Origin of the sequence: Nostoc sp. (assembly GCF_036919615.1) — a bacterium.
Lineage (GTDB): Bacteria > Cyanobacteriota > Cyanobacteriia > Cyanobacteriales > Nostocaceae > Nostoc.
The window spans coordinates 1-57,671 of record NZ_JBALCN010000095.1 but is presented as its reverse complement, the minus strand read 5'-3'; the positions used below and the strand labels follow the sequence as shown (position 1 = coordinate 57,671).

The 57,671-nt window shown below is 42.2% G+C and carries 44 protein-coding genes and 1 pseudogene; 28 read left to right on the top strand and 17 right to left on the bottom strand.

Annotation, left to right across the window (positions count from 1 at the left end; all coding sequences use genetic code 11):
* Window positions 1-453: 453 nt before the first annotated feature.
* On the bottom strand, window positions 454-837 hold the full coding sequence (locus V7K48_RS27670) for a nuclear transport factor 2 family protein (protein WP_335077367.1): 384 nt from the start codon (window positions 835-837) through the stop codon (window positions 454-456).
* A gap of 1,360 nt (window positions 838-2,197) precedes the next feature.
* On the opposite strand from V7K48_RS27670, the gene V7K48_RS27665 reads away from it, so the two are divergent.
* Window positions 2,198-3,454, top strand: coding sequence for a DUF4912 domain-containing protein (locus tag V7K48_RS27665; protein ID WP_335077363.1), 1,257 nt, complete (start codon window positions 2,198-2,200; stop codon window positions 3,452-3,454).
* An 82-nt stretch (window positions 3,455-3,536) separates the two neighbouring features.
* Window positions 3,537-4,463, top strand: a complete 927-nt coding sequence (locus V7K48_RS27660; RefSeq protein ID WP_335077361.1) for a phosphodiester glycosidase family protein — start codon at window positions 3,537-3,539, stop codon at window positions 4,461-4,463.
* 64 nt (window positions 4,464-4,527) lie between these two features.
* Here the strand turns inward: V7K48_RS27660 and V7K48_RS27655 are convergent, their stop codons facing one another.
* Both V7K48_RS27655 and V7K48_RS27650 read right to left on the bottom strand, forming a co-directional pair.
* Complete coding sequence (locus V7K48_RS27655; protein ID WP_335077359.1) at window positions 4,528-4,917, bottom strand: hypothetical protein; 390 nt, start codon at window positions 4,915-4,917, stop codon at window positions 4,528-4,530.
* A 415-nt stretch (window positions 4,918-5,332) separates the two neighbouring features.
* Window positions 5,333-5,509: a hypothetical protein gene (locus V7K48_RS27650; RefSeq protein WP_335077357.1), complete on the bottom strand. Its 177-nt coding sequence runs from the start codon at window positions 5,507-5,509 to the stop codon at window positions 5,333-5,335.
* A 445-nt stretch (window positions 5,510-5,954) separates the two neighbouring features.
* Between V7K48_RS27650 and V7K48_RS27645 the strand changes: the two genes are divergently transcribed.
* The 6 genes and pseudogenes from V7K48_RS27645 (at window position 5,955) to V7K48_RS27625 (ending at window position 11,289) form a co-directional block, all read left to right on the top strand.
* Entirely contained in the window at window positions 5,955-6,086 is a 132-nt protein-coding gene (locus V7K48_RS27645) for a hypothetical protein (protein ID WP_335077355.1), read from the top strand.
* The gene (locus V7K48_RS35185; protein WP_442949482.1) at window positions 6,028-6,162 is read left to right on the top strand and encodes a multicopper oxidase domain-containing protein; all 135 of its coding nucleotides are present in this window, start codon (window positions 6,028-6,030) and stop codon (window positions 6,160-6,162) included. The genes V7K48_RS27645 and V7K48_RS35185 overlap by 59 nt, the downstream gene beginning before the upstream one ends.
* A 404-nt stretch (window positions 6,163-6,566) precedes the next feature.
* Window positions 6,567-7,328 carry a class I SAM-dependent DNA methyltransferase gene (locus V7K48_RS27640; protein WP_335077353.1) on the top strand — a complete coding sequence of 254 codons (762 nt, stop codon included), beginning with the start codon at window positions 6,567-6,569 and terminating at the stop codon, window positions 7,326-7,328.
* 606 nt (window positions 7,329-7,934) lie between these two features.
* Window positions 7,935-8,552 (top strand): annotated as a pseudogene (locus V7K48_RS27635) (NAD-dependent epimerase/dehydratase family protein); the annotation flags it as partial.
* Window positions 8,549-8,848, top strand: a complete 300-nt coding sequence (locus tag V7K48_RS27630) for a hypothetical protein (RefSeq protein WP_335077351.1) — start codon at window positions 8,549-8,551, stop codon at window positions 8,846-8,848. The pseudogene V7K48_RS27635 and the gene V7K48_RS27630, both read left to right, overlap by 4 nt.
* 215 nt (window positions 8,849-9,063) lie before the next feature.
* The gene (locus tag V7K48_RS27625) at window positions 9,064-11,289 is read left to right on the top strand and encodes an EAL domain-containing protein (RefSeq protein ID WP_335077349.1); all 2,226 of its coding nucleotides are present in this window, start codon (window positions 9,064-9,066) and stop codon (window positions 11,287-11,289) included.
* Window positions 11,290-11,340: 51 nt separating this feature from the next.
* Here V7K48_RS27625 and V7K48_RS27620 read toward each other — a convergent pair whose 3' ends face one another.
* Window positions 11,341-11,487, bottom strand: a complete 147-nt coding sequence (locus V7K48_RS27620) for a zinc-binding dehydrogenase (protein WP_335077347.1) — start codon at window positions 11,485-11,487, stop codon at window positions 11,341-11,343.
* Window positions 11,488-11,846: 359 nt separating this feature from the next.
* On the opposite strand from V7K48_RS27620, the gene V7K48_RS27615 reads away from it, so the two are divergent.
* Window positions 11,847-12,326 (top strand): hypothetical protein, encoded by a 480-nt coding sequence (locus tag V7K48_RS27615; RefSeq protein ID WP_335077345.1) that lies wholly within the window; start codon window positions 11,847-11,849, stop codon window positions 12,324-12,326.
* A gap of 722 nt (window positions 12,327-13,048) precedes the next feature.
* Here V7K48_RS27615 and V7K48_RS27610 read toward each other — a convergent pair.
* The 3 genes from V7K48_RS27610 to V7K48_RS27600 all read right to left on the bottom strand — a co-directional run bounded on the left by V7K48_RS27610 (window position 13,049) and on the right by V7K48_RS27600 (window position 15,605).
* Complete coding sequence (locus tag V7K48_RS27610) at window positions 13,049-13,498, bottom strand: hypothetical protein (protein WP_335077343.1); 450 nt, start codon at window positions 13,496-13,498, stop codon at window positions 13,049-13,051.
* Between the two features lie 245 nt (window positions 13,499-13,743).
* Entirely contained in the window at window positions 13,744-14,400 is a 657-nt protein-coding gene (locus V7K48_RS27605; protein WP_335077341.1) for a hypothetical protein, read from the bottom strand.
* 263 nt (window positions 14,401-14,663) lie between these two features.
* Window positions 14,664-15,605: an N-acetylmuramoyl-L-alanine amidase gene (locus tag V7K48_RS27600; RefSeq protein WP_335077339.1), complete on the bottom strand. Its 942-nt coding sequence runs from the start codon at window positions 15,603-15,605 to the stop codon at window positions 14,664-14,666.
* A gap of 557 nt (window positions 15,606-16,162) precedes the next feature.
* Between V7K48_RS27600 and bchH the strand changes: the two genes are divergently transcribed.
* Window positions 16,163-19,876: a magnesium chelatase subunit H gene (gene bchH / locus V7K48_RS27595; protein ID WP_335077336.1), complete on the top strand. Its 3,714-nt coding sequence runs from the start codon at window positions 16,163-16,165 to the stop codon at window positions 19,874-19,876.
* Window positions 19,877-20,218: 342 nt separating this feature from the next.
* Here bchH and V7K48_RS27590 read toward each other — a convergent pair whose 3' ends face one another.
* Window positions 20,219-20,470: a hypothetical protein gene (locus V7K48_RS27590; protein ID WP_335077333.1), complete on the bottom strand. Its 252-nt coding sequence runs from the start codon at window positions 20,468-20,470 to the stop codon at window positions 20,219-20,221.
* 342 nt (window positions 20,471-20,812) lie between these two features.
* Between V7K48_RS27590 and V7K48_RS27585 the strand changes: the two genes are divergently transcribed.
* The 3 genes from V7K48_RS27585 to V7K48_RS27575 all read left to right on the top strand — a co-directional run bounded on the left by V7K48_RS27585 (window position 20,813) and on the right by V7K48_RS27575 (window position 29,279).
* Window positions 20,813-21,184 (top strand): hypothetical protein, encoded by a 372-nt coding sequence (locus tag V7K48_RS27585; RefSeq protein ID WP_335077331.1) that lies wholly within the window; start codon window positions 20,813-20,815, stop codon window positions 21,182-21,184.
* A 481-nt stretch (window positions 21,185-21,665) separates the two neighbouring features.
* The gene (locus V7K48_RS27580) at window positions 21,666-28,283 is read left to right on the top strand and encodes a HAMP domain-containing protein (protein ID WP_335077329.1); all 6,618 of its coding nucleotides are present in this window, start codon (window positions 21,666-21,668) and stop codon (window positions 28,281-28,283) included.
* 18 nt (window positions 28,284-28,301) lie between these two features.
* Entirely contained in the window at window positions 28,302-29,279 is a 978-nt protein-coding gene (locus V7K48_RS27575) for an SDR family NAD(P)-dependent oxidoreductase (protein ID WP_335077327.1), read from the top strand.
* Window positions 29,280-29,736: 457 nt separating this feature from the next.
* On the opposite strand, the gene V7K48_RS27570 is transcribed toward V7K48_RS27575, so the two are convergent.
* Entirely contained in the window at window positions 29,737-30,243 is a 507-nt protein-coding gene (locus V7K48_RS27570) for a hypothetical protein (protein WP_335077325.1), read from the bottom strand.
* A 369-nt stretch (window positions 30,244-30,612) separates the two neighbouring features.
* On the opposite strand from V7K48_RS27570, the gene V7K48_RS27565 reads away from it, so the two are divergent.
* The 5 genes from V7K48_RS27565 (at window position 30,613) to V7K48_RS27545 (ending at window position 34,529) form a co-directional block, all read left to right on the top strand.
* Window positions 30,613-32,886 carry a cation:proton antiporter domain-containing protein gene (locus V7K48_RS27565; RefSeq protein WP_335077323.1) on the top strand — a complete coding sequence of 758 codons (2,274 nt, stop codon included), beginning with the start codon at window positions 30,613-30,615 and terminating at the stop codon, window positions 32,884-32,886.
* Between the two features lie 192 nt (window positions 32,887-33,078).
* Window positions 33,079-33,210, top strand: a complete 132-nt coding sequence (locus V7K48_RS27560; RefSeq protein ID WP_335077321.1) for a hypothetical protein — start codon at window positions 33,079-33,081, stop codon at window positions 33,208-33,210.
* Between the two features lies 1 nt (window position 33,211).
* On the top strand, window positions 33,212-33,763 hold the full coding sequence (locus tag V7K48_RS27555; RefSeq protein ID WP_335077319.1) for a hypothetical protein: 552 nt from the start codon (window positions 33,212-33,214) through the stop codon (window positions 33,761-33,763).
* Window positions 33,753-34,310, top strand: a complete 558-nt coding sequence (locus V7K48_RS27550; protein WP_335077317.1) for a hypothetical protein — start codon at window positions 33,753-33,755, stop codon at window positions 34,308-34,310. Before V7K48_RS27555 ends, V7K48_RS27550 begins: the two co-directional genes overlap by 11 nt.
* A 48-nt stretch (window positions 34,311-34,358) precedes the next feature.
* Complete coding sequence (locus V7K48_RS27545; RefSeq protein WP_335077314.1) at window positions 34,359-34,529, top strand: hypothetical protein; 171 nt, start codon at window positions 34,359-34,361, stop codon at window positions 34,527-34,529.
* Window positions 34,530-34,641: 112 nt separating this feature from the next.
* Here the strand turns inward: V7K48_RS27545 and V7K48_RS27540 are convergent, their stop codons facing one another.
* The gene (locus V7K48_RS27540) at window positions 34,642-34,857 is read right to left on the bottom strand and encodes an Hfq-related RNA-binding protein (protein WP_335077312.1); all 216 of its coding nucleotides are present in this window, start codon (window positions 34,855-34,857) and stop codon (window positions 34,642-34,644) included.
* Between the two features lie 69 nt (window positions 34,858-34,926).
* Here V7K48_RS27540 and dapF point away from each other — a divergent pair, with 69 nt between their 5' ends.
* Entirely contained in the window at window positions 34,927-35,766 is an 840-nt protein-coding gene (dapF, locus tag V7K48_RS27535; RefSeq protein ID WP_335077310.1) for a diaminopimelate epimerase, read from the top strand.
* A gap of 190 nt (window positions 35,767-35,956) precedes the next feature.
* On the opposite strand, the gene V7K48_RS27530 is transcribed toward dapF, so the two are convergent.
* The 4 genes from V7K48_RS27530 to ada form a co-directional block, all read right to left on the bottom strand.
* Window positions 35,957-38,188 (bottom strand): family 1 glycosylhydrolase, encoded by a 2,232-nt coding sequence (locus V7K48_RS27530; protein WP_335077307.1) that lies wholly within the window; start codon window positions 38,186-38,188, stop codon window positions 35,957-35,959.
* 624 nt (window positions 38,189-38,812) lie between these two features.
* Window positions 38,813-41,275 (bottom strand): UDP-galactopyranose mutase, encoded by a 2,463-nt coding sequence (gene glf / locus V7K48_RS27525; protein WP_335077305.1) that lies wholly within the window; start codon window positions 41,273-41,275, stop codon window positions 38,813-38,815.
* An 882-nt stretch (window positions 41,276-42,157) separates the two neighbouring features.
* A complete protein-coding gene (locus tag V7K48_RS27520) occupies window positions 42,158-42,802 on the bottom strand; it encodes a DNA-3-methyladenine glycosylase family protein (protein ID WP_335077303.1) in 645 nt (214 codons plus the stop codon).
* A complete protein-coding gene (ada, locus tag V7K48_RS27515; RefSeq protein WP_335077300.1) occupies window positions 42,786-43,871 on the bottom strand; it encodes a bifunctional DNA-binding transcriptional regulator/O6-methylguanine-DNA methyltransferase Ada in 1,086 nt (361 codons plus the stop codon). Before ada ends, V7K48_RS27520 begins: the two co-directional genes overlap by 17 nt.
* Before the next feature lie 368 nt (window positions 43,872-44,239).
* Between ada and V7K48_RS27510 the strand changes: the two genes are divergently transcribed.
* The 4 genes from V7K48_RS27510 to V7K48_RS27495 all read left to right on the top strand — a co-directional run bounded on the left by V7K48_RS27510 (window position 44,240) and on the right by V7K48_RS27495 (window position 49,866).
* Window positions 44,240-46,819 carry a sensor histidine kinase gene (locus tag V7K48_RS27510; RefSeq protein ID WP_335077298.1) on the top strand — a complete coding sequence of 860 codons (2,580 nt, stop codon included), beginning with the start codon at window positions 44,240-44,242 and terminating at the stop codon, window positions 46,817-46,819.
* A gap of 63 nt (window positions 46,820-46,882) precedes the next feature.
* On the top strand, window positions 46,883-48,676 hold the full coding sequence (locus tag V7K48_RS27505) for a PAS domain-containing sensor histidine kinase (RefSeq protein ID WP_335077296.1): 1,794 nt from the start codon (window positions 46,883-46,885) through the stop codon (window positions 48,674-48,676).
* 393 nt (window positions 48,677-49,069) lie between these two features.
* Entirely contained in the window at window positions 49,070-49,192 is a 123-nt protein-coding gene (locus V7K48_RS27500; protein ID WP_335077294.1) for a hypothetical protein, read from the top strand.
* Window positions 49,193-49,314: 122 nt separating this feature from the next.
* Window positions 49,315-49,866, top strand: coding sequence for a hypothetical protein (locus V7K48_RS27495; RefSeq protein ID WP_335077292.1), 552 nt, complete (start codon window positions 49,315-49,317; stop codon window positions 49,864-49,866).
* A 173-nt stretch (window positions 49,867-50,039) separates the two neighbouring features.
* On the opposite strand, the gene V7K48_RS27490 is transcribed toward V7K48_RS27495, so the two are convergent.
* Window positions 50,040-50,300 (bottom strand): hypothetical protein, encoded by a 261-nt coding sequence (locus V7K48_RS27490; protein ID WP_335077290.1) that lies wholly within the window; start codon window positions 50,298-50,300, stop codon window positions 50,040-50,042.
* A 177-nt stretch (window positions 50,301-50,477) separates the two neighbouring features.
* On the opposite strand from V7K48_RS27490, the gene V7K48_RS27485 reads away from it, so the two are divergent.
* Together V7K48_RS27485 and V7K48_RS27480 are read left to right on the top strand one after the other, a co-directional pair.
* Entirely contained in the window at window positions 50,478-50,882 is a 405-nt protein-coding gene (locus tag V7K48_RS27485) for a hypothetical protein (protein ID WP_335077288.1), read from the top strand.
* A 364-nt stretch (window positions 50,883-51,246) separates the two neighbouring features.
* Window positions 51,247-51,936, top strand: a complete 690-nt coding sequence (locus tag V7K48_RS27480; protein WP_335077286.1) for a DUF1003 domain-containing protein — start codon at window positions 51,247-51,249, stop codon at window positions 51,934-51,936.
* 477 nt (window positions 51,937-52,413) lie between these two features.
* On the opposite strand, the gene V7K48_RS27475 is transcribed toward V7K48_RS27480, so the two are convergent.
* On the bottom strand, window positions 52,414-53,313 hold the full coding sequence (locus V7K48_RS27475; RefSeq protein ID WP_335077284.1) for an XDD3 family exosortase-dependent surface protein: 900 nt from the start codon (window positions 53,311-53,313) through the stop codon (window positions 52,414-52,416).
* Between the two features lie 443 nt (window positions 53,314-53,756).
* On the opposite strand from V7K48_RS27475, the gene V7K48_RS27470 reads away from it, so the two are divergent.
* Entirely contained in the window at window positions 53,757-54,023 is a 267-nt protein-coding gene (locus tag V7K48_RS27470) for a hypothetical protein (RefSeq protein WP_335077282.1), read from the top strand.
* Between the two features lie 281 nt (window positions 54,024-54,304).
* Complete coding sequence (locus V7K48_RS27465; protein WP_335077280.1) at window positions 54,305-54,949, top strand: hypothetical protein; 645 nt, start codon at window positions 54,305-54,307, stop codon at window positions 54,947-54,949.
* A gap of 456 nt (window positions 54,950-55,405) precedes the next feature.
* Here the strand turns inward: V7K48_RS27465 and V7K48_RS27460 are convergent, their stop codons facing one another.
* A complete protein-coding gene (locus V7K48_RS27460) occupies window positions 55,406-55,735 on the bottom strand; it encodes a hypothetical protein (protein ID WP_335077278.1) in 330 nt (109 codons plus the stop codon).
* Between the two features lie 785 nt (window positions 55,736-56,520).
* On the opposite strand from V7K48_RS27460, the gene V7K48_RS27455 reads away from it, so the two are divergent.
* Window positions 56,521-57,381, top strand: a complete 861-nt coding sequence (locus V7K48_RS27455; RefSeq protein WP_335077276.1) for an NmrA family NAD(P)-binding protein — start codon at window positions 56,521-56,523, stop codon at window positions 57,379-57,381.
* Window positions 57,382-57,671 lie beyond the last annotated feature (290 nt).

Sequence of the window (57,671 nt, the reverse complement as noted above, 5' to 3'; positions counted from 1 at the left end):
AACGCTAAGAGCGTAGCTTGCTTCCCCGGAGGGGTAACAAGTCTCTTAACCGCAGACGCTCGCAGGCTCGCTACCGCTGCGCTATCACCCTTGGCGTCTCCCCTTCTCCCAAAGGGAGAGGCTAACGCCAAGGGAGAAGGGCGTACTGGCTTCTCTGCGGACTCTGCGGTAGCCTGCGGCAAGCCGCTTCTCTACGTTCGCGCAGCGTGTCGCAGACAGACGCTACGCGTAGCTTGCTTCTCCGTAGGAGTATGCGTCTACGATTTTCCGTTACCTGTGCGTAAGTCCTGGTCATTAGTCATTAAAAGAGGGATATAGCGCTTTTGGTTTGGGTTCCAAGTTCTCTGCTGAAAAACTTAGCTACGATCGCTACACTAACAGTAAAACATGGGCCAATCAGCAGTTATTGTCTCCGTGTCTCCGTGTCCCCCACTCTCCCACTCTCCCACTCCATCACCGCAAAATTGGACTGCCGTGATGATGAACTAAATACCACTTCCCGCCGAGAAATTGAAATATATTTGTAGCTGTTGATTGTGCTTCAAGTCTTCTCCCACCTACAACTTGGAACACATTTTCTCTCAGCACAACATAAGCAATATTATCAGTTACATCCGTAGCAATTATATCTGTGTTGATTTCGATGTAAGCTGTGTTTTTAAATATCTGCTCCCAAGAGGTGCGAATCTCCTTCCAACCTCGCAGTATATTACTTCCAGGATGAATACAAAAACTACCAGTCCCTTGTGACCATACTGCACTCATTGTCTCAATATCTTTTCTTTCAAAAGCTCGATAAAAAGCTGCATTAGCCGCTAAGACTTCATCCTTCGTCATGGGTCATCAAATATTAAAACTTAAAAGTGGGAGTTATGAGTCACTAAATTATAACTCTCAAGTTTGAAAAATTATTAACAGTTGGCTTTAATATATGCTGGATCGAAAATAGCATTCCTAAAGTCCGGCAATTTTCATCTTTGGTTCTACATTTTTTAACCGTAATTTTACCCCTTCAATACTACCTAGAATTGCTGTATCTTCTAGCGATGGAATATTACCACCAAGCACAGATCGTATTCTCGCGGTTGTTGCAGATTATTCACCATTGGTCAATATTTTACTTGATATACGCTGTATTTAAAATAGCATTCCTCATTCATAATTGCGCTGTCTTAGCCTGTCTCGACTCAATAAACTTTGTTGCTAAATCGTCGGAATTCGCTATATATATAATAGTAATAAAGTTATCTATGCCTTTAAACCGTTACTCGCTTCTACCACCTGATACCCTGCTTGTATCAATAGCTCACCCAGATGCATCCGCATGAAATCGTCGTCTACAACCAAAATCAGGTTAGTCATTTGAGTTTATACTGGGAGCGATCGCCTTTTTTAGTTTGGTCAAACTCAATACTTTCAACTCAGCACTCTTGATTTAACTTTTTCGCATTGCTGGGATGGTGTCAACTAATCATAGCGATCGCGCTGCATGGATATAGGAATTTATAGCACTTTTCGTTTGTATACAATACATTCTGACCTCAACTTCCATTCCTCTCTCCTAAAAGGCTACGGTGGTAATTACCCCCCCTTAATCCCCCCGATGTATTGGGTGAAAATCAGAAATCCAGTTCCCTCCCCAATACATTAGGGAGGGTTAGGGTGGGGTGAGATTTACCCTTAAATCCAAGTGAGCAAGACTATCCCCCCTGCTCCCTGCTCCCTTGCCTCTTTTTCAATTCCCCACGCCTAATCCCTTTGAATCCTACTCCTTTCTTTGTGAATTGCAGTTTTTGGCTAACCCATAGCTTAATGTCATGAAAATTTTATATTATGGCGATCGCTCAACATCTAAATAGCTTGCAATATCATGAAAACATGACAATTCGATCCCAGAAGGGCTGATAAATTCGTAAAACAGCCAAAAAACCTATTGAAATTACTTGATCCCTACATATGCTTAGTGGTTAATATTGACTTAACAAATAGAATTCCTCCGATCCCAAAGAAATGCTGATTTAGGCATGACAAGGGATTGTCAGGAAATGACCTGAATTTAAAAACAGACTAAAAAACTTAAAAACTGGGCAAAACCAGGAGTCAGGAATAAGAAATTCATCTGGAGTGGATGACATTTTACATAGCATTCCTTAACCAGGGGAATCATTTACCGCTTAAACTACTGGAGGCCAAAATAATGGCAAAAGAACGCCCGCCACTAGAGGAGATGACCTTACGCCAACTACGCAAAGTTGCTAGCGAATATAGCATCTCTCGCTATAGCCGAATGCGTAAATCACAACTGCTGACATCAATACAAGAAGTCCAGCGCAGTAAAAATTTGCTCAGTCCATCTCGTTCATTGGAGGCACAGGAAACCGTGGAAGCAGCAAAGTTTGAATTAGGTCAGGAAGATCGTACTGGCGGATCTCTGGCTGATGTTGATGAAGGACTCGCAGATTTGCCCTCTGGCTATGGTGACAGCCGGATTGTACTCTTACCGCGCGATCCTCAGTGGGCTTACACTTACTGGGATGTTCCCAATGAACATAAAGAGGAACTGCGCCGACAAGGGGGACAACAACTCGCACTACGGATTTATGATGTCACCGACATCAATATCGAATACCAAAGCCCCCATAGCATTCAAGAATATCCTGCTGATGAACTAGCTAGAGAATGGTATCTACCAGTTCCAGTTAGCGATCGCGATTATGTGATAGATATCGGCTATCGTGCTGCTGATGGTCGCTGGTTGGTACTAGCTCGTTCTGCTAAAGTACACATTCCTCCCGTCTATCCTTCTGACTGGATAGAGGATGTCTTCATCAGTGTCAACTTTGAAGAAGATTTGCGTGGCCAGACTCAGTTTGAACTGGTTCCCCCTGCCAATAAGATCGCAGTTACCGCCAATGGTAATGCTGGTAATGCTGGTAATCCTGTGAATGGCAACCCCATCTATGACGAAATATTTGGTTTAGCGGAATCTGCCGAAGTACAACGGGTTGCTGGTTCTATCTTCGGCTCCCAGCAGCAACGTCCCGAACAAGCCATCAGTTCCTACATTTTCCCATCTGGTGTGGGTCTGTGGGCAGTTCCCACCGTGTCTGGCTTAACTGCTTCTGGTGTAGGAATGTCAGGTGTTGGCTTCTCGGCTTCCGCCGTACCAGTACGTCCGCGCCAGTTCTGGTTAATTGCCGATGCTGAGTTGATAGTTTACGGTGCAACCGAACCCGATGCTACCGTAACCATTGGTGGCCGTCCAATTCAGTTAAATCCAGATGGGACATTCCGCTTCCAGATGTCCTTCCAGGATGGTTTAATTGACTATCCGATTGTGGCTGTAGCTGCTGATGGTGAGCAAACCCGGTCAATTCAAATGAAATTCAATCGTGAGACACCATCCCGAAATACTAACACCAAAGAAGAAGCTGTTTTAGAATGGTTCCCTTAAGTTTTGGCTCTTAGATTAACTCCAGATTGAAATTTTCAATTATTCCCCGCTATAGTAATTCTGTAGCGGTTTTTTACATTATATGTATACAAAAAAATTATTTTTGTTATTTAGCTTGATAATTGGTGCAAGCTTATTATCAGGTTGTAAAAAGATTGAAGCAAATTCAGTCCCAAAAGCATCTAAAACTTGCCCTGGTAAAGATGCCAAGTTCAGTATTGATTTTTTTAAAACTAATAATCAAGGTAAAAAAAATCAAAAAGGTATTAACAATGTGATTATTTTTAATCCCAAATCAGCAGAATTAGATTTCAAAGTTAATGTTGGTCTATCTCATAAACTCTACGCCAAAGATGCTAGAGGGAAACTGCGTAAAGAATATGTACCAAAACAGTTTCATCAACTCATTACCGATGAGAATGCCAAATTAAATGGACAGCTACCCATTGCCGCAATTAATGCCGACTATATAGGTACTGATAATAAACCACAAGGCTTAAATGTTTCTCGTGGCATAGAGTATTCAGGAGTATTTAAAAATAAACGTTCTTCCTTTGGGATATCAGGAGGTACACCTAACCAGCGACAGGCTACTATCCAAACTGGCAGAAGAAAAAGCGATATTCTTAATTACAATTTAGTGGGCGGTAATGGCAGATTCTATCGTCAGGGTAAGTTTAAAGATATTTGTGAAGATTTGGGAGAGTTTGCCTGTAAAAATGCAACTAATCGCTCTCTGGCAGCTATCACTAATCAAGGCTATGTAATACTATTAGTTAACGACTTGAAAGCTAAATCAGATATTGAATTATCTCAAGTTAATCAAGAGTTAGTGCCAGATATGTTTGATAATGTCCTGGAAGGCATTGCTACCAATAACTGTTTAGGTAAGATTCAAGAAGGGATTTTATTTGATGGAGGTATGTCTCCAGGATTGTATTATAATCAGAAAACTTATGTAGAAAACCTTGGACCGATTGGTTCAGTTTTTTTGATTTACAAAAAATAAAATAGTTGAGGAATTGAGTGCTGTGTGCTGTAGCTACACCCGTTGTAGACATCGACTTTTAGATTTATTTCCATCTGGCTAAATTTTTTAGTACTGACTCTTTAACTTTTTGCAAATTCTCAAGCTTGTTTGGATTCACCCAACGATTAACAAATTCCTTGTTATGTTTGTACACCTTGATTTGTACTTGCTTGGAACTTAACTTGATTACTTCGGCGGGAATTCTTTGGACATCACTAGAATCTGCGCGAGGCTTGTAAAGCCAAATAACTTTTTGCCCAACTTCAAAGTAGTTAGAATTACTAATTAAAGAAGGCGCTCTTTCTGCCCAAGAGGGGAAAGCAATTGCTAAGTTAATCAAAAGTACTAAGACCACTAGAGTAATTTGGAAAAGTTTCATGAGCATTGCACTTGTCTTGGGTCTAGTGGGGTAATCAATCTGCTGCTCTAGCATTTAGCTATTGTCCTCCTTTGCTTTCTCAAAGTTGAAAGGTAGATACACTAAAACTTCTTTGGGCAATTTAGTATTAGTTTGCTCTTGATACCACTAGAGATTTGGGGAGTTAATTACTCAGCCAAAAGCTTGTATTAATCGCAAGCCAAGTTTGTATTTGTTCAAAGTCAAATTTCTACTGATTTTAGGATAAAACGACTTTGAGAATAAAATCAAATAGTCTTTTTTATTTAAACAATAAATTTAATTTATGATAAAAGTTGTGATGCTCTGACTTGAGATCATAATCTCTATCTCAGAGGATGTTTGAAAAGTCTAATTTATTACTCGCCCTGGCAACTATAAGTCACGGCTACACAGACAAAATCCACCCTCGTGGGTTAAAAACCTTGATTTTTCGTCGGAGTTAACCCAGTCATAACGTGAAAATTATACCTTTTTGGACTTTTAAAACATCCTCTAAACATAGAACACCTGCTAGCCATAATTCCTGACAAGCGATCAGGCTAGCTTGGTCTATTTTCTTTACCCCAAAAGCTTCGGCTACCAGAGATACTCTGCTGTGAAAATACCATATTTCATAGATCAGCAAAAAGATTAACGGATTTTTTTGATGACAAAAATTCGCATATTATCTCATAATTTTTGTATAAATCATCAAGTTTTATTTGTCATATTTATTCATATGACAGGTTGTCATATGTACACCAGATGGGGATATGATGTCATTTGTTTAGATAAATGAGAGATACCCTGCTGTGTCTCTAACCATAACTTAATAATGTTTGAATAGTGAACTCACGCGATGTGCAACTTATTCTTAGAACCCCACTCTTGAGAGACTTTGATTCTTGCCCCAATGCTAGTAGTAAAAAAGGTATTGGAGGTTAGGTTTGAGAGAAAGTTGCACACGGCGTGAACTCCTCATTTTGATAACAATCCCATTTGAAGAACGCAGAACTTAAAATATCCCCACGGATGAATCTAGGGGCTTGTAATCTCACTCACTTTTGTAAAGATTTAACTCACTTATGGTTATGAAACGCTTATCTCAGTTTTTGTATAAGCTGCTGCTGACGATTTTAGCAGGCATCTTCATCATCCACATACATAAATGGCAAATTCGTCGGTGGACAATTCGTCTATCACTGTCATCTCCTGTATCATGAAGATCATGGAATGATGCAGAATATTCTAGTCTTACCACCTGTTTCTACTGGCTTAAGCTACAAGATACAAGATTAGTAAAAATCTTGTGGGGTGGGCAGGGATGCCCACCTAAATTTATTACAAAAGGGAGATTTTTTGCTGAAGTCTTGGAAATTTGTAAAAACCTTTTTATGTAAACCCAAAAGTTTTATTATGAAATTGGATAAAAGCTGTCGAAAAGTTGGAAAATAGTTAAATGTCAAATGTTTTTTTGATGAATTTTAAATATAAAAAAATAACTGTTAACTGTTAATAATAAACCAGCAATAGTGTTTGCTAAATATCAGGATATCGGCTCATCGATAAGTTAGCAAAACTACTACATTCCTTTCAACACAATGCAATAGATTCATCGAAAAGTTAGTCAAAGACCCTTTTAGCACTTGAATATGAGTTAGTTTTTGCATAAATGTAATCAATTAAAAGCTAGAGGTATGACATTGCCATCACCCAAAGACAAGTCTAACTATAAATCGCAGATTGCTGATACAGTTTCCCAAGAAAAAATCCGTGAAAGTTTTGCTTATTACTCAGATAAATGGGATAAGCAAAATTTAAATTATCACTATAAAATTAAAAGACAGTGGTTGTTAGATATTATTCAAGAATTTTATCAAAATACACAAAAAGATGATTTTCATCTAAAAATATTAGATGCTGGATGCGGCAACGGTCTGTATCTAATAGATATTGTAGAAACTTTGGGAAATATCTATCATGTAGATGGTGTAGGTGTTGATTTAACTGAAGAGATGATTGAGGCATGTCGAAAAATATCGCTAGATTTAAGGGGTAAATATGAATGGATTCAAATAGATTTGGAGAATAATGATTGTAAATTTAAACTCAAAGGAGAGCAATTTGATATTATTATGATGAGCGGAGTTGTATGTTATTTTAAAAATATACCTCAAGTCCTTAACTCTCTAAAGAACCTTTTAAAACCAAATGGAAAACTGATTATTATTCACCACGACCCCAATAATTTGACTAATCTTGTTCTGAAAATTCAAAGTCTATTAGAACCTGAATTTATCTGGGTGAGAAATCCTTCCGAAAAAGAAATCACAACTTATGCAGAAACAGAAGGTTATTTGTTAAATAAATCTCAACTTTTACCTTGTGGAGGTATGCCGTATTTATTATATAGTTTAGGTAAGATATTTTGGGATGGTTACGGTTTAGTCTTTACCCTAAAATAGGAGTGTTTAATGAATCTGGATCTTTTTTTGATGCAGTTTTCTTCAGAATTTAAGGCTTTGGTAGGTAGCGATGCTCGGGAGCATCCCACTTTTTTGCATGTCATTGCGAGCGAAGCGAAGCAATCACAAAATCCTCCAACTCAGAGCGAGTCCATACGATTGCTTCGTCGTTCCTCCTCGCAATGACAATTATTTTCTCATTAAAAAATAAAAACTGGGATGTACCCGCGATGCTCTGGAAAAGTGTTTAATAATAAAATTAGTTGAATATAGGTTTTTAGTGTTTCAAAAAGTTTAAATAGTCTGTAATTTCTATTTGATTATGTGGTGATTTAACCTAACGCTATCACCACTTTGGAATCTGCGATCGCATTTAATAGTATATTTGTATTTGATAACCCGCAACTTGGATTAATAAGCAACTCAGACCCTATTGCTATCCTCTCCTTTACCAAATTTGGATTTTGATTAAAAGCTTAATCTGAGCAGTTAAGTTTAAAAACAGAAGTAATTTTTCAGTAAATGAATTTTGAAACTAGAACTATATTTTTGGCAGAGTCTTTTCACATATAAACTGTAAGTAAATTAAGTCAAGTTTTTGCTAGTTCAGCAGCTGTGTATGGCAACCCCACACAATTACCAATTTCAGAAGCACAATCGACTTCTCCTATTTCACCCTATGGTTTACAAAAACTGATCAGCGAACAATATGCCAGTTTGTTTGCCAAACACATAGGGTTTTCATTTATAGGATTACACTTGTTTAATGTATTTAGTCCGAGACAACTACCATCATCTCAATACTCTAGTGTGATTTCCATCTTTTCGGCAGCAATGCAACAACAGTTACCCCTGACAATTTATGGAGATGGATCGCAGACACGAGATTTTATCTATGTTAAATATCTAGCGAATGGCTTTGTTAAAGCTTTAATGATTCCATTAGCAGCTGGTTCATCTTTAATTTTTAACTTAGGCACTGGAAAATCAACTTCTCTGATGCAGCTGGTTAATCTTCTCAAAATATGCTTTCCTGAGTGGCGATCGGAAATTAAATTTGCGCCTAAGCGTGCAGGAGACATTCAGCATTCAGAAGCTGATATCTCAAGTGCATCTTCCCTCTTAGCCTTCAAACCTCAATGGTCAGTACAGCTAGCTTTAGAGCTTTTGATCGCAACATCTAATGTTACTTTGGGAAAAGAAAGAGGGATTAAAAATGTTTGAATTTTGCAGAAGCGATCAAAACGCATCAGGCAAAACTGATTTCCGACTTGGAAGTGTCTTTTAGTAGCCTACCTTCTGGTATTTGGCAGCGATCGCTCCATCAAGTGATCGCTGTACCGATTGCACTATCCGGTCAAACGGGAAAAGCTGATATATTAGTTGTGGGTTTGAACCCCTTCAGGCTATTCGACGATAATAATATAAGTGATATATATTTACTCTTAATTAATCCAGCTAAAAATTCTTCCGACTCTGGCTGGTTTTTGCCTTTTTTTTGTAAATTAAATTGTTGCTAAAACTCCTCATTAGTTTGCTTGATTACACAAAATATATCAGCAATTACTTGAGCATTTAGTATAAATTTTGGGATATATTGGTGAGTCACCTGATCAGCTAAATTATTCAGTTTACCGAACTCATCAAATCTTCATCAATTTGAAGTTGAGTTTATCTTTTATAGGAAAAATAATGGGAATAATAAAGTAAATCGGATTAAACAAATTAGTTAGCTATGAGCCAAATATGTGCTATCTCCAAAACCTGTGCTTGTCGCAATGTTGCACGCTGCCGGACTAAGGAAGCAGGCAGGCTCTTTCTCTGGTTTCCCGTTCCACATACCCTAAAAAAAGTCACCTCCTACCTACAGCAGTTTGCCTTTAAGTATGAACTAATGCACGAGCGGCCAGGTCTGAGTTTGGATTGTAGACCCGGACAATCCCAAGAAATTGCCCGTAACCTGGCCAAACTACTTGCACCGAGAGAATTAAAAGAGACCCAAGTCCTTTTCATTCAAGGCGCTATTCAACCTCAACTCCACCATTTTAGTGACATAGCTTCATTACAACGCTTCATTAAGTTCAACCAATCCGACTGGCTGGTTGAAATGCTGGCAAAGGAACGATTCACCAGTTACTTCCAACCAATTGTCTCAATTAACGATACATCACAGATTTTTGGATATGAATCGCTCTTGCGGGGGCTGGATGAACAAGGCAATTTGGTGCTACCGGGACCAATTCTGGATTTAGCAATTGAAGCTGGACTTTTACCACAACTCGACCGAGTTGCTCGCCTGAGCGCGATCGCTCAATTCAGCCGCCATCAAGTAAGCGGGCAGATTTTCATCAATTTTGCACCAACGTCACTTTATGATCCAGCTTTTTGCCTACACAGTACTCTAGAGGCAATTGATCAAGCAGGCATCTCCCATGAGCGGGTTGTTTTTGAGGTCGTGGAGTCAGACAATCTTCAAGATTTAGACCATCTCAAGACAGTGCTCAAATACTACCGGGATGCTGGTTTTTTAGTAGCCCTTGATGACCTCGGTTCTGGCTATTCTAGCCTAAACTTGCTGCATCAGTTACGTCCAGACTTTATTAAGTTGGACATGGAGTTAATTCAAGATGTTCATCAAAACCCTTACAAAGCTTCGATTACAGAGAAGCTTCTGGAGATTACTCAAAAGTTAAATATCCAGAGCATCGTTGAAGGGATTGAGTGCATTGAGGAACTGAACTGGCTGCGAGAACGAGGCGCAACTTTTGCTCAAGGCTATTTGATTGGTAAACCCAGTGCAGTGCCTATCACTACAACTCCTCACTTTGATCAGATCGTGTTAACTCTAGCATCAGCAGATGGTAAGCAAGTTGAGCAGCATGTTCAACACCAAAGTGAGTCTGAGCGAATTGTCGCTGCTGTGACGCAACGCATTCGACAATCGTTAGAGTTAGACGAGATTTTGCAAACCACAGCAGCCGAAGTGCGACAACTGTTTGAGGTAGACCGAGTGGTGATCTATCAGTTTAAGCCAGACTGGAGTGGGTTAGTCGCTGTAGAATCCTTAGCAGAAGGGTGCATGTCCATTCAGGGATACACCATAGACACGTGCTTTCAACCTAGCCGTGTAGCTTACTTTCAACAAGGTAACACCAGAGCGATCGAAGACATTGAATCTCCCGGACTATCACCATGTCATGTTGACTTCCTCCGAAGTATGCAAATCAGGGCATATCTTATCGTGCCCATTTTGCAGCAAGAGGGTTTGTGGGGACTATTGATCGCTCACCAATGCCATCATACCAGACAATGGCAGCAATCGGAGATTAACTTGTTTAACCAGTTAGCGGGACAAGCTGCGATCGCTATTCAGCAATCAGAACTTTACCACCAATTACAACAAGCAAACCAGGAATTACAACGCCTTGCCTGTTCGGATGGTTTAACCCAGGTAGGAAATCGACGCTGCTTTGATGACACCTTCAACGCAGAGTGGCAACGGTTGGCACGAGAGCAAGGTTCGTTATCTTTGATTTTGTGTGATGTCGATTACTTTAAGCTTTACAACGATACACATGGACATCTGGCAGGAGATGATGCACTCAGACAGGTTGCTAAGGCAATCTCTCAGACAGGTAAACACCCCGCTGATTTAGTTGCTCGTTATGGTGGAGAAGAGTTTGCAGTCATTTTGCCGAATACTGATATCAAAGGGGCCATTGCAGTTGCAAAAGATATTCAGACCAACGTTAGTGCATTACAAATGCCTCATCTGCATTCTCAGGTTAATGAATTCATCACCTTAAGTCTTGGTGTGGCAACTATTACTCCTCATAGCCAATTATCTCCTGCAACCTTAATTGCTGCTGCTGACCAGGGACTCTACCAGGCAAAAGCACAAGGAAGAAATTGTATAGTGCAGATGGATTGTGAGGATGCTGACATTAGATATCTCCTTTAGCACCAGTCTCCATTTCTATGCTACTTATCGTGAATATTGTCGATAAGATGATTATTTAATCTCAATTACAACTTTACCGCAGTGAGCAATACTTTTAAGGTAACGATCAGCTTTATGTACTTCGGTAAAAGGAAAAGCTTTATTAATAATAGGGTGAAGTTGATGTTGAGCGATCGCCTGATTTATCGCCTCAAACATTTCTTGATTACCTATATAAATTCCCTGAACTGCTTCTTGAAGAGTATTAGCATAGGATTAATCGCACTCTCTTTGCCTGATAAAATGCCAATAATGTAATATGCATTGCGAGGAACGAAGCAATCGCAATCACAGGGATTGCTTCGTTCCTCGCAATGACAATCCATATCATATTTATTTACACCAATCTACTTACTGAATAAATCTTTGCAGAATTTAACCACCTTCTTTCACACCATTTCTAACCAAAAACATAGATTTAGCGCGGTTTATTGTCAGATATCGCCTTCATATTTAGGCAAAATCGAAACTGCGATCGTTTCTTCGTCGCACAGAAAAAGATACAGTCCTGTTCATCCTTGGTATCTTACAAATTCCTGCGATCGCGCCTAGAAGAACAAGAACAGGCTGGAAAACAAACCCTGATTAGCTTGATTCGTCAATGGTATCAAGTTTGGTTACAAGATCCCGATTTAGTACTTGAAGACCAACATCTTTTACCAGACGAATGGGAGCAAAAAATTGACCTCCTGAAAATTAAACTGAATAAAATATTTCAGAAAATATTAAATCCTGGAGTAGATGAAACCAGATTAGATGACTACTCGTTAAAATTTGTTGAATGGCTGCATGATAGTTTTAAAGAGTCTAATATTGCTTGGAAAGAACCCCAAGTTCAGCTAACTAATATCCAAGGCTCGGCTATGCAATTTTCTGTGAGGTTCTATGTTGATAATATTCAGTTAGAATACTGGCGGCGTGGAAACCGCATCCAAAATGAGGTCCGTCGAGAGATGGTACAGTGCTTGAGACAAGCTTATATCTACACACTAGGGTGATAAATTTTAGGGATTAAATAATTTGCCTAGCGATCATGTAAAGACGTTGCAGTATAACGTCTTTACTGTAGATGGTAGAATCCACTAGTACTGCAAGGCGAAAGTCAAAAGTATTATGGAATAAGCTCTTTAGGGCTTTTCAATGGTCTATTTATTTACGCCGTGCTGTACTAGTACAGCACGGCAAAAATCCAGCTACCATCTCAATTAACTAGACAAGTTGCTTTGAGCAACTGTTTAGAGATAGGCAAACTGACGCCACAGTGTACTAGGCTTGAGATGATATAGAGTTCGGTTGAATACTTATCATATTGATTGACGGGGACGTGGAAAATTTTTTAACAAGTAATTAGCTGCACACAATATGAAATAGGGAATAAATTTAAAAACCAGAAAAATTGTGTCCACTTATACAACAAAGTAGTAACAATTGTTATAGGCTTGAAAAACCCTTACTTTTATACTTTTGGCGAAACTTCACCGCCAAAAAAGCACCAGAGCGATAGGAAATTATCTGTGACCAAGTGCGATTGATACTTATCAAACGCCAACCTGGTTAAGTTGAACATATCCCTGTCAGCAGCATAGGTGACTTCCTACGCCCTGGTTATTTCTTTTAATTATATTTAGGTCAACGGCTTCAGGTGATGTCTACATTAGGTTATACCTACGCTTATCGCTCAATACGTTTGGGTTAACACTCGATCCCTCCCTAAGCATCCTTAAAAAGGAGGGAACTGATGTAATAGCCAATACCATCCAGAACCTTCACGGGTTAGCCAAGAGTCCTCAAACTCAGCATGATTATCATCTAAGTAGGGATAATAGACGGGGATATCAGAAAAATCTGAGTCGTCTTGAGAGCGAATCCTGAAATTGCGACAACTTTCCTCTACTTGAATGGTAACAGTATGATTGCGATCGCCAGGAGTAGATTGCAGGATGCTATCTCTGACTCTTTGTCGTTTGCTATCGATTTGTTGCCTATCTCTGGAAAGACAACGCACTCTTACCAATGAGTTTTCACTGGGATTATCTAGCAGATAGGGAAGGATTTGAGAGTCATGAATTGTGTGATAATAGTTGGTAGTTTGGGCACTTACCAAAGATGTTATGGACAAAAACATGGTTGTAGTGAGGGCAATAATTTTCCCTCTTAGCATGTTTTTCATAGTTTCTCTTAACAGCTAAATAAAGCAATTGTCCGTTGTCCTTTTTACAGCGTTTTTTATCTTTTTGAACCACACGTTAGGGGCGAACATCCATGCGCCCCTACCGTAGCGCTTGTTTCAATAAATAAAATTTCTCTTTTATCTGCACGTAGCTTGCTCTCGCAAAGCGATTATAAAATCGCTTGCTCTAGACTTATTCATCCGCTTTTTCAGTCATTCTGACTCCTGAATTCTTCAGGAACAGCTTATTTATTTTCCAGCAATTGATTGACTTGCTGTCCCTGACGACCTGTTTTGATTGCATAGCGCTGGGTGAGGTTATCTTCGTAATTCATGTCTCTAGCAGCGGCGGAGTTAACAAAAGCATCACAATTTTTACCTTGAACAACTGTTGAAGAACTACTGCTATTTTCTTCTGTACGCTTGCTGCTTTGATCGCGGGAGTTACTGTTATTTTTAGTACCTTGGGTAGAACCACTACCACTAGCACCAATCCCTAAAAAGCTAAAACCACCACCACCGCCGTCATTGTGGCTTTCAGCAGAACTGGAATGAGTATCGGTAGAGTTTGCCAAGGCAAGTTTGCTAGAATTGTTGCGGGTGTTATTACCTAAGCCAACATCACTGCACAAAGCGCGGGGGTCATTTGCTAGGGTTTTCTGATTAACCCAAGATTGATGATCACCTAATCCTTGAATTTCAGTATTACCAACTGGATTACTGGGTGAGGTAGGAATAGGAGTACGAAGAGTTGCATTCCCTACAGTGGCTTTGGGGATAATAGTAACAGGTTTGAAAATACCAGTAGACTTGACATCAAAAGGACCGGCGAAAGCTGGTAATGTACTGCTCAGAAGTGCGGTAGCTGTTAGTAAAGAAAAAGCTTTGTGACGGAATTTCATGGTCATTTTCCTAATGCTTAAGTGTTAGTGTGTATTTTGGGTTTTAACCCTTTCACTTACTCAATAGGTTGACCTTGATTTTTTTATGCACCCTGATATCAAATTTTTGTGGAGCAATTTTGAGTATCAAGATGTAGACGCTTAAAGGGGGGCTTTTTGCTACCGCAGCTAGCCCCCCTATCTAAGAAATAGCCATAAGATGCAGAAATTTACATCTGCGATCGCTATAGTTTTATAATCTAGATGAGCAATTCGCCATCAGCCTAACCAATTAATTTCTGCCAGCTAGCAGGCCCGATAATCCCATCGGCATCTAAACCATTTTGCTTTTGAAAGTTCTTAATTGCAACCTCTGTCTGCGGCCCGTAGACGCCATCATTCTCAACACCTAGACGGTATTGCAAGTATCTGATAACTGCATTCCCAGCATGGTTTGGTCTGAGTATTCGTTTTGCCAAAATTAAATTTATGGCATTCCATGTAGCTGAGTCAGCAATTCCAGTCGGTTGAACCCCGACAATAGTCTGAAATTTTTCTACAGCAGATTTGGTGTTACCTCCGGTGAAGCCATCTTCCACTAACGCCTTACCATTTTTATCAGTTATTTTGAGTTGATTTAAGGCTTTTTGCAGTCTTTGAATAGTGGTATCTACATTCCCTTCTTCATCTGGTACAGGGTTAACAGGAACACTTGATACTTTACCAGTTAAGCCTTTGACGATCGCATTTGCCATTGCTTCTGGATTATAAAGATTCATATCTTTTTGCGAATCGACAAAGCAACCTTCTACAAGAATCGCAGGCATATCCGTATTTTTCAGAACAAACAAGTGGGAACCACTCTTAACACCGCGATTAAAAAATCCTAACTTGACGATTTCATCTAATACAGGTTTAGCGATTTTTCTGCCAGTATCACTAGTTGCAAATACTTCTGTGCCATTAGCTTGCCCGTTAAAAGAATTAAAATGAATCGCGACGTAAATATCTACTTTACTCCCATTAGCTGTAGAACATCTTTTTGAAAGCGATTCCCGGACTGTACTAGCACTACTTGGTCTACATACTACGACTTCATTCCCCAAAGCTCTTAACTTGGCTATAACTCTATTACCAACATCGAGAGTTAAATTATCCTCAAATTTAATCCCCCTGGCTCCTGTGTCTGGTGGACAATTGTGCCCACTATCAATTCCGAATTTCATGATTTTATCCTCAACTTACTTATTTTTACGCTAGTTCAAAACTCTTCCAATTATAGAGACAAAGTTTTGTTAATAAATTTGTTGAAGTACTTGTTAGCAATGTCCGCGTCATTTTAAGCATTACTACGCTGGTAAGTAAAATAAGTTTTTCTGCGAACATTGCAAGCAGATTTTATGTGGTAAAATCCGCTGATTGCAAAATTTTTTGGCAGAAAAAACACAACCATCATAATTTATCAAAATCGGAAATAATCCGGTGATTGTTGCAATAAATTGAAATGCAGCAGTTACCCCCATTGTTAAGATAATAACGCTTCGTAAAAGTAGAAAGCTATGACAAATCTACCTAGTGCAAGAAGGCAGAGGGGCACAGAAGCAGAGGGGTAGAAGGAAGAAAAGCGATAAGACAGGCTTTTCAGCCTAATCGAATGGTATGTTTATTTCCGCCATTCTGTACTAGTACGCCTGAATGACCGGAATCTGTGGGTAGATATTTAACAATCAACCTGTGAGCCAGTTTAAAATTTAAGTAAAGAAATATTTCGTAGCTTACAGGCATGAAACGCATCGTCTTGGTTGCTGGGTTTGAATCGTTCAACGCTGACTTGTACAGGAAAGCAGCTTTTTTGGCTAACTCTCGCTGTCCACAGTTGGATATTCGGGTATTTAGCGATCGCGATCTTACCAACAAACGCACTGAGGTAGAAGCAGCACTTCATGACGCTGATGTATTTTTCGGTAGCCTACTATTTGATTATGACCAGGTTGTGTGGTTGCGCGATCGCATTGCCCAAATTCCCATCCGCCTGGTGTTTGAGTCAGCCTTGGAATTGATGAGTTTAACCAAGCTGGGTAACTTTGCCATTGGCGACAAACCCAAAGGAATGCCCAAACCAATTAAATTCATCCTCGACAAATTTAGCAACGGACGAGAAGAAGACAAACTCGCTGGTTACATCAGCTTCTTAAAAATTGGCCCCAAACTACTGAAATACGTGCCAGGGCAAAAAGTCCAAGACTTACGCAACTGGTTAATTATTTACGGTTACTGGAATGCTGGCGGCCCAGAAAACGTCGCTTCATTATTCTGGACACTGGCAGAAAAATATTTAGGTTTAAAAGTCGGCGACATTCCCCCGCTAGTCGAAACCCCCAACATCGGCTTACTCCATCCCGATTATCAAGGATTTTTTGAATCGCCCCGCGAATATTTAGAATGGTATAAAACCCATTGTAGAGACGCGATTAATCGCGTCTTTCCTAATCGCGTCTTTCCTAATCGCGTCTCCCCAGTCATTGGAATTCTCCTCTACCGAAAACACGTCATCACCAAACAACCCTACATTCCCCAACTGATTCGCAGTTTTGAATCAGCCGGGTTAATCCCTTTACCCATCTTCATCAACGGCGTGGAAGGACATGTGGCGGTACGGGATTTGATGACAACCGACTATGAAATTCAGCAACGACAACTAGGTAATATCGAGACTGCCTCACTATCTAGTGAAGCAGTGAAAGTGGATGCGATCGTTTCGACAATTGGCTTTCCTCTGGTGGGTGGCCCGGCTGGTTCAATGGAAGCAGGGCGTCAGGTGGAAGTAGCAAAGCGCATCCTCACTGCCAAGAATGTACCTTATATTGTTGCTGCACCACTATTAATTCAAGATATTTCCTCATGGACGCGCCAAGGTGTCGGCGGATTGCAAAGTGTAGTGTTGTACGCATTACCCGAACTGGATGGGGCTATTGATACTGTTCCCCTCGGTGGTTTGGTGGGCGAAAATATTTATCTGGTTCCCGAACGGGTGCAGCGATTAATTGGTAGGGTAAAAAGTTGGGTGGCTTTGCGGCAAAAACCTGCTTCGGAACGCAAGATTGCGATCATTTTATATGGGTTTCCTCCAGGTTATGGTGCTGTGGGCACAGCGGCATTATTAAATGTCCCGCGTAGTTTGCTGAAGTTTCTCCACGCACTCAAAGACCAAGGTTACACCGTTGGGGATTTACCGGAAGATGGGGAAGAATTGATTCGCTCTTTGAAAGAGGCGGATGAATCTTTAAATGATCTGGAGAATATCCCTGCTTCTGTCAATGTTCGCACACTAGAAAAATGGTTGGGATATCTGCAAACTTCCCGCATTGAAAAACAATGGAAATCTTTGACGGGGACTGGTATTAAAACTTATGGTGACGAATTCCAGATTGGTGGTGTGCAATTAGGGAATGTGTGGATAGGTGTACAACCACCTTTGGGTATACAAGGCGACCCGATGCGTTTAATGTTTGAACGGGATTTAACGCCCCATCCGCAATATGCTGCTTATTATAAATGGTTGCAAAATGAGTTTCAAGCTGATGCTTTAGTTCATTTTGGGATGCATGGGACGGTGGAATGGTTGCCTGGTTCTCCGTTGGGTAATACGGGTTATTCTTGGTCGGATATTTTGTTAGGAAATTTGCCTAATCTATATATATATGCGGCGAATAATCCTTCTGAATCGATGTTGGCAAAACGTCGCGGTTATGGTGTGTTAATTTCTCATAATGTACCGCCTTACGGACGGGCAGGTTTGTATAAGGAATTGGTGGCGTTGCGAGATTTGATTTCGGAGTATCGGGAAGATCCACAAAAGAATTATGTTCTTAAGGAAGCGATTTGTAAAAAAATTGTGGACTCTGGGTTGGATGCTGATTGTCCGTTTGAGGATGCTAAACGGTTGGGGATTGCGTTTACTCCGGAGAATGTTCGGATGTTTAGTGGTCATGCTTTTGATGATTATTTGGTGGAGTTGTATGAATATTTGCAGGTTTTAGAAAATCGGTTGTTTTCTTCTGGGTTGCATACTTTGGGGGAAGCACCGAATGAGGAGGAGTTGGGGTCGTATTTGGAGGCTTATTTTGGGGGGGAGGAAGAAAACGAACCGCAGAGGCGCAGAGAACACAGAGAGGAGAGAGAAGAGGAAGAAAGAGTAATAAGGGATTTGTTGATGCAATCTACGGATGAGTTAACGAATTTGTTAAGGGGGTTGAATGGAGAATATATTCAGCCTGCGCCTGGTGGGGATTTGTTGCGGGATGGGGCTGGTGTTTTGCCGACTGGGAGGAATATTCATGCTTTAGATCCTTATCGGATGCCTTCACCTGCTGCTTATGAACGGGGACGAGAAATTGCTCAAAAAATTATCGCCCAGCATTTGGATGAATATGGGACATATCCGGAAACGATCGCGGTGATGTTATGGGGATTGGATGCGATTAAAACTAAGGGTGAATCTTTGGGGATTTTGTTGGAGTTGGTGGGGGCTGAACCTGTTAAGGAAGGAACTGGTAGAATTGTTCGTTATGAATTAAAGCCGTTGCTGGAGGTTGGACATCCTCGCATTGATGTGTTGGGTAATTTGTCTGGGATTTTCCGGGATAGTTTTGTAAATATCATCGAATTGTTGGATGATTTATTTCAACGGGCGACTGATGCTGATGAACCGGAAGATCAGAATTTTATTAGGAAACACGCTTTAGCTTTAAAAGCCCAAGGGGTGGAAAATGCATCGGCGAGATTGTTTTCTAATCCGGCGGGTGATTTTGGTTCTTTGGTGAATGATAAGGTTGTGGATGGTAACTGGGAATCTGGTGAGGAGTTGGGGAATACTTGGCAAAGTCGCAATGTTTTTAGCTATGGGAGAGAAGATAAAGGTCAAGCTAGACCGGAAGTGTTGAATACGTTGTTAAAAACTAGCGATCGCATTGTTCAAGAAATCGATTCGGTTGAATATGGTTTAACTGATATTCAAGAATATTACGCCAATACTGGCGGTTTGAAAAGGGCAGCAGAAAAACAAGGCGGTAAGAAGGTTACAACCAGTTTTGTGGAAAGTTTCTCAAAAGATACTACACCGCGCAATTTAGATGATTTGCTGCGAATGGAATACCGCACCAAGTTGCTAAATCCCAAATGGGCGCAAGCGATGGCAAATCAAGGTTCTGGTGGTGCGTTTGAAATTTCCCAACGGATGACGGCGTTAATTGGTTGGGGTGGTACTGCCGATTTTACCGATGATTGGGTTTATGACCAAGCGGCTGATACTTATGCTTTAGATGCAGAGATGGCGGATAAATTACGCAAGGCAAATCCTGAAGCTTTTCGCAATATTTTAGGGAGAATGTTGGAGGCGCATGGGCGGGGTTTCTGGGAAGCTGATGATGAGAAGTTAGATAAGTTGCGGCAATTGTATGAGTTGACAGATGAGGAGTTGGAGGGAGTAACGGTTTAGAAATGCAGAAGAAGCAATTATGAAAAATGTCGAATTACCCCCCTTAATCCCCCCGATATATTGGGGGGAGATAGGAAATTAGTTCCCTCCCCTTTCTAAGGGGAGGGTTAGGGTGGGGTAAAACCTTGGTTAATCAGCTATTTCAGACTTGTGTGTACACCGTAAGATGCTTTGGAAAGAGGAAACAAAGCGTAGCTTTGGCTCTTTAGGTTCTTATTTTTAATTTATGCAAGAGGTATTATCTCAGACAAAAAGCAAAAGCGATGTCTATGACGGGCTACGCCTACGCTCCTACGGTTGAGACTGTGAAAATTTAAACCTTTGCAGCTAATATTACTTCATTTATAAGAAACGCTTAAGTTTTTCTTGCAAATGTATAAGCCGTTGCTGCAATTGCTTAATACTTTGCAACAAATGCTCTTCCATGTATAAGAAACGCTTAAGTTTTTCTTGCAAATGTATAAGCCGTTGCTGCAATTGCTTATACATTTGCAACAAATGCTCTTCCATGTATAAGAAACGCTTAAGCCTTTCTTGCAAATGTATAAGCCGTTGCCGCAATTTTTTAATACTTTGCAACAAATGCTCTTGCATATATAAGAAACGCTTAAATCATTACAGCAATTGTTGTAATGAAATTATAAATCTATTTACTACCTGGGATGAAATATAGTCTACGTGAAATTAACTAAACTTTTCAAGATACAATCACAACTGATTTGCGATATTTTCCCACCCACCTACTTAATTGTATCGACTGACAATGCGATCGCATCGATTAAGAATGCCACTGTATCGACTGACAATGCCATTGCATCGACTTGCAAAAATTAACCCACGTTTCCTTAACTTTGTTCTATCTAAAAATCTGATTCACTGTTAGTTTTTTTGTTCTAATGGGCACATTAAACTTATCTCTTACAACAGTATGCATATATGCCTACCCAAGATCAAACACGCCGTTTGCCCTCTCAATCAATTAGTCAAGATATTACTTCATTACACGGTTTGCAAACTGTCAGTACCTATGACACAACCCGCCCTGATGCCTCTGTAGCAAAATTACTGCAAGCTTATCAGGATATGTTGATGCAGCAACAAGCCGAAACTGAAAAACTAACTTTATACCGTGCTGCTACCGATGCAGCGCGATTAGCAGAATGGGAATTTCACAATGCCGTATTAGCCATGAAAGAAGTAATCCGCGGACAATATGGATCAGATAGCGATCAAGCCCAAGCGGTTGGACTAAAGAAAAAATCAGAGCGCAAGCGTCCTTCCCGTAAAAAGTCAGTTGCGATGGCGTAACCGCCCGCCCGAAGCGATCGCAAGTTAATACAACAATAATAAAAGAGACGCATTGAACCAGCGCTGTAGGCGGGTTCAATGCGTCTTCTTTGGTAACAACAAGCTCTCATAGCAAACTCCCCCCCTGCCCCCCTGATTACCTACGGTGTACACACAAGTTATCGAATCTATTACCAGTCCTCGAATTACCCCACCCTAACCCTCCCCTTTACAAGGGGAGGGAACGAGAAGAGAATTTCTTGTTTCCCCCCTTTACAAGGGGGGATTAAGGGGGGTAATTCGACTTGTGTGTACACCATAGCCTGATTACTGAGCGCAGCCGAAGTAGTCGAAGTATGTCCCCTGCCTAGCTTGCCTTTCCCCCGTTATCATTAGAAGTTAGTATGCATTACGGGTGTAAACCGGAATATAGAGTCACGAATTGCTTTAAAAAAACCTCTTTTAAACACGAAAACCCAGAAAATTCTTTAGAGATAAGGCTATGGCAACCGAACAGTTAACTAGAGACAGCGACAATCTAGATTTAAATCAGCTACTAAGAACGCTGAATGCTGTTAAACAGGGTGACTTCTCGGCTCGGATGCCCATAGACCATACTGGTGTGGCGGGGAAAATAGCTGACACGCTCAATGATATTATTGACCAGAATGAGCGGATGGCGGCAGAACTACAGCGAATTGGTAATGTTGTCGGCAAAGAAGGCAAAATTACTGATCGCGCCTCTCTTGGAGATGTTCGTGGTTCTTGGTCAGCTTGTGTTACTTCTGTCAATACTCTAATTACAGATTTAGTTCAACCAACAGCAGAAACCACTCGTGTAATTCGGTCAGTTGCCAATGGTGACTTATCGCAAACGATCGCTACAGAAATTGACGGCAGACCTTTGCAAGGTGAGTTTCTCCAAACTGCTAATATCGTCAACACGATGGTGGATCGGCTTGGTTCTTTTGCCTCGGAAGTAACGCGGGTTGCGCGTGAGGTGGGAACTGAAGGTAAGTTGGGTGTGCAAGGCGAAGTGCAAGGTGTTGCTGGCACTTGGAAAGATTTAACTGATAGCGTTAACTTAATGGCGGGTAATCTCACCGGACAGGTGCGAAATATTGCCGAAGTTGCCACTGCGATCGCTAAAGGTGACTTATCCAAAAAAATCACTGTGAATGTGAAAGGCGAAATTCTAGAACTCAAAAACACTGTCAATACGATGGTGGATCAGCTTAATTCTTTTGCATCGGAAGTGACAAGAGTTGCGCGTGAGGTGGGTACTGAAGGGAAGTTGGGTGTGCAAGCCGAAGTTAAAGGAGTCGCAGGGACTTGGAAGGATCTCACAGACAACGTTAACTTAATGGCAGGGAATTTAACTGCCCAAGTCCGTAACATTGCGGAAGTGACAACGGCGGTAGCAAATGGTGATTTGTCTAAAAAAATCACTGTCGATGTCAAAGGCGAAATTTTGGAGTTGAAAAACACCGTCAACATCATGGTGGATCAACTTAATTCCTTTGCATCAGAAGTAACAAGAGTTGCGCGTGAGGTGGGTGCAGAAGGCAAATTGGGCGGTCAAGCAGAAGTTCGCGGGGTAGCGGGTACGTGGAAAGACCTTACCGATAGTGTGAATTTCATGGCGGGAAGCTTGACGGCACAAGTGCGGAATATTGCGGAAGTGACAACGGCGGTAGCGAATGGTGACTTATCTAAGAAAATTACTGTCGATGTTAAAGGCGAAATCCTGGAGTTGAAAAACACGATCAACACGATGGTGGTTCAGCTTAATTCCTTTGCAAGTGAAGTCACAAGAGTTGCTCGTGAAGTGGGAACTGAAGGAAAGTTGGGCGTGCAAGCGCAAGTGCAGGGAGTAGCGGGTACTTGGAAAGATTTAACTGACAACGTTAACTTAATGGCGGGTAATCTCACCGGACAGGTGCGAAATATTGCCGAAGTTGCCACTGCGATCGCAAATGGTGATCTATCTAAAAAAATCACTGTCGATGTCAGAGGTGAAATTCTCGAACTCAAGAATACCATCAATATAATGGTGGATCAACTCAGTTCCTTTGCATCGGAAGTCACAAGAGTTGCGCGTGAGGTGGGCAGTGAAGGTAAACTGGGCGTGCAAGCTGATGTGAAAGGTGTCGCTGGCACTTGGAAAGATTTAACTGACAGCGTAAACTTCATGGCGGGAAGTTTAACGGCACAAGTACGGAACATTGCGGAGGTGACTACCGCCGTTGCAACAGGCGACTTATCCAAGAAAATCACTGTCGATGTTAAAGGTGAAATTCTGGAACTTAAAAACACCATCAACACAATGGTGGATCAACTAAATTCCTTTGCATCAGAAGTCACAAGGGTGGCGCGTGAGGTAGGGAGTGAAGGTAAATTGGGCGTGCAAGCAGAAGTGCGCGGCGTGGCTGGCACTTGGAAAGATTTAACTGACAGCGTAAACTTCATGGCGGGAAGTTTAACGGCGCAGGTGCGAAACATTGCCGAAGTGACTACCGCCGTTGCAACAGGCGACCTTTCTAAGAAAATCACTGTCGATGTCAAAGGTGAAATTCTGGAGTTGAAAAATACCATCAACACGATGGTGGATCAACTCAGTTCCTTTGCATCGGAAGTAACAAGAGTCGCCCGTGAAGTGGGAACTGAAGGTAAATTGGGTGTGCAAGCGGAAGTTAGAGGAGTTGCAGGTACTTGGAAAGACTTGACCGACAACGTAAATTTAATGGCGGGGAACCTCACCGACCAAGTGCGAAACATTGCCGAAGTTGCAACTGCGATCGCAAATGGTGACTTATCTAAGAAAATTACTGTAGCTGTCAAAGGTGAAATTCTGGAACTCAAGAATACCATCAATATAATGGTTGATCAACTCAACTCCTTTGCAAGTGAAGTGACGCGGGTGGCGCGTGAGGTGGGAAGTGAGGGTAAGTTGGGTGTGCAAGCCGATGTCAAGGGTGTGGCTGGCACTTGGAAAGATTTAACTGATAGCGTGAACTTCATGGCGGGAAGTTTAACGGCACAGGTGCGAAACATTGCCGCCGTCACCACCGCCGTAGCTAATGGCGACTTATCTAAGAAAATCTCGGTTGATGTCAAAGGTGAAATTTTAGAGTTGAAGAACACCGTCAACACGATGGTAGATCAACTTAATTCCTTTGCAAGTGAAGTTACAAGAGTTGCCCGTGAGGTGGGAACTGAAGGGAAGCTGGGTGTACAAGCGGAAGTTAAGGGTGTCGCCGGCACTTGGAAGGATCTCACCGACAGCGTAAACTTTATGGCGGGAAGTTTGACGGCGCAAGTGCGAAACATTGCCGAAGTTACCACAGCTGTCGCAAAGGGCGACCTTTCCAAGAAAATCACTGTCGATGTTAAAGGCGAAATTCTGGAACTCAAAAACACCATTAATACAATGGTGGATCAGCTAAATTCCTTTGCATCAGAAGTAACAAGGGTTGCCCGTGAAGTGGGAACCGAAGGTAAATTAGGTGTGCAAGCCTACGTTAGAGGAGTTGCAGGCACTTGGAAAGATTTGACAGACAACGTTAATTCGATGGCGGGGAACTTAACGGCCCAAGTTCGCAACATCGCGGAAGTTACAAAAGCGGTAGCTAATGGCGACTTATCCAAGAAAATTACTGTCGATGCCAGAGGCGAAATTTTAGACTTGAAGAATACCACCAATACAATGGTTGATCAACTCAGTTCTTTTGCAAGTGAAGTAACGCGGGTGGCGCGGGAAGTGGGAACTGAAGGGAAGTTGGGCGGACAAGCGCAAGTCAAAGGTGTTGCAGGGACTTGGAAAGATTTAACAGACAACGTTAACTCAATGGCAGGGAACTTAACAGCCCAAGTGCGCGGTATTGCCAGAGTTGTAACGGCGGTTGCTAACGGTGACTTGAAACGCAAACTGATGTTAGATGCCAAAGGAGAAATTGAAACTTTGGCAGAAACAATCAACGAGATGATTGATACCCTAGCGACATTTGCCAATCAAGTAACCACAGTAGCAAGAGAAGTGGGAATTGAAGGGAAGTTAGGGGGACAAGCGAGAGTACCTGGGGCGGCTGGAACTTGGAAAGATTTGACAGATAACGTCAACGAACTCGCTGCTACACTTACTACCCAGTTGCGATCGCTGGCAGAAGTTGCTACAGCTGTAACTAAGGGCGATTTAACTCGTTCAATTGCCGTCGAGGCACTAGGTGAAGTTGCCATCCTCAAAGACAACATCAACCAGATGATTGCCAACCTGCGGGAGACAACGCAGAAAAACACCGAACAAGATTGGTTGAAAACTAACTTAGCCAAGTTTACCCGAATGCTGCAAGGGCAGCGAGACTTGGAAACTGTATCTAAACTAATTCTCTCAGAACTTGCACCTTTGGTAGGAGCGCAACACGGTGTATTCTTCTTGATGGAACATGGGGAACATATACCGTATTTGAAACTAATTAGTAGTTACGCTTACCGCGAACGCAGACATTTGGCTAACCGCTTCCACTTGGGTGAAGGTTTGGTAGGACAATGCGCTTTAGAAAAAGAGCGAATACTGCTGACGGAAGTGCCAAGTGATTATGTGAGAATTTCCTCTGGTTTAGGAGAAGCCACGCCACTCAATGCGGTGGTGTTACCTGTACTTTTTGAAGGACAGGTGACAGCAGTCATAGAATTAGCTTCATTTCGCCGCTTTAGCGAAATTCATCTGACATTCTTCGACCAACTTACCGAAAGTATAGCGATCGTCCTGAACACGATCGCAGCATCGATGCGAACTGAAGAATTACTCAAGCAGTCGCAATCTTTGGCTGAAGAACTCCAAACCCAGCAAAGCGAACTCCGCCAAACCAACCAGCGCTTAGAACAACAAGCCCAATCACTCAAAACCTCTGAGGATTTACTCAAAGGACAGCAAGAGGAATTGCAACAAACCAACGCCGAATTAGAAGAAAAGGCAGAGTTGTTAGCTACGCAGAAGAAAGAAGTCGAGCGCAAAAATTGGGAAATTGAACAAGCAAGACTGTCTTTGGAAGACAAGGCTGAACAACTTGCCCTCTCCTCAAAATACAAATCAGAATTTCTTGCTAACATGTCCCATGAACTGCGGACACCGTTAAACAGCTTGTTGATTTTGGCGAAGTTGTTGGCAGATAACATTGATCACAACCTCACCAACAAGCAAGTCGAATACAGCCAGACAATTTACTCAGCAGGTACTGATTTGTTGACGTTAATCAATGACATTCTGGATCTCGCTAAAATTGAATCTGGAACTATGTCAATTGACATCACCCAAATGCTGTTAGCAGAGTTGGGCGAACAGACTGAGCGCACCTTCCGAGAAATAGCTCGAAGCAAAAGACTTGCCTTTGCAATTGAATTTACTCCCGAATTGCCACTCAGCATCTATACAGATGTCAAACGCTTACAACAGGTGTTGAAAAATCTCCTCTCCAACGCTTTTAAATTTACAGAGCAAGGGGAGGTTCGCTTAAAGATTGCGATGGCGAAGCAGGGATGGAGCAATGACCAGGAAACTTTAAATCGTGCCCAGCATGTGATTGCCTTCTCAGTTAGCGATACAGGCATCGGCATAGCCCCGGAAAAACAGAAAGTGATTTTTGAGGCATTTCAGCAAGTCGATGGCTCTACCAGTCGAAGATACGGCGGCACCGGATTGGGCTTATCAATTAGCCGCGAAATCGCTCGTCTCTTTGGCGGCGAAATTAAATTAGTCAGTCAACCCGGTCAAGGTAGCACGTTTACGTTCTACTTCCCGCAATTGAGTCAACAGTCAAGAGTCAATAGTCAAGAGTCTACATTAATCCTCCCCACTCCCTACTCCTCACTCCCTACTCAGCCCGGGATAAACCATAGCTATCCGCTAACAACAGTTTTAGATGACGATCGCACTACTATTGGCATAGGCGATCGCGTGTTGTTAATTGTCGAAGATGATGTTAACTTTGCGCGTATCCTCATAGAAATGGCGCAACAGCAAGGATTCAAAGTAATAACTGCCCAAAACGGCAGTACAGGTTTGACACTAGCGCAGCAATTTTTGCCTTCAGCTATTTTGCTAGATATTAGGTTACCAGAAATGGATGGTTGGACGGTATTGGATCGCCTGAAACATGACCAAAATACACGCCACATTCCTGTACATATTATGAGCGTTGAGGAAGGACAACAGCGCGGTTTGCAACTAGGAGCGATCGCATATCTGCAAAAGCCTTTAACCAGCCAGACAATATCCGAGGCGTTGACCAAAATTAAAGGTTTTGTTGAGCGTCAGGTGAAAAATTTATTAGTAGTCGAAGACGATGATACGCAACGGCTTAGTATTGTCGAGTTAATTGGCAACAACGATGTTTCTACCACTGCTGTTGGTACGGGTACAGAAGCACTAGAAGCTATTCGTACCCAGCATTTTGATTGCCTCGTTCTTGATTTAGGACTACCCGACATGACTGGGTTTGAACTGATCGAGCAGATAAAGCTTCTACCTAACGGCAAAACATTGCCAATTATTGTCTACACAGGTAGAGAAATTAGCAAAGCTCAAGAAACAGAACTCAGGCGGATTGCCGAAACAATCATCATTAAAGATGTGCGATCGCCCGAACGTCTCCTCGATGAAACAGCATTATTTTTACACCGAGTTCAAGCAAATTTACCTGCACCCAAGCGAGAAATACTCGAACAACTGCATTCACAAGACTACTTACTCACTGGCAAAAAAGCGCTAATTGTGGACGACGATGTGCGTAATATTTTCGCGCTGACAAGTATGTTGGAGCGTTATCAAATACAAGTTTTATATGCTGAAAACGGTAGGGAAGGGATTACCTTGTTAGAAACTACACCAGATATTGATATCGTTTTGATGGACGTAATGATGCCAGAAATGGATGGTTACGAAACAACACGCCAGATTCGCCAAAACGATCAATTTAAATCTTTGCCGATTATTGCACTGACCGCTAAAGCCATGCAAGGCGATCGTGAGAAGTGTATTCAAGCCGGCGCATCTGATTACATCACCAAACCCGTAGATACTGAACAATTGCTTTCACTATTGCGTGTTTGGCTATACCGTTAACGGCAGAGAAAAGCGATTATGAAACATCTTGAAGATAGAGTGGCATTGGTAACAGGTGCGACGCGGGGAATTGGTAGGGGAATTGCTATTGGCTTGGCTGAGGCTGGTGCAACTGTATACGTCACCGGCCGCAGCCTCAACAACTCTTCCAGTGATGCGGTTTCAGGGAGTCTTAGTGAAACCCAATCAGCCATAAAGGAAGTTGGTGGTGTATGCATTCCCGTGCAAGTAGACCACAGCGACGATGAGCAAGTGCGTTTACTGTTTGAGCGCATTCAAGATGAGCAGGATGGACAACTCGACCTACTGGTTAACAATGCTTACTCAGGAGTTCAGGCAGTTAAAGACGCCTATGGGCAGCCCTTTTGGGATGGTGAACCAAGTCTTTGGGATGCTAGCAACAACGTTGGTCTTCGTAGCCACTATGTTGCGAGTATTTTTGCTAGCCGAATGATGACCAAGCGTAACTCTGGACTAATTTGCACCATTTCCTCGTGGGCTGGGATGTCTTACTTCTTTAATACAGCATACGGTGCTGGTAAAGCAGCTTGCGATCGCCTAGCAGCTGATATGGCTGTTGAACTCAAACCCCATAATGTCGCTTCTGTTTCAATTTGGCCAGGTATAGTTGGTACTGAGCTTTTTTCCCGTTTTGCTTCCGAAATGAATCAAACCAATGCTACTGACCAAAAAAGCTCATTCATCAGTGAGCGCTACAACTGGGAAACTCCCTTATTAACTGGACGAGTGATTGCTGCACTTGCTTGTGAGCCAAATCTCATGCGCCGTACAGGACGGGTGCAGATTGTTGCCGAATTAGCTAATAAATATGGAATTGTCGATGAAAATGGTGATCGGCCCGCATCACTACGTTCTCTGCGTTTTGTATTGCCAGTTGCATTACCTGTACTGCGAAAGTACTCATGGCTCATACCTGATGTTAAAATGCCGTGGTCATTACTACTATTGAGTGCGGTTAGCTCACCTAAAATTTAATCGGCATTGGGGATGGGGTATCCACCTTTGATACTCGTAAACGAGCCTTTTAGCTGCGTTCATCCACCTTTGATACTCGTGAACGAGTCTTTTAACTCCGTTCATCCACCTTTGATACTCGTGAACGAGCCTTTTAGCTGCGTTCATCCACCTTTGATACTCGTGAACGAGCCTTTTAGCTGCGTTCATCCACCTTTGATACTCGTGAACGAGTCTTTTAACTGCGTTCATCCACCTTTGATACTCGTGAACGAGTCTTTTAACTGGATGAATCCACCTTTGATACTCGTGAACGAGTCTTTTAACTCCGTTCATCCACCTTTAATACTCGTGAATGGGTGCGATCACATTCACGCACTCGATTTTTCTGGGATTTCTGAACTATAAGGCTCTCAAAGTTCGGCGCTAGAACTTTATTGCTCATCTACATCCAATACCCAACAAAGATTAGTTATTATCAAGGTTTTACACGCTGCCCCGTGTAAGTGAATGTTCCCGCTACTGGGGCATGATCATTAAGCGGATTTGCCTTTAGATTGAAAAACCTGAGTATTCCTGTTGCTTGCACTATCCCAGTTAAAGGATCAAACGTCGCACGAAGATCGGTTCTGGTAATTGTACCTGGTAATGTCGCTGTTGGATAATTGAAGTTGAGTTCTGTGGCAGCAATCTCTCTGTCTGAAGTACACTTCCAACTGCCCTGTACATTACCAAAGGGTTGGACAGAGGGAATACCACTTTGGTTTGAGGCTGAGGCCACAAGGTTGCCATCTTGGGTGTACGTTATAATTGCACGAAATGAACCAAAGTCACCTGATACTGTCACGAGGTACGTGCCCGTGACAAGTTTGTGACAATCCTCTATGGGATTAGCTAAAACTTCGTGCAGATTCACAAAGAAAGTAGTCGTGAGTGCCAACAGTATACAAATCGTTAACTTAACTAAAGTATTACGAGTTTTCATTCTAAAACACCTGCTTATAAATACATAAATTTATTAACTCATGGTTGACAACATAATTCACAGTAAATTGATATTAGAGTTTAGACTAGGTAACAAGAAACGACCCAGCAGGGCTGAGTTTTGAGTTTATAAAATACAAGCTTCAAGCATAAAAATCTCTAATGTTAAGTAGATTTGGGCTGCTGTTTGCGTGGTTACTTCGTGTGTTTTTTGACTATTAAACAAGAAATTCTACGTTATCGTGGTTGTCCAGCTTTCCAGCCTGGGGACTTTCCACGAGGTTTAGTTCACAAAACAAACTGTCCTGAGATATATAAAACTTTGTATCCTGAGTTTAATAGGTCTTAATTAATAGTTCTTTAAAAACTGGTGGAAGAAGATTTTAGGCTAATTGTTGATTTAGTTTTAGTTCTAGGAGTTGCAGCCTGTGGCGGACTGCTGGCGGCACTTTTGCGACAACCCGTGCTGCTAGGTTATCTGATTGGCGGGATGATCATTGGGCCAGCCGGACTGGGACTGATTAAAGAAGTTATTCAAGTAGAGACTCTGGCACAGTTCGGGGTTGCCTTTTTATTATTCGCCTTGGGTGTGGAATTTTCCTTTGGAGAACTCAAGAAGGTAAAAGCGATCGCTCTTGGCGGAGGTGGACTCCAGATTGCTTTGACGATTTTGATCACAGTTGTGGTATGCGGGTTAACCGGAGCCTGGGGAGCCTTACCTGCTAAGGGCATGTTTTTAGGGTGTATTCTGTCTTTGTCTTCCACAGCCGTTGTCCTCAAGTGTTTGATGGAAGATAACGAAACAGAAACGCCCCACGGGCAAGTTATGCTAGGGATTCTGGTAGTACAGGACTTGGCACTAGGACTGATGTTAGCAGTCTTGCCAGCCCTTAACCAACCAGCAGAAACTATTGGCATCACCGTGCTAACAGCACTACTGTTGATTGGTTTATTTGCCGCCGGGGCAGTAGTTGCGGGGATTTGGCTGATACCACCTTTGTTGCAACTGTTAGCCCGTACCGAAAGCAAAGAACTATTTTTATTAGGGGTTGTAGCTCTATGTTTGGGCATTGCTCTATTGACAGAGCATTTGGGGCTGTCGATTGAAATGGGGGCATTTGTCGCAGGTTTGATGATTTCTGAGGTGGAGTACGCCGATCAAACCCTGACTTATGTGGAACCCTTGCGAGATATCTTTGCCAGTTTATTTTTTGCTGCCATTGGGATGTTAATCGACCCAGTGTTTTTGTGGAACAACCTAGAATTGATTTTGGGGTTAGTGGCAATAGTTTTCGTAGGGAAATTTTTGATTATCACCCCCCTAGTAAAGCTGTTTGGCTACCCTTTGAAAACAGCCATAATCGCCGGTTTGGGACTGGCGCAAATTGGGGAATTTTCCTTTGTTCTGGCTAGTGAAGGGCAGGCATTGGGGCTGGTGTCCCGACAAATATACTTATTAATTTTGGGAACCACCGCAGTTACTCTCATGCTTACTCCCTTTGTCCTGCGGCTAGTGCCATTTTTATTTAACTTTGCTGAATCAATGCCCTGGTTGAAACCGTATTTAGAAGAACAAGAGGCGCGGGATGTGTCGGAAGATTTGCCCTTCAAAAACCATGTGGTAGTCTGTGGCTATGGGCAAGTTGGCAAAAATTTAGTAAAGTTGTTGCTGCAACATGACCTGCCTGTGGTAGTAATCGACCAATCAGAAAGTAGAATTCAGCAGTTGCGTGAGATGGGTGTGTCTTATGTCTATGGTAATTGCGTGAGTTTACATGTTCTAGAAACCGCCGGGGTGAATCATGCCAAAGGAATGGCGATCGCCCTCCCAGACCCGATGAGTACCCGCCTTTGCTTGAAACGCGCTTTGGAATTGCGCCCAGAATTAGATTTGGTTGTCCGTGCTACCCAGGATAAAAATATTGAGGTGCTGTATCAATTGGGAGCTAAAGAAGTTGTCCAACCAGAGTTTGAAGCCAGCTTAGAAATGGCAACTCATTTATTAACTGGCTTAGGCTTGTTGTCGCCAGCTGTCGTCCAACGCCAAATGCAGCAAATCCGCAACGATCATTATTTAGATTTGCGGCCAGAGCGTTCTGCTACTGAAGTTGCTCGTGATTTGCGCCAAGCAACTCGCGATTTAAATCAGCGCTGGTATCCTCTCCCATCTGCTTCGCCTTTAATTGGCATGAGTATAGAAGAAGTAGATATGCGCTACTTAACAGGAGCGAGTTTGATGGCAATTCGCCGCACTAACGGCGATGAAATTGATTATCCCAATAATCAAACCAAATTGGAAGAAGGCGATCGCTTGCTGGTAGTGGGAGCAGATGAAGAACTGGCGGCTTTAGCAGAGTTAGCTAAAGGACAAGCTGTTGTTCCTGGAGAAAATAGTGCTTGTCAGTGGATTACAGTTAATGCAGATGCGCCAACGCTAGGTAAAACCCTTAGAGATTTAGATATTGGCAAGCAATATGGAGTACAGGTACAGGCAATCCGGCGCGATGGTAAATTTATTCGCTATCCTGATGGCGGCATGGACTTACGAGTTAGAGACCAAGTATTGTTATGTGGTGGCTTGACAGGTCTGAGTCAACTAGAACAGTTATTTGCGATCGCAAGTTCAGCACCCCTTTCTATGTAACTATTCACTCCCCCTCTATCTGTAAGAGGTTAAGGTAATTGCACATTTGTCTGCGAGGGTGCAGGAAAAGGAGACTATCTCTAGCTTGGAGACTGGCTTTTGCAGGGATAGGACTTACGCAAAAAACCTCTCAAACTCTCATTCTGGAGTTTAGACTAGATGGTAGAACTTAAAGAAAAATAGGGGGTGTGATTGAACACAGACCCCCTATTAGCAGAAGCACCAGAGTTGAACCACCAACTCTCGCCTGCTAATATGAAACGTGCCAAACTAGAAGAATTTCGTCAAGCTGTGTACAAGCATCTAGGTAAAGCAAGCGCATGATGTGACTTTTGAACTAACAGATGCCATACTTCTAACCCGTAATGCTTACAGTTTGGCAGATTTATCACTATCACCAGTATCTAGGCGCAAGTGGCCAAGTATTTATGAAGCGTTACAAGATAGCAGACCACAGCGCCAGAAATCGATGCAGTTATACATCAAACACATGCCAGCACAGAGTCGTCCGTTATTGGCTGGTGACCACACTGCTTGGTTTCGACCTGATGCAGTAACTCTACAGGAAAGGACAATTGAACACAGCATTGTCACAGTAGGGGGAAACAAACCAATTACCATTGGTCAGGGGTATAGCACCATTGCTTGGATACCAGAAGATTCGGGCATTTGGGCATTACCCTTAAGACATGAACGAATTACCAGTTGGGAAACGCCGATAGAGAAGGCAACTTGGCAATTACAACAAGTGTGTGAACATTTACTAACTAGACCAATTTCGGTTTGGGATAGTGAGTATGGGTGCGCCCTTTTCGTTTTATCTACGTATGGTTTTATCATAATATTACTCTTATCAAACGTTTACGATGAAAAATAACTTTGCTGTTGTCAGTCTTGTGATTAGTAGTCTGTTGGCGCTGACCATTCCGGGAGTGATAAATCCAAGCGCAGCAGATGCTGATGATTATTATGGAAACTTATGTGGTAAAGGAATTGTTGGTACATACCTGGCAATAAGTACGTCGGGAAATACTACTCCATCTTTAACATACCGTGAACTTCTGACTCTTACCGCAGATGGTAATCTCATTGCCAATGACTCTAATGCTGGCGGTGTGCCTGGTTCATCAAACCCTCTAGAGCAACCTTTCGGTACTGTACAAGGTAGTTGGAAGTGTATTGGAAAAAACAAAATTGTAGCCACGGCACTAAATTTCACTTTTAGATCAGGGTCGCTGCCAGCTAATATTGTACCGGGTAAATATCAATTGACATTTAATCCGCAAACAGGGACTGTAAGTGGCAACTACTCGATGAACTTCTATGATATAAACAGCAATCCACTTAACAAAAATACTCAACCACTTCCCCCAGCCACACCTACCCAATTTAACTACCAAGGCGTGAAGGTGAAAGCTAAGTAACGCTGTTTCATCACTGAGGGATGTAAACTTCAAAATTATTTGGCACGGATGTTGAAGTACACCGAATATCCGGATCAAGACATCAAAAACTTTCTTGCCTCTCATGGTCGGGATGCTGCGGTGCTACCACCGAATGAAGTCGCATCGAGCGGCTTTGATACTCCTGTACTCTTCTTGCAAACTCTTTTTATTCATGCTTGGTATGTAAGGCGACCATGACAGGATTTTTTGTAGTGGTAATAAAAAGGATTTTTACCACTACAAGGTTTTCCTAATCTGGTAAATTTTAGCCAGCACTGTGGGAAGGGGCGTTCCAAACACCGATTTATGACTAACTCTTGGGTTTAATATAAGCGATCGCTTGTTTCCAAACAGTGGTTTGCTGACTGTTTTCATCAGCAATACAAATACAGTATGGATCTTGCCATAAAACCGTCCCTGTTATTACATCACCAGTCAGCAACTTAAACTCTACTGGTTTTGTTTGTTTAATCAGGGTTTGGACTTGTCTAATACTAGGCAAAGTGGTGTCAAGTTCGGTAAGCATTTTTAGTAAAGATGAACCTACAAGGCAAAATAAAGAGTAACTAATCCTTGATAATTCATCCTTGAGGAAATGGCAATCGAATTTACTAAGTATCATGGTCTGGGCAACGACTTTATTCTGATTGACAATCGCTCGTCATCTGTACCTGTAGTGACGCCAGAGCAAGCCATCAAGTTGTGCGATCGCCACTTTGGTATCGGTGCTGATGGTGTAATTTTTGCCCTACCTGGAGAAAACGGCACTGACTACACCATGCGGATTTTTAATTCCGATGGTTCAGAACCAGAAATGTGTGGCAATGGCATTCGCTGTTTAGCTGGCTTTTTAGCAGACTTAGAAGGTGAATCTCGAAATAAAGACTCATATCGCATTCATACTTTGGGTGGTGTAATGACTCCCCAACTCTTATCTAATGGTCAAGTAAAAGTAGACATGGGTTTACCCAGGTTACTCGCTGGCGAAATTCCGACTAATCTTGCACCCACTGAAGAAAAAGTAATTTCTCAGCCGTTAGAGGTGGCGGGGAAAACTTGGGATGTCACTTGTGTAAGTATGGGAAATCCCCACTGCATTATTTTTGTGGAAGATGTAGGGGCAATTGAGCTAGAAAGCATCGGCCCTAAATTTGAGCATCACCCAGCTTTTCCCCAACGCATAAATACTGAATTTATGCAAGTGGTACGTCGTGACTATTTGAAAATGCGGGTGTGGGAACGGGGGGCTGGGATTACATTAGCTTGTGGTACTGGTGCTTGTGCTTCTATAGTAGCTGGAGTGTTAACCGGGAAATGCGATCGCACCGCCACTATAGAATTACCGGGTGGCCCCTTGCAAATTGAATGGTCAGAAATCGACCAACGGGTTTACATGACAGGACCCGCCCAGAAGGTATTCACTGGGAAACTGTAACCAACTTACCATTGGCATAACTCAAGTAATAGTGCCATAGAAATCAGCGATCGCCAAATCTGATGATCGCTGATCAAGCATTCTTCAAATCTGTCTATCAAGCGCTTTGGCGTGCAACATCTCTATTAACAGTGTCAAGCTAGTGCAAGAGAATTTGTAGTAAACACTTTAGTGCTGAGAAAATAGACTACTAGATTCTTTCTTGCAAGTAGCGAGAAATTGCACTGTCAAGGTATGGCATTAATTCACCTCGGCTGCTACCAAGAACGCTATAAGTTGGGCGGAGAGCAGTTAAACCAAGTTGTTCTGTGGGTAGTGCAATCAGATTGCTAACACTGACTCCAGCTTGCTTGGCCGCTAACCGTGCTAAATCAGCCCAGGCAATCGCACTCTTGTTCGCCAAATGCCACAGCCCACACTCGCCGTCAATTAATAAATCCAGACTAGCATGAACCAAATCAGGCACATAGGTAGGTGAAACAATTCCATCCTCTGCGGCGACGAAAGTATTCCCAGCACTAAGCTGACGTAGGGCGATCGTGATAAAGTTGTAATCATCCCACGGGCCAAAAAATGCACTGGTGCGAATCACTAGCGATGCTGGATTAGCTTGCAATACTAGCTTTTCCGCCAAAACCTTGCTGCACCCATATACATTCAGGGGAGCAACGGTATCAGTTTCGACATAAGGATTAGACACAGCACCGTCAAATACCAAATCTGAGGAGAAAGTCAATAGCGGTACGTTATGTTGAGCGCAAGCAGCAGCTAGAATCGCTGGGCCTTCGGCGTTCACTTGCAGGCAAACATCAGGTTCACGTTCAGCATCGTCCACGCGCACGTATCCGGCAGCATTCACAACTGCCCACGGCTTCAACTGGGTAAGCGCGGCATTCACAGAGGCAGGATCGGTAATATCCATCTCTTGACGCGTCAGCAGGTGATATGAAATCCCACGCACTTGGCACAACCGAGCAAAAGCCTTTCCCAGAGTTCCTCTCGCACCGAGGATCGCTAAAGGAACTGATGGGGATGTTGCTTGACTTTTCCTTGCTCTCCCTATTTCCCCACTGCAACTTAGCGCCGGGTATAACAGGCGCTCTTGGCGATGCCACCATCCTGGGGTATCAAGTAACGAGTGATCTGGTTGATGCCCAGTTGCTAGAACTCGTACCATTTTAGCGATCGCTGTCGGTCGGGGATGTGGAGAACGCAAATCAAATGCACCTGGCTCGTAGTAGCCGTGAGCTTTTGTGACTAAACTATTCCAATCGTAGCTACCAAGGAGTGCCCAAGCAGTTACAGCGCGGATATCCACACCCTCAGCTTGTAATTCCTGCGCCGCATTCCACACTTCATAAAACCAACGTAACTGCTCCTCGCGGGTGCAGCTAATATGAACTTCGGTGATAGCAAGGGGCAAGTGATAGCGTTCCCATGCCTCTAGTAGCAGTGTGCGCGGGCCAGCCAAACCCTCAGCACAAACTCGCACCGCCTCTACATCCGCATACTTGTGTTGCCCATTACCGCCATGAGTCCAAGCTGGATAGTTTTCTGTGTGCTCATCCAAAAAGCGTTCACTAGTTAAGTAATGGTTAATGCCGATGATGTCAGGTGGACAAGGATTTTGCAAAAATCCCTCAAGTTCAGCCTCACTGACACCACAGTGGCGCAAGTAACCCCACATGGTATGAGTTTGAGTGATTCGACCACATAATAAATCAAAGCTCAACCAGCGACGTTCGTTCTCAAATTCTGCTTGATAAGCCAGCTTTGGTGTACTGTAAATCTTACCCAAATCCTCGGTTTGCACTAGTTGGGCATTAGGGTTGACTTCCCGGATTACCTGCATTGCCAGTGCTACTCCACGGCACTGTCCTAACAAAGCACGAGCGAAAGTTAAATCATCCCGGCCGTGAGGATACCAGTGGCCGTACATCCCACTAAATCGCGCTGTTGTCAGTGGCTCATTTATAGGTGTGTAATGTGTTATCCAAGGATAGCGATCGGCAACTGCACGAGCAAACACCGCTAGTTTTTCTGAAAATTCCAAGTCTACCAAGCTGGTGTTACGCGGCCCGCTGCCATGATGCACTAATCCCACAATCGGACAGATGCCAAGTTCGTGCAAGCGCCCCAGTCTTTCATCCGCCCACGACCAATCAGCATTTTCTAATCCATCAGGTGCTATCCTCTCCCACAGCACAGGGTAGCGGATAGCTTTTATCCCTAGTTCTGCAAATAAATCTAAGTCATCCAAGCGCATTGCATGACCGTTGCATTCCAACTGGTCAAAATACTCGTTACCCACGCGATTAACTGTACACTCTACACCAGCCCATACTTCCAGGGGGAGTTGTAAATTATTCTCTCTCAAGATGCTATTAACCGCATCTATATTTGAGTTAAAGACAAAAGTCATAATTTACACAACTAAAGCTTCTATTAGCTTTGTATTTCTGCGTTTTAATAATGCAGATATAGCATATATTTGCGGTTTATTAACCATAAAACTATCAAGAAGAATAGAGAATTCAAAATTAATTAGTGAAATATTCAGATCCAAAACTTTAGTTGTTATATGATGTCCGGGCAATTAAGCATAATACCCGGAACCCCACCCCGCTAAAGCTGCGCTTTAGCTCCCCTCCCCGTCGGCGGGGAGGGGTTCTTTTCTTATGGGTAATTTGGCGGACATGATATTAAGCATTAAATCTATGACTTAGTGGGGATATAAATCCACTTTTCTATCCTTCAGTCACATAGAATTCCCAAGTTGAATTCTATCAGGACTTAAATAAAAAGGTAGTGAAAGCCTTGATTTACCATAGAGGCAATTAATGTAGACACATACTCCTACGGAGAAGCAAGCTACGCGGAGCGTCTGTCTGCGACACGCTGCACGAACGTAGAGAAGTGGCTTAAGGCAGGGTATTGCCCCTACATTTCGTACTTGATACGTAAATCCTATCTATGTGACTGAATTCTTTCTTCACTAAAAAATTGTAGGCTGGGCAGTACCTGCCCATGACCAACGTCAACAAACTCAAGCCTTAACCGCTATTTGTTTGTATGTTGCCAAAGCCTGCGCTACACAATGATCCATGTTGAGATACTTGTATGTAGCTAGCCGTCCCACAAAATGCACCCCTGGCTTTACCTCAGCCAGCGCTTTGTATTGTTTGTAAATTTCCTGATTTTCAGGACGTGGCACGGGATAATAAGGATCGCCCTCTGCTTTGGGAAACTCATAAACAATACTAGTTTTGGAGTGTTCCTGTCCAGTCAGGTACTTAAATTCGGTGACACGGGTATAGAGCTGTTCGTTCGGATAGTTAATCACTGGCGCTGACTGAAACACAGGGGTGTGATGCGTTTCGTGTTTAAAATCTAGTGAGCGATAGGGTAGTTTACCGTAGCGATAATCAAAAAATTCATCAACTGGGCCAGTGTAAACGATTTCGCGGCAAGGTATTCCTTTCTGGATTTCACGGTAATCAGTGTTGAGCATTAGCTTGATATTCGGATGATTTAGTATATTCTCGAACATCCGGGTAAAGCCGTGCAGTGGCATTGCTTGGTAACTATCCGTGAAATATCGACTGTCGCGGTTAGTACGGGTGGGAATTCGGGCAATTACTGTTTTGTCAAGTTCCGATGGATCGAGTCCCCATTGTTTACGGGTGTAATTTCGGAAGAACTTTTCGTAAAGTACCTGACCAACTTTACTGATGACTACATCTTCAGAAGTACGGATGTCTTCTCTCGGTTCTGCAACCGACTGAAAAAACTCTTCTGCCTGGAATGAATTGAGGTTCATTCCATAGAGTTTGTTGATGGTGTCAAGGTTAATGGGGATGGGAACGAGCTGTCCATCTACGCTGGCTAAAACATGATGCTCGTAAGCACGCCAGGGAGTAAACTGTGAGAGGTATTCAAAAACTTCGCGTGAGTTGGTGTGAAAGATATGGGGGCCGTATTTATGTACGAGAATACCGTGGTTATCGTAATGGTCGTAAGCATTACCACCGATGTGGTTGCGCTTATCCACAACCAATACTTTTTTACTAGAGTTTCTCGCCAAACGTTCAGCTAGAACGCTACCAGAGAACCCCGCACCGACAACTAAGTAATCAAATAAAAACTCTCTGGTAATGATGCTTGGTGCTTCTGGGATATTTGTTGAGATATGAGATTTGCCATTTGTGCCATTGACTGTGGTATCTTGTGTGCTAGCGATCGCAGACTCTATCAACTGCATCATCGATCCCCAAGTCCGATCCCAAGAAATTTGCTCTAAAAAGGCATCTACCCGACTCAACCATCCTGATACTGGGGTATCTTCTTGCATTGCCTGTTCTGCGGCAGTGACGAACTCTTCAGTAGTGTCTGCAATTCGTACTAACTTCAAATCTCCATAAGGGCGTACTACGTCTTGAATTGAGGTAGACACTACTGGTTTACCTGCGGCAAGATACTCTGGAGTCTTAGTTGGACTGATAAAGCGTGTTGATTCGTTTCGCGCAAACGGCAACATTGCCAAATCCCAACCCGCCAGATATGCAGGTAACTCTTTATAGTCTTTACTACCGATGTAATGAATATTTTCATGCTGTGGCAAAATTGCTGGGTCAATTTTCACAACTGGCCCAATTATTATTAAATGCCAATCAGGGCGAGCCTCGGCAATCCCAGCCAGCAGTTCAATATCCATCCGTTCGTCAATCACACCAAAGAACCCAAGACGGGGATGAGGAATATTTGCTTGGTCAACTGGTTCTTCTTCAAAGGTTCTTCCTTGTCCAAAGTGGGCTACATCTACACTACTAGGAAATGCATAAATGTTTGGGTGCTGATTCACCTTGCTTTCGTAAAGGCTTTGTCCCCCTGTAAACACTAAGTCGGCACGACGAAACAGTTCTGCTTCGTAATTTTTTAAAGTCGGTGATGCTCCCTTAAAGGCAGACAATTCATCCATGCAATCATATATAACTGCTTGGGGTTGCAAATGACCTGTCCAAGTGATCGCCATCGGAGTGTAATACCAACAAATGTACTTGTTGATGTTATGCTCTACAAACAAACCATTAATCAACACTTGTAAATCTGCGTTTATTGCTTCCTCACTCAGACCTTCTGGTAAGTGTGGTACAACAACAACAACTCCACTATCATCTTGGCTGACATTTAATCGCCCTAATGGCTCCTGGCTAAAAATTGGCTCCTCGATAAAGAACACCCGCTTTCCTTGAGCGCAGCGGCTTAGAAGATGTTGTGGTCTTTGATAAACGAAATTCCAACGCAAATGAGATAGGCAAACTATATCAGGTGTATCTGTAAATTTTTTTGTTCGGGAAGTTTTATTGAGTGAGGATAAATTCAGCGATGATGTCTTTAATGATTGGAATTTGGCTGGTTCCGATAGCTTTGCTTCACTCAGGTTTCGCGACACAATATGACTGACGTCGTTACTAGCACCGTTATTTTCTACTTGCATATTGCTTGACATAAATAATAATTAACTCAACTTTCCGAATATTGGAAGAATAATTTTTATTCTTTTTATAAGTATTTTTAATACTTACTTTTTTTAACTGATTATTCATCTATCTAAATAAATGATAATTGACTCATTTTTTATTCCTAGGTATGAAATTTTCCTCAATTAACAGATGCCAGTCTCTGCCAAATTTTACTAAATCCATAACCTTGTGTATGCCAAAAGGCTGATATTGAAATTCAGCGTAGAAGTAAATTTTGATAAAATAAAAATTTTCATAAATATATATTATTTAAATAGTCAATACAAAATTATCAGCTAAAACCAGTTTAACCAAGGCTTTCATTAGCTTTTTTCTCTTGTTCAACACGACGACCAAAATATTTTGGTGATAAGTCTAATAATCTTGACGGAGAGACAAAATGAGCTACAAGATTTATGGAATAAAGAATGTAGCAATTTATAAGCTAAAAAGATATCTTCAATTGTCAATATTTTATTCTTATTGATGATTTTACCGAAAATGCTTAAAAAGTCAATTTAGTCTTGGTGGATATCTGTTGTTAAAAATTGTAATTAATCTCTTGCAATCAATTAAAAAAGTTAGTTTAGAAACCTTGACTAATGCTCAACCGATTCCAATTACATTTGAAAGCTGAAGAAAGAAAATACAGAGATTTATTTCATTAGCAAACCTAACAATTGAAAAAAATTGGTTTCTGATTATTACTGCATGGGTAGAAACACAATTTACCTCGAAAAAAATCATTTATGTAGTAATTCGTACAAGTTGAGGAGCCAATGTGGCGTCTTGTCTAAATCTATTCATGGTTAGCGTCTGACAGAGAAGAAAGAAATGCTTAACTGAACTGTATTGCATTAAGTGCAAGTTTAGGGAGAATTGGCATTACTCAAGTAGTAGTGCCATAGAAGTCTTGCAGCAACTGCCCGCCACGGTCGCCAATGCTGTGTCATTGCTTCCAGTTGAACTGGTGTTGGCCGCGTCGCCAGGTTTTTGAGTTTTTGTAAAGCGATCGCGATCGCTAAATCGCCTTTGGGAAAGACATCAGGTCTTTGCAGCGCCATTAGCAAGTAAATATCAACTGTCCAGTCTCCTATGCCTTTGAGACACTTTAACTCACTTCTGATCGCAGTTTCATCCATTTTTTCCAGCTTGCTGAGGTCAAGCTGACCACAAGCGATCGCATCCGCCAACCCACGACAGTATAGAATCTTTTGCCGACTGAATCCAATTCCTCTCAATTGAACATCATCCAATCTCAGAAAATTTTCTGGCGTCAGCGGTACAACAACCCCACAGAGTCGCTTAAATACAGCCTTTGCAGCTGCTACGGAAACTTGCTGTTCCAGAATTATGCATAGAAGCGTTACAAAACCCGGTTCTCTTGACCATATCGGTGGAGGCCCCAGTGTCTCTAAAATCCCAGCCAAATCGCGATCAAGATTGGCAAGCACCATTAAACCACGGGCAAGATTTTCTTCAGTCAACGATTCTAGTTCAGGTGTTTGAGTCATCTTTGATCAATTTCGATTCTTGTACAAGCAGTTTTTGTTTGCGTTCAATTCCCCAGTGATAACCACCAAGACTGCCATCACTCCGCAGGACACGGTGACATGGTACAATCAGCGCTGTTGGATTTGCTCCACAAGCATTACCCACAGCGCGGACTGCCTGGGGCTTGGCAAGATTACGGGCGATATCGGTATAGGTGCGGGTTTCACCATAGGGAATTTTCTGTAATGCTTGCCAAACCTGTTTCTGAAATGCTGTCCCACGGACATCAAGTGGTAAATCGAGATGTGTTTTATCTCCAGCAATAAAATCGAGGATTGTCTGTATCCATTCCTGGTGTGTCTGGTGATCACGCACGATCTGTGCTTGGTGAAATTCCTGGTTCAAAATGTGTTCAAGTTTCTCTGCTTCATCACCTAGTTTAACGGCACAGATACCCTTCTCTGTAGTTGCCACCAGCAAATATCCTAGTGGACATGGAGCGATCGCATAGACAATACTGATTGTCTTTCCCGCTTGTTGGTAAGTCTTCGGTGTCATTCCTAGTTGTTTTGGTGCTTTCTCATACAGGCGGCTACTTGAACCATACCCCGTGTCATAAATTGCATCGGCAATTTCCTCTCCTGACTGGAGACGCTGCTTCAATCGTTGGCTACGCAGCGCATCTGCATATTGAAAAGGGGATACACCAATTATTTGCTTAAATATCCTTTGCAGATAACTGGGACTCATTCCCACTTGGGAGCATAGTTCCGAGAGGGTTGGGATGTGATCAACTTGGGCTTCAATGTATCGACATGCTGCTAAAACTTTCGCTTTGCCCGGATTTGGAACTTTTTCTGATTGTGGCTGACAGCGCTTACAAGGCCGAAAACCTGCAATGTCAGCCTCTTGTGCCGACTGGAACAAACTTACTTGATTGCGATTTGGTCTGCGACTAGGGCAAATCGGTCGGCAATAAACGCCTGTAGAGCGAACACCGTAGAAAAGCTTACCGTCAATTGTGGGATCTCGATTGAGAACTGCTTCCCAAAGAGTTTCTGACAAAACTTGTGTCTGTTGTAGTTGCATTTATGCCTCCTTGGATGTATAGCAAAGTATCGACTCTGAAATACCTCCTATATGTTGGTAACTCTATTTATTCTTTATGTAAAACTAGATTAAATGTATTGATAAACTATTTTCTATCTGATTATTGCGATCAAATCTGAGAAAGTGACGTTGAGCACTATTTATAACTAACTTTTTTCTCACCTTATTCCTCCTCCATTAAATGGTTCACCCGATTGGGGGAATGCGATCGCCTCATCAAGAACTACTCTGAAAGAAGGTACTGTTTTGATTCTGTTAGCGATTCTGCCCAGATAATCAAAACTGTTAAATTGGTGATTCTGGCTTTAAAAAGTATATCAATAGCTTATCTATCAAAGGGTTAAAGAGTGGATGAAACCGTTGTAAAATCGCTGTATACACCAAATTGCCAGCAAGAGGCGATTAACCTGCTCTCAAAACTTGCTGTCAATTTACCAGGAATAATTTTCCAAGTTCTGCAACGGCAGGATGGTTCTGTGTTTATCCCTTATGTCAGTTCTGGTTGTCAATATTTGTCTGAATTAGAACCAGAAGCTGTACAGGCAGATTTCCAGGTGCTATACAAACTGATTCATCCACAAGATATAAAAGCTTTTGCAGAATCTATTGCCGTTTGTAGTACCACTTTTAAACCTTGGCATTGGGAAGGTCGCATCATTACCCCTAGTGGCAAACTTAAGTGGATTCAAGGTACCTCCCAACCCGAATTACAAGCAGAAGGTGATTTTCTTTGGAATGGCTTGGTCATGGATATTACAGACCAAAAACTAGCCCAAGAAAAATTGCTTGAGAGTGAGGCGCGGTATAAAGCAATTTTGGATGCTATCCCCGATTTGATGTTTCGCATTAGCCGCGATGGCGAGTATCTAGATTTGAAAAGTGAGGGAGCAGATATCGCTCTTACCAGAGAAGAAATAGTTGGAAAAAATTTGCAGGAGTTATTACCCAGTGATGTTGCGGCGATTAGCCAAGTAGCGATCGCTAAAACCTTAGATTCTGGAACTTTGCAAACTTGCGAATATCAACTACCAACGCCTTTGGGAGTGAGAGATTATGAGGCGCGGTTGGTAGTGAGTGGCCAAGACGAGATCCTCGCAATTGTGCGAGATATCACAGAACGCAAACAAGCAGAAGTCGCCTTACAGAATCTTGCCCAAAAATTTGCTAAAGCTTTTAGTTGTAGTCCCGATTCAATTACGATTAGTACAATCCAAGAAGGACGCTTCATCGAAGTTAACGACAGTTTTGTGAACCTCTCAGGTTATGAGCGAGATGAAGTGATTGGTAAAACTTCTTTTGAGTTAAATGTTTGGGTACACGATCGCGATCGCCTAAATTTGTTACAGGAGTTGCAAGCTACAGGAGTTGTTCGCAACTTGGAATTTGAATTTCGGCCAAAGTCTGGCGAGATAATTACAGCACTGCTTTCAGCCGAAGTTATTGATTTGGATGGTATCCCTTGCATCCTAGCAGTGCATCACGACATTACAGAACGCAAACAGGTAGAAGCGCAATTACGCCTGTCAGCACAACGTGATCGCTTGTTGGCAGAAACCCTAGTGCGAATTCGGTCTTCGCTTAACTTAGAGCAAATTCTCCAAACCACTGTGACGGAAGTCAGGCAATTTCTGCAAGCAGATCGGGTTTTCATTAGTTTAAATAATGCCAATTTAGGAGTCAGAACTCTTGCTGAATCAGTAGATCCCAAGTATCCATCAGTCTTAGGTTGGTCTACTAATGATGAAGCTTATTTACAAGAAGTGCGAAACTTACTAAAAGATAATCTTGTGCGTGTCGTTGAAGACATCACACAAATGTCAGTATCTCCTAAAGTCCAAGCACACTGTCGAAAATTTCAAACGAAGGCTAGCTTGGCTGTACCAATTATGCTAGGTAATGAATTATTTGGGGCGTTAATTGCCAATCAATGCTCAGGTTCGCGTCATTGGCAGCCAATAGAAATTGATTTGTTACAGCAGATGTCCGAACAGGTAGCGATCGCCATTCAGCAAAGCAAGATATACCAAAAACTCGCAGAACTTAACACTAATTTAGAACACCAAGTAGAAGAACGAACAGCACAGTTGCAGCAGAAAATGCAAGAAGTTGGAGAATTGCATCGCGTCAAAGATGTTGTTTTGCACACAGTTGCTCACGATTTACGAACTTCAGTGATGGGTAACTTGATGGTGTTAAAGAATTTGTTAAATCAAGGAATGGGGAGCATGGAAGAGGTAGAGGGGCAGGGAGCAGGGAGCAGAGGGGAAAGAGGTAATTTTTTATTCTCCCTATTACCCCCTGCCCCCTGCTCCCCTGCCTCTTCCCAATCCCCAATTCCAGTATCTCGTTCAATAATCGAGCGGATGATTCAAGGCAATGATCGCCAACTGACGATGATTAACTCATTGCTAGAAATTAATTCCTGTGAAAAAGCGGGTATGGACATCAAACTTGAACCCGTGGACTTTAGCATTCTACTGGGAGGAATGTTCGCCCAGTTTGAACCCATGCTGACACAAAATCAAGCGACTCTGAAGAATTTGGTTCCCACCGATTTACCCTTAGTGATGGTAGATGCAACTCGGTTGCAGAAAGTTTTGGCAAATTTGATAACACATAGCTTGCAAAATAATCCACCAGGATTAAATTTTCTTCTGAGTGCCACCATTGAGGCAGGAATGATTCGCACTCAGATTCAAGATAACGGTGTGGGAATGAGTAAACTAGAGTGCGATCGCCTCTTCGATCTGCATGTCCGTGATCCCCAAGACTGTTGTTCTACAAGCATTGGCTTAAAAATGTATCTTTGTCAGAAAGTTATTAAGGCACATGGCGGCGAAATCGGTGTTATTAGTAACCGCAAGCGCGGGTTAACTTTCTGGTTTACATTACCTTTGGCAACTTCATCCGCAACAAATTGCCCATAAATCACCAAAAAATGAGAGGGTGTTATTGATAGCAATATTGAGTAAGGGAAACACCCTCAAGGTATGGGCAAAGTTGCTCGGATGCTAATGGCTACTCCGTTTACAACAGTGCAAAGGTGGTGGAGAAAAACCTTTTCTGCACCAACAACAGATGAAATCACTACTTTTTACAAAGCTCGGCGCAAAGACACGGAGTGGCTTGCCCATAGGCATCGCTTTTTGTGGCAGAGATTGCGTTTATGGTTATGGCTGGTGCTGATCTGTCTTTTATCTTTTACTTTGCGAGACATTTACGCCTTTTTTTTCCCCTTAAAGGAGTTGGAAACGCTGCCAGAAGTACTTAGAGCTAAAAGCCTTGTGATCAATGTTGCAATGCTTATAAGTATAATTATTTTCTTTGCCTTACATAAAACTAAGTTAGGTCGTCAGCGTCCAGATTTATTATTTTTGGGGTCTTCTTGGTCAATTAGTTTAGCATCGCAGTTGTTTGCAACCATCAGAGGTTTCGCACTACCCGACACCCCCGGCTGGTCGTTGCTGTTTTTAAGCCAAGCTGTGTTGATGCCTGTCTGCTGGATTATTCATTTGCTATGTCAAGTGGGTGTGCTGGTTTACTATTTTGGTGTAAATACGGCACTTGGGCTAAAAACACCAGTCCCCGAACACCCAGAAATATATAATGTAACGTTCATTTTATACATTTTTTGGTTTTGTGCTATATGTGACATCGGTGTTTATCTGTATGATCGCCTGCAACGTTCTGAATTTTACGCCCGTCAAGAACTGGAATCTGCCTACCAAAAACTCAAGGTTGCAGAAACTAAATATCGCAGCATTTTTGAAAACGCCGTTGAAGGGATCTTTCAAAGCAGTCCTGATGGACGTTACATTACGGCAAATCCGGCTTTAGCACATATTTATGGCTACTCCTTAGCGGAGGAGGTAACAGCAAATTTCACCGATATTGAACACCAATTGTATATTGATCCGAACCGCCGGGCAGAATTTGTGCGCCTGATGGAAAAGTATGGCAGCGTTTCAGAGTTTGAGTCCCAAATTTATCGCCGAGACGGGAGTATTGTCTGGATTTCGGAAAAAGCCTACGCAGTGCTTGACGAACAAGGAAAACTGCTTTACTACGAAGGTTTGATTGAAGACATTACCCAGCGCAAACAAACTGAAGAAGAACTACGAGTATTTTTCCATGCAGTTTCCCACGACTTACGCAACCCAGTGCTAGGTACTTTAATGGTGCTGAAAAATTTGCTTTCACGTCCAGAGGATAATATTTCGATTTCCCGCTCCATTTTAGAGCGGATGATTCAAAGTAGCGATCGCCAACTTAATTTGATTAATTCGTTGATGGAAGCTCATGTCAGTGAGATGCAAGGTGTTGTTTTGCAACGTCAATCCGTACAATTACTGGTAGTTGTCGAAGCTGCGAGCGCAGATTTAGAGCCATTGTTAGAGCAAAATCAAGCCAAGCTGACAAATCTGGTGTCCGCAGATTTACCCTTAGTGAATGCTGATCCCACGCAACTATGGCGAGTTTTTTCTAACTTAATTGTCAATGCTCTAAAACATAATCCTCCTGGATTGCTCTTAACAATCAATGCTACCCGTAAGGATGACAAAATTTATTGTACTGTTAATGATAACGGCGTGGGAATTAGTCAACAACAAAGCGATCGGCTTTTTGACCTTTACTTTCGGGGTGCAAGTATCCGCAATTCTGTAAGTTTGGGATTGGGCTTGTATTTATGTAAGCAAATCATCAATGCTCATGGTGGCGAAATTGGGGTGAATAGTACATTGGATGCAGGGGCAACTTTCTGGTTTACATTACCTATTAGCTGATACCAATTCTCCATGAAGATGCACTTAATATTTATTAAAGGAACCGTAAAGTAGAGGCAAATTAATTGTTAAGTTAATTAGAAAACGATTGGCAAACAAGGTGTCTGATAACCTTGATGCTCTAGAGACTGCCAAGATTTATCGTTGTCAGTGGCTGATGAATAACCCCCTAACTGTTAAAGGAGAAGTCGGATTTTCTTGGCTCTGTTCAATATAACAGAATGTAACAATACTATCTTTAACAACTTGGTATAATTACTCATCTATCCTAAAAACGCTTGAAGTCTCACACCCAAATCTTGTCCTGGTACTATCTCAGGCGACCAATTAGCACTTTCAGGACTTACGCAACTGGCACAGGCGATCGCTAAATTTTAGTACATGAGTATTGGCATGAGTGACGTAACTGCTACAAGGCGAACGCTAGAAGACTCCGGCTTTGACGATGATTTTTCAGAATGGGTAGAGCAGAAAATGAAGGGTGAGATTGAAAGCCAAAAGGGGCGAGATTCTTAGTGCAGTTACATTACTTTCAACGTCAAGAAAACTAAGGTCAAGCTTTTATTATCACTTAACATTTAAAATACTGCTGTGGTCAATCACTACGACATTGCCTTAGAGAAAAACTTAGATTTAACATGAATGAAACTTTAGCAGCCACACTATGGAAATTACAAGCACAAATATATTGGTTACATGATGCTGAGGAGTTTACAGAATTGGCATCAGCAGCAGCTACCATATATATGAAACTTGGTTATACTCAACAGCAGGCAGAAACGGCAGGTAAGTTAATTACTGAAGCTTATCAATTAGCTGATGATGCTGTTAATGCCCAGAAAATAAGTGATTTTGACAAAGAAATGCAGTTTTATCATCAAGTTAAAGATAAATTAACTCAAGTAGAAACAATATTAGGTTATCAAACCAGTATCGCCATACATCAAATGAAATGGTGGATGTATTTTCGTCACAGACAGAAACTACAAGTCATTATTCACTTATTTTTACAACATTTGAAAGCGGTGGGATTAATTAACCTACTTACTACTATTAAACTGACATACTTTTTGATAGAAATAGGCAGAGTTCATAAATCGCGTGACACAGAAACCACCAAACATAATACTATACGATACTGGACAGAATTATTGAAAATTAAACCGCCACAATACCCTTATCTTGGTTAAATTGCTTATTTTTAGGCTTGAACGCGATTGGTAAACTTTGATGAGCGATCGCTTTTGCGTTTTCCTCTCGACGAGACGCTACTCGCGTTCGCTTGAATTTGCTGGGGTGAGTGATGACTACGGCGGGCTGTCCGGTGTCGCTCGAAGTTTCCTCTAAGAATTTACTTTGGTTGTCACCTTAGATTCTTTAGCAGTTTCCCAGACTGCTTTAATATATTGCGGGTAAGAAAATTTGGGGTTTGAATCACAACATTTCCGGCTTTGCCTTGGCCTGCGCTGACAGCTACAATTCCCTGGTCAAAGTTAGCAAGGCTGAGAGTAGCCGCATAAGCTGGATTGATAATTTTTTCTTGCAAGTCTGCAAATCCATTCCCGGCAACTTCTTGAATTTGTTGGTTTAATTCCCTCTGTCGACAGATTTTCAGAAAGAGCATTGATACTTCTATCGAGCAAACCCTGTTTTTTAGTGTCCGTTGCAGTTAATCTTGATTGGACACACTAATTCACGCTCGGAGAATTGAATGCGCTTTGGTTTTTTTACTTTATGTGTTCTGGCACTAGCAACAACAAGTGGGCACGCCGCTCAGTCTCCCAAAATCCCAGCACTGGTGATGACCAGCCCGAATTCAGCTAGAGCCAACTATGAAGATAAATGCAGCAACGGCGGCAACCTTGACCAGTTTAATCGTGAGCAGTTTCTTAAACTTATGCTTGCTGATAAAAAATCAAAGCTATCTCAACTGAAAGTAGCTCTCCTCAATGAAATTAAACAAAGTGGTGATGAGCCACGAGGCGAGGGTGTCCATATTGGTGAATGGAATCAAACTTTCCATGACCGAAGTGGTTGTGGCACAAACACTAACAGTTACTCAGCATTTGTTGTCACCGTGACTGGTGGAAATGCAAACCATACGGTCGTGAAATACCTGGTCACGATTGATGACGACGATAACGCAGGCAAAAGAACCCTCAAGATCCGCGACATCCGCCCAATTAATCTACTATTTGATAACTGACTCTTCAGCGGTACCTCTGGTAAGCAACGCGCTTGCTAAAAAGTTCCAGAGCCAAACACGGAACCGCACTGACTGGAATAGGTATAATTGGGGCTACTTTTTTGTTGCGCTGAAAAGGGGTTCAGCTGGGATACCCCTATAAGAGTATCTGCTTTCCCTTAGAACCGAGGAGCGATCGCCCCATAAAATTCTTAGAGGATTCTTAGAGGAAAAGTGAAAAGGAGCGATCGCCAAAGTAGCAATAGCAATCTCCCAGAATCTATCTGTAGGTAGTTTCATCCATTTTTTCTGCCTTCAAGTATCGCTTTGCAGTCAAAATTTAAGTTAGTCAGTTGAAAGAATCATTCATAACGCTAGACTACCAATGCAAACCAACAATCAACCAAATCCAAGTGATTCACCCTCTCGGTTCGGCAGTTCGGACTCGACGGGAGCCGCCAATACTCCGACTGCCTCACCGCAAGTATCAGATCAAATACCTCATCAAAAGATTCTGCCCACTGCCCCATTACCAGAATCTATTAGTCAAAATATCGAGACTATCATCGCATTGCATAGACGTTCTGAAAAAAATGTCTCACAACACCAGCGCCTTGTAGAAACGATAACCGTCTTTTTTGGTCGTCCTGTATTCCTGTATAGCATTCTGCTTGTGATTATTCTCTGGGTAATACCCAATGTTTTACCACGACGTTTAGCCATACCAAGATTTGATCCTTTTCCATTTCCTTGGTTACAATTTTCACTGACTGCGGGTTCATTGTTGGTGACAACAGGGGTATTGATTAAACAAGAGCGACAAGAAAAGTTAGCAGAGCAACGGGCACAACTTAGCCTTCAACTCAACCTGCTCTCTGAGCAGAAAATCGCTAAACTCATCGCTTTGATTGAGGAATTACGCCAAGATATTCCCAATGTCAAAAATCGCTCTGACCCGGAGGCCGAAATAATGAAGTCCCCTACTGATGCACACGCAATTGTAGACTTATTGGAAGAAACCTTAGCATCGGAGTTAGCAACTTTATCGCAGCAAGAAATATCAACTCAGGAGTAATAAAGTAAGCGTAGTATTACAATTTGTACTAAAATGAGCAACTTTTTGATTACATCTGCTAATCATTCCAATTAACCAATTCGCCATCTATGCAAGCGATACCCGACTTGGGATTAACCAGCAGCTTTTTAATGACTATCTGCTTTCGCCAGATCATCTCCCCAGCAAAACAGCAAGTACTCAAAGCCTGGGTTTGATCTCAAAATCTCAGCCAGATTGAGCTTTTCCAGCTGACCACAGGTAATACATAAGACTACATGTGATCACAGTTCAATGTCAAAGCACAATTTAATCCGCAAATTTGTCATATTTATTAGTTTCAAAACCTGTGATTATAAATATCTAACAAAATAGATGCACTATGGAGGTGTAGCTTATCGAGAAGCAAACTCATCTGCTCCAGGCGTAATAGAATCCTTTCAAATGAAGTGCATTAAGGGATCGATTATTAAGATTACGAACGCGTGGTATTTAACCTTAAGCTAATAAACTTTTGCGACGCTGACGCTTCTTTTTCATCCCAAAGCCCAGTCCGAGGATGAATAAGCCTGCCCCAGCATCCGGTTCAGGAGTAGACTTGAAGTTACCTTTGAGTGCATCTCCATCATTACCGCACTCTAGGAAAATGTTGCTAACATAGTCGCCACTGCCAATTAACGCTTTATCAAATGCAAACCCAATAGTGTAGTCTCCTGTGGCAGAAAAATGTCCAAAATCGAGTTCTGCGGCGCTCAACTCACTGTCACTGAGCATGGAAATATTGCCCACTTTCGTACCATTACCAATGGCGTTGAGAATCGGGGTGTTATCCCAAGTTGGATTTTGAGCAACTGTAGTCGGGTAGTAATAGTTGTAGACATCTTGTGCAGTCGCGAAGTCTGTGCCTTGGGTGTTATTCTGACCCCAACCCCAGTCATAATACCACTTCAAGTTACTGTAGCCACCATGCTCTTGAGTTATACTTTTGGCTGTCACTCCTTGATAAACTCCCGTTGACAAGTTACTGCCGTAGTCTGCAAACTTGACTGCAAATAACTGCCCGTTATTGCTAGCAGTCTGGAAGTTTTGTCCTGAGAAGTTAAAGAACAAGTCACTCCAACCAATGTGGACAGAGTGACCCTGATTCCAATAATCATTCGGGTCGGTTGTCCCACCCAAGGGCATACCGCCAGTCAGCGCAACATAAACTTTATCACCTGACTGTTTGACAGCCATACCTTTGATATCAAAAACGGCTCCGCCAGAGCCATCGCTATTTGAGTCAATACCGTAGTCCCAACTGTTATAGAGTTGTCCAGCATTTGCTTTTTGTCCAGCTAGTAACATCATGCTGAGAGTCAGGGCTGCTGTGTAAAAAAAAGCTCTTTTAGTATGCATTGATTTTCCGGATTTTGGATGAGTTGTTACGCTAGTCAATAGCTTACTCAAGTTGTTATAAAGTTCTTAGCTTTTAAGGGTTGAGGCTAGATAAAAATTGAGTAAAATTTAACAGCTTTATTTTGTAAAGTCCCAGAAAATACGTAAGTAAATGCAAACTAGGATTAATTAAGTTGTAGCAATAACAAGAGGCTAGAGGTGTCAAAATATTGACTACTAAAGCCAAAAGTTTACGTAATTTGGGAGCGATCGCTCTCATCTCTGTGTTGGCATTACCAATTCTGGCAGCGCGTTCATAGAAGTTATGCCATAAAATTTTCAAAAAGTGATTAGTTGGGCTGAAAATCTTAACCAGAGGAGCTTATAACTAGTCATGAAGTTAATGTAGCAGCGCTGAAGAGATTGTGATGGCGTCCTACCGTAGTCTGCTGTAGTCCACCACCTTGCAAGTCACTCAGCGATCGCCGCCGTCATTAGGCAACGCAGTTGCAAGTCTTGGGCATTGGGGAATTAGAGCTATGCCTGCGGTGTTCTCGTTGCCATCGCAATTTATTCTCGTAGCCGATGCTAAAAACCTGTTATCAAGTTTGGAACTAGTATTACAAATATCTAACCAAATAGATATGGTATGGAGACGCGGCAACGCCGCCGTCGCTAGCAGCGCAGCTGCCAGTCCTACGAAAGAGGGGAAAGATTGCCAGCCTTGCTAGAATCAAGCTAGTCAGGGAAGGGAGACGCAGTTACGCCACCGATTACAGTGATCGCTTACAGCAGAATGTCTTGAGTTTGTAGAGTACAGCATTTACAGATTCTACAAGCACTAAACAGGCAGACATCAAACAAAGTGCAATTGCGGTCATTGTCCAAATAATTCGTCTCTCTACACAAGGTCTTGTAATTTCCCGCAAATTATAATTAGTTGAAAAATCCGAAATAGCATCATTAGCATTTGTATAGTTTAGTGTTCATACTCTAACGGTAAAAAGAAAATATGAAATCTATAACTAAGGCATCTGCGTTAAAAGAATACTACTCTGAGAATGGTTGGCGCACCCAACCCTACACAATAACCTATATTGAAGATGCTGATGCAGATACTTGGGAAGCCAAAACTGATAAACCTGATGCTTGGAATGATGTAAGAGTTCTTTGGATTCCGGCTGAAGATAAAATAGTGATGAGTGCTACTGCTACTACTGAACCAGGTAGCAGAATGGTAGAAGAGCCAGTGAACTCTGCTGGGGCTTTTCGCATTCAACTAGATAAACTATTCAAAGAATGCTGGAAAATAGATAGACACATCACAAAGTATTCTAATCAAGAAGCTTTGGTTCAGTGTGATGAAATCTCTGGCTTTAGAGATTTCAATAAAGACTTTAAGAGAACAGGAGATAAATTAGATACTGGTTTATTTGGTGTTGACCAGCACACAACAGCTAACAATGCAGAAGGAGATGCCCCAATTACCGTAGGTGGTTGGTCGGCTGGATGTTTAGTTGGGCGTTATCCTAGTACTCATTACAATATTTTTATGCCTCACTGTAAAGGTTCAGGACAGAATAAATTTGATACTGTTGTTTTAGATGGTACTAAATTTTGGAATTGGTTAAAAGAGAAAAGTTACTCTTTAGTTTGATTCCCTAATAAGAAGAGGCAGTGGGATAGTTGAGTCGAGCTATGTGCTTCTTTGTGTGAATTATGCAACATTAGTCCTAAAAATATTGTAGAGAGACGAATTATTTGGACAAAACGACAGATTATTTGTCAATAATCCAAATTCTTCTACATCGCTTGTTCAAGCAATTTTTACAGGTTATTTTCTTTCTACGTCAGCCCATTGTGGAGGCCGCTTCTTGGTGCTATCTGGCTTGTGAGTTGAATTGATTGCCACGCTTGGGGATACTATCAGGCTGCCGAAAAGCGGATGATTGGCTTTGTCATCAGTTCTTTCAGCAGTATATGTAGTGCTACTTTTGGGTTCGCTCGTTGGTATCATTCTGTCTTTGGTGCAGCCATAAGTCATTTGCATTTATGAGGCGATCGCTCCCCTTTAAGCTCAAGTTTCCTCTAAGAAATTGAAGAGAACGACACCTCATACCCCGTCAACTCTTGGAGACGCTCCGCGTAGCTTGCTTCCACGTTCGCGGAGCGTCCCATAGGGAAGTGGTATGGCACGCTTTTGTTGATAACTCATACAAGCGTTCGTGTTCAGCGTCTCGTAGAGAGGAAAACCTTCTGGTGCAATACATGAGGCGATGTCTAGTCCATTAACTTGCCAGATGATATAACCTTGTATTTTCGTTAAAACTAAAATCCCTGCTAGAGATTGAAACGATGCAGACGAGTTACAAACAGCAGGATTAGTACACTGGTGATATGCCAAAAATCCACCAGTGCGATCGCTGCTGCTCTCAACTAACAATTTTCTTAGAGCAGGGGAGTAAGGGGAGCGAGCGCATTGGTTACAGTAGCCCTAAATCTTGAAGAATTTTAACTAGAGAGAGAACAACAGAGACAACAGAACCTACATCCTTCATCACTTCAATCAATTTTCGCCAATCCCAAGGGGTCTTTTTCTTGGCAGGGTGCTTCTTTAGGATTCTCAGGCTCGGTTGAGCTATAGACTAATTTAGTTAAAATGGAATTAAGCACAATTCAAACTCCAATGGTTGTGTTTTGCTAGCAATCTCTGGTTGAATACCAATCAACCATTGATCTATCGATTTTGTTGATAGCCTTTGGTTGAGTACCAGTCAATCAAAGGCTATTGATCTGTTTAACCTTACTTTTTTTTGGGAAGCCATATATTTTCTACCTTGATTTGAAGGTAGGCTTTGAGCATCCCTAGTAAGTGAAACCCGGTCATAATTTTGATCCAAAGTTCAGGTTTATCTTCTTCAAGCCAGCTATAGCGTAAAGCTTCTAATTCTTCACGCCATTCTTCTGGAAAAATCTTGGATGACTAGCCTTTTATATGGCTTTTTTGTCTGACTTCTACTGAAATCACTCTTGCTGTCTCACCTTTTGAGTTCCCTTACCAACGCGCCAACAGCACAGAGAACCAGAAAAATACTAACTGCGATCGTCTACTCCAGGAGGTAAAGTACTCTTAATTGCAGATTACACAAAATCCAGGGTTGGGCTGCTTGAGTGCAACACTGCACTTTTCCTATACTTTTACCGTACCTATCGTTCTTGATTTTTCCCATGCACATCATTCTTGGTGGTAATGGTCATGTTGGTTCTGCTGTAGCACAAACGCTGTTATTGCAAGGTGAGCCAGTAACCATTGTCTCGCGCAGTTCTGCGTCTATTCCTGAATGGCAGAAGCGCGGCGCAATGGTTGAGGTTGTAGACGCGCATAATACCGTAGAACTACACCGCGTGTTTGCAAAGGGTAAACGTCTTTTCCTGCTTAATCCACCTGCTGATCCTGCAACAGACACAGATGTCGAAGAAAGAAAAAGTTTAGCATCCATTCTAGAAGCGATAACAGACTCTGGCTTAGAGAAAATCGTTGCCGAATCCACTTATGGAGCGCAGCCCGGTTCTCAAATTGGTGATTTGGGAGTGCTTTACGAAATGGAGCAGCAACTCGCCGCCCAGTCCATACCATTTAGTATCATCCGCGCTGCCTACTATATGAGCAATTGGGACTTCTCTCTACAATCAGCTAAACAGGATGGCGTAATCCATACCTTCTTTCCAACGGATTTTGCATTGCCGATGGTAGCCCCACGCGATATTGGTCAATTGGCAGCGCGTTTGATGACACCAATAGAGAATACAGGGCTACACAACATCGAAGGCCCAGAAATATATTCTTCGCTCAACGTTGCAGAAGCATTTGCCAAAGTTTTACAAAAACCAGTCAAGGTAGTGGAAACTCCGCGTGACCAATGGATAAAGACAATGCGGAATATGGAATTTTCAAACTCAGCAGCAGCATCTTTCTCCAACATGACAACCCTTGCGATCAAAGCAGAGATGCCACCCCGTGATCTTGTTACACGAGGAGTAGTTTCATTAGAGAGTTACATCGCAGAACTAGCGCATTCTGTTGTTTAACTTATCGCTCCTTATAAAGTGTCCAAGAGGAAATTGCAATGTCAGTAGACCGAAAACTTTTGTCAGTTGACGAAAGAATGAGGGTTACAGCCGTCATTCTGGGGACTGGCAATCATGACCCGTTGCACACCGACCGTATCAAGTTACACGTTAGGGCTAATATCAAGTTCGGATGAAGGCTTATAATTAACCCTTTTCTGTCACTTTCCGGAATAAGCAAGTAGTAAATAAGCTAAATCATCCAGAAGCATAACAGGGTTTAAATTGATTCATGGCAGCAATTAAATGAT

Bases quoted from the DNA above. Each gene is read 5' to 3' on its own strand.
- V7K48_RS27530 (WP_335077307.1), bottom strand. From the start codon at position 38,188: ATGACTTTTGTCTTTAACTCAAATATAGATGCGGTTAATAGCATCTTG.
- dapF (WP_335077310.1), top strand. From the start codon at position 34,927: ATGGCAATCGAATTTACTAAGTATCATGGTCTGGGCAACGACTTTATT.
- V7K48_RS27520 (WP_335077303.1), bottom strand. From the start codon at position 42,802: ATGACTCAAACACCTGAACTAGAATCGTTGACTGAAGAAAATCTTGCC.
- V7K48_RS27600 (WP_335077339.1), bottom strand. From the start codon at position 15,605: ATGAAATTCGGAATTGATAGTGGGCACAATTGTCCACCAGACACAGGA.
- V7K48_RS27605 (WP_335077341.1), bottom strand. From the start codon at position 14,400: ATGAAATTCCGTCACAAAGCTTTTTCTTTACTAACAGCTACCGCACTT.
- V7K48_RS27490 (WP_335077290.1), bottom strand. From the start codon at position 50,300: ATGCTCTTTCTGAAAATCTGTCGACAGAGGGAATTAAACCAACAAATT.
- V7K48_RS27480 (WP_335077286.1), top strand. From the start codon at position 51,247: ATGCAAACCAACAATCAACCAAATCCAAGTGATTCACCCTCTCGGTTC.
- V7K48_RS27495 (WP_335077292.1), top strand. From the start codon at position 49,315: ATGAATGAAACTTTAGCAGCCACACTATGGAAATTACAAGCACAAATA.
- V7K48_RS27625 (WP_335077349.1), top strand. From the start codon at position 9,064: ATGAGCCAAATATGTGCTATCTCCAAAACCTGTGCTTGTCGCAATGTT.
- V7K48_RS27575 (WP_335077327.1), top strand. From the start codon at position 28,302: ATGAAACATCTTGAAGATAGAGTGGCATTGGTAACAGGTGCGACGCGG.
- V7K48_RS27590 (WP_335077333.1), bottom strand. From the start codon at position 20,470: ATGCAAGAGCATTTGTTGCAAAGTATTAAAAAATTGCGGCAACGGCTT.
- V7K48_RS27665 (WP_335077363.1), top strand. From the start codon at position 2,198: ATGGCAAAAGAACGCCCGCCACTAGAGGAGATGACCTTACGCCAACTA.
- V7K48_RS27655 (WP_335077359.1), bottom strand. From the start codon at position 4,917: ATGCTAGAGCAGCAGATTGATTACCCCACTAGACCCAAGACAAGTGCA.
- V7K48_RS27485 (WP_335077288.1), top strand. From the start codon at position 50,478: ATGACCAGCCCGAATTCAGCTAGAGCCAACTATGAAGATAAATGCAGC.
- V7K48_RS27540 (WP_335077312.1), bottom strand. From the start codon at position 34,857: ATGCTTACCGAACTTGACACCACTTTGCCTAGTATTAGACAAGTCCAA.
- V7K48_RS27455 (WP_335077276.1), top strand. From the start codon at position 56,521: ATGCACATCATTCTTGGTGGTAATGGTCATGTTGGTTCTGCTGTAGCA.
- bchH (WP_335077336.1), top strand. From the start codon at position 16,163: ATGAAACGCATCGTCTTGGTTGCTGGGTTTGAATCGTTCAACGCTGAC.
- V7K48_RS27645 (WP_335077355.1), top strand. From the start codon at position 5,955: ATGAAACGCTTATCTCAGTTTTTGTATAAGCTGCTGCTGACGATTTTA.
- V7K48_RS27585 (WP_335077331.1), top strand. From the start codon at position 20,813: ATGCCTACCCAAGATCAAACACGCCGTTTGCCCTCTCAATCAATTAGT.
- V7K48_RS27570 (WP_335077325.1), bottom strand. From the start codon at position 30,243: ATGAAAACTCGTAATACTTTAGTTAAGTTAACGATTTGTATACTGTTG.
- ada (WP_335077300.1), bottom strand. From the start codon at position 43,871: ATGCAACTACAACAGACACAAGTTTTGTCAGAAACTCTTTGGGAAGCA.
- V7K48_RS27465 (WP_335077280.1), top strand. From the start codon at position 54,305: ATGAAATCTATAACTAAGGCATCTGCGTTAAAAGAATACTACTCTGAG.
- V7K48_RS27620 (WP_335077347.1), bottom strand. From the start codon at position 11,487: ATGTTTGAGGCGATAAATCAGGCGATCGCTCAACATCAACTTCACCCT.
- glf (WP_335077305.1), bottom strand. From the start codon at position 41,275: ATGTCAAGCAATATGCAAGTAGAAAATAACGGTGCTAGTAACGACGTC.
- V7K48_RS27475 (WP_335077284.1), bottom strand. From the start codon at position 53,313: ATGCATACTAAAAGAGCTTTTTTTTACACAGCAGCCCTGACTCTCAGC.
- V7K48_RS27500 (WP_335077294.1), top strand. From the start codon at position 49,070: ATGAGTGACGTAACTGCTACAAGGCGAACGCTAGAAGACTCCGGCTTT.
- V7K48_RS27545 (WP_335077314.1), top strand. From the start codon at position 34,359: ATGTTGAAGTACACCGAATATCCGGATCAAGACATCAAAAACTTTCTT.
- V7K48_RS27580 (WP_335077329.1), top strand. From the start codon at position 21,666: ATGGCAACCGAACAGTTAACTAGAGACAGCGACAATCTAGATTTAAAT.
- V7K48_RS27660 (WP_335077361.1), top strand. From the start codon at position 3,537: ATGTATACAAAAAAATTATTTTTGTTATTTAGCTTGATAATTGGTGCA.
- V7K48_RS27670 (WP_335077367.1), bottom strand. From the start codon at position 837: ATGACGAAGGATGAAGTCTTAGCGGCTAATGCAGCTTTTTATCGAGCT.
- V7K48_RS27610 (WP_335077343.1), bottom strand. From the start codon at position 13,498: ATGAAAAACATGCTAAGAGGGAAAATTATTGCCCTCACTACAACCATG.
- V7K48_RS27505 (WP_335077296.1), top strand. From the start codon at position 46,883: ATGGGCAAAGTTGCTCGGATGCTAATGGCTACTCCGTTTACAACAGTG.
- V7K48_RS27550 (WP_335077317.1), top strand. From the start codon at position 33,753: ATGAAAAATAACTTTGCTGTTGTCAGTCTTGTGATTAGTAGTCTGTTG.